Source organism: Gottfriedia sp. NPDC058432 (assembly GCF_042721555.1).
Classification (GTDB): domain Bacteria; phylum Bacillota; class Bacilli; order Bacillales; family Bacillaceae_G; genus Gottfriedia.
The window spans coordinates 57,672-104,439 of sequence record NZ_JBHXLC010000014.1 but is presented as its reverse complement, the minus strand read 5'-3'; the positions used below and the strand labels follow the sequence as shown (position 1 = coordinate 104,439).

Here is a 46,768-nt window from a genome sequence, read left to right as displayed (position 1 = left end):
TATTAATATTTTATTATTATGTAAAAATGAATAAATTATTTTTAACATATAAAAAGCCCCTTTTGTCAAGGAGCTAAGAAACTTAGTTACAATTAACCTTTATTTTAACAATTTACGAATAAACCGTAAAGCGTTTTTTGTTGTATGATATCTAATTTTCAAGTCAATTTTAGTTGTTTGTAAAAGGACACTTTTCTCATGTGTAAATGCAGCAAAACTGTACTCCCCATGATAATTTCCTGAACCACTTTCTCCTACCCCACCAAAAGGTAAATTCGGATTCGCCATATGATAAAGAGTATCGTTTACACATCCACCACCAAATGGGACTCTCTCAATTACTTTATTAGCTATCTGTTTACTTTCTGTAAAGACATATAGTGCTAATGGCTTAGGGTGTTGATTAATTTCATATATTACTTCATCTATATTTTCATAGGTAAGGATTGGTAAAATGGGACCGAATATTTCTTCAGACATAATTGGTGAATCCCAAGATAGATCAGAAATTAAAGTCGGTTCGATTTTATGAGATAATTGATCAAATTCCCCTCCATGTAGGATTTCACCATTATTCAAAAAGCCAACCAAACGATTAAAATGGCGATCACTGATGATCTTTGTATAATCATTATTTAACAAAGGTTTATTACTATAAAACTGAACAATTTCATTCTTTAAAGCCTCAATAAAGTCCATTTTTACTGATTTGTGGACATAAATATAATCTGGTGCAATACAAGTCTGTCCTGCATTCGTAAATTTCCCCCAAACGATTCTTTTCGCAGCTAGTTGGATATTCGAATCGTTATGTACAATTGTTGGGCTTTTCCCACCTAATTCAAGTATTAATGGCGTTAAATGTTTACTTGCTGCTTCCATCACAATTTTTCCAACTTGAACACTGCCAGTAAAAAAGATGAAATCAAATTTTTGTTGTAATAAGATCGTGCTTTCTTCAATTCCACCATCAACTACTGCGATATATTCTTTATCAAAATTCTCATTAATTATTTTATTAATAATGATTGATGTATTTGGAGTTAATTCCGATGGTTTAATAATAGCAGTATTTCCCCCAATGATTGCACCAATTAATGGAGCCATCGTTAATTGTAATGGATAATTCCAAGGGGAGATAATTAATGTTACTCCATACGGTTCTCTGTAAATATATCCTTTTGTACCAATATGCGTAATCGGAGTTTTAACTTTTTTAGGCTTCATCCATTTTTTAATCTGTTTAATTGCTTCCGATATTTCTTTTAAAGTAAATCCTATTTCAGTCATATAGGATTCAAAATCTGACTTATTTAAATCCTTTTTTAAGGCTATTTTTATTTCATCTTCGTTCTCTACGATTGATTTATATAATTTTTTTAATTGTTCAATTCGGAAATTTGAAGTTTTAGTTGAACCAGTCTGAAAAAATGCTTTTTGCTTAGTTACTAATTGTGTAATTTCAGATGCTTTATATGTACTTTCCAAAATCATCACATCCTTTTTTAGTCCAATAGTTTAAACGTATAATCTAATGCTAAATTAAAATCTCACATAAAGTCAATAATTCTGTGAATACTATTATTAATATTAACTTAGTGTAGAAATCGAAATATTAACTTTGTTAAGGGAATGTAAAGATATTGTAAATTTGTAAATTAATTAAACGTTTTTAATTGATTAATTTCAAAAACCAATTATTATTATTAACGTGGCCTTTACTTTTTTCGACATTTTTACATAGTTTCTGACATTTTAAAATTAACTGATAAATGTGAAGGTGATAATAAATTATATGTTTTAGTTGGAGGAATCATAATGTTTTTTGGACAAAAAAAGGATGTATTCTTTGAAAAGCTTTTAAGTATAGCTGAAAACTTGCACGTTTCATCAAAGTATTACGTTGATTTTAAAATAAAAAATGCAAGCGACTTAAAAAAGTTTCAAGAAGAAATGAAAGAATATGAAACAAAAGGTGATAAGTTTATTCACTCTTTAATCGTTGAATTAAACAAAACCTTTATTACTCCAATTGAGCGAGAAGATATTTTACAACTTGCAATGAAAATGGATGATGTATTAGATGGATTTGAACATTGTTCAGCTCGATTTGAAATGTATTCAATCACATCTGCTGATGAATATATGGTTAAATTCGTTGATATTCTTCAAAAAGCTGTTGAAGAAATTTTACTTGCAGTTAAATTACTTTCAAATAAAAAATTATTAGAAATCCGCGTTCATGCAATAAAAATTAAAGATTACGAATCTCAATGTGATGAATTATTACGTACTTCAATTAAGCAACTATTTATGAATGAAAAAGATCCTATCAAAATTATTCAGTATAAAGAAATCTACGAAGGTTTAGAATCTGTAGCTGATAGTGCACAGGATGTAGCAAACACTCTTGAGCAAATTATCATGCGAAATGCGTAAGGAGTCATAAAATGGAGCATTTATTTTTACTTACGATATTAATCGTGATTTTTGCATTTTTGTTTGATTTTATTAATGGATTTCATGATACTGCTAATGCAATTGCAACGTCCGTTTCAACAAAGGCATTGAAACCACGTACAGCTATTTTAATAGCAGCTCTAATGAATTTCATTGGTGCAATCACATTTACAGGAGTTGCCAAAACGATTACGACTGGTATCGTTGATCCGATTACAATTGAAGGCTCAAACGGACTAGTTGTCGTAATCGCTGCTTTATTAGGCGGTATCTTTTGGAACTTATTAACTTGGTATTTCGGTATTCCAAGTAGTTCTTCTCATGCAATCATTGGTGCAATTGCTGGTGCTGCTGTCTCAGCAAAAGGATTTGGCGTTTTAGAGGCGGACGGTTTTATTAAAATTATCGAAGCTTTATTAATTTCACCTGTCATTGCAATTACGCTTGGTTTTATTGTTATGACGATTTTAGCAACTATTTTTAGACGTTCTAACCTATCTAAAACGAATAAAGGCTTTAGATTAGTTCAAATTTTCACAGCTTCTTTACAGTCATTTACACACGGTACAAATGATGCACAAAAAGCAATGGGAATTATCATGATCGCTTTAATTGCCGCTAAAATTGAACCAGCAGGTGCGGACGTTCCATTATGGGTACGTATCGGTTGTGCTATGGCAATGGCAATTGGTACCTCAGTTGGTGGTTGGAAAATTATTAAAACTGTTGGTGGTAAAATCATGAAAATTCGCCCGATTAACGGTGCAGCAGCTGACTTATCTTCAGCAGCTATTATTTTCACCTTTACTGCTTTACATTTACCAGTAAGTACAACACACGTAATTTCTTCTTCTATTATGGGGGTAGGTTCTGCACAACGTGTTAAAGATGTAAATTGGGGTACTGCAAAACGAATGGTAATCACTTGGATTATTACAATCCCAATTTCAGCAACAGTAGCAGCAATTTTCTATCAAATTCTAAAATTAATCTTACTTTAATAATAAAAAGGCGAAACGTAAAAAATACGATTCGCCTTTTTTATTTACATATATTCTCTTTTCCTTTTTGGTTTTGTAATAAAAAATATTAACACCAAAAGTAAAATTACCGATCCTGCAATAATAAATGTATTCATAGAAAGGATTGTCGGACGGTCATACGATTTAGCAGCTAATAACTCAGAACTAAAAAGTTTTTCATTATTGGCCCATACTTCAACTGTCCCAAGTTTTTGATTATTAGAAATCCCATTTTCCTTGTATGATTTATCTAATGAATTTATGGGTTTTAATTTAATATTGTAATTTGTATTCGCGCCTAATGCCGTCAAAAAAGATAAATCGTTCGGTATTTTTGTTTGAATTAAATCATCTCTTATTTTTAATTCCTTCTGCCAATCACTTTGTTTTATAAGAGTCTTTTTATGGATTCTTGAAAATGCATAGGAATCTAATAACTTAATATCTTGTAGATATTGCGGTTTTGATGAACGTAATAAAATATTAATAATCATTTGGCCGTCTTTTTTATCTATTTCAATTAATGTATTCCTAGCAGAATCAGTGTATCCAGTTTTCCCTGCAAAGAAGTAAGGATTTTTAAACATTTTTCCACGATTAAAAATATATACATTCTTTTGCTTAGATGTATTAATACGAGCATCTTTTGTACCCATTGCTTTAATGATTAATGGGTATTTTAAAGCTTCCTTTGTTATTAAAGCTAAATCATGGGCAGTTGTATAATGATTTACATTGTGAAGACCATTTGGATTCATGAAATTTGTGTGATTTGCGCCAATCTTTTTAGCCTTTTCATTCATCATTTTTACAAAGTTGTCCATATTTCCGCCAACTCTTTCGCCAATAGCATATGCTAAATCATTGGCACTTAAAATCATCATTGTTTTTAATGCTGTATTTCGATCTAAAACTTCTCCTTCAGAAAAAAGGATTTGAGAATTACTTTTTTCTTCTTGGACACTTCTTTTAGTCATTTGAATTTTATCATTCTCTTTTAAATGATCCATCATAACCATTGCGGTCATTATTTTAGTTGTGCTAGCTGGGAAATCAACTTTATCTGCGTTCTTACTATAAATTACTTCCCCACTATCAGCCAATATTGAAATTGCTTTATCACTAAATAGCTTTATTTCTTCTGCGTGTACAGTTTTTTGAATAAAGAAGCTACTAATTAAGCTAATACATAGACATAATTTTATAATATTATTAAAAGTAGATTTCATGAACACTAAATCTCCTTTGAACTTTTTTCATTTAGTTATTTCGTACAGTTTACATAACTCAAATTTAAATTAGCTACTCTATAAAAGAGGAGTGGTTTAAAAAAACAATAATGCACCTATTATAACCTTTTCATACTAATGTCTCAACTAACTTTAATTTAGCAATAGTTTTCACTTAAAATAAAATATATCGGTTATTTCCCGGAAAATCGACACATTTATTACTTTAATTTATCAATATATTTTAATCCCTCTCTTTTGCTTAAAGGTGATACATTAGTTTGTTTGATAAATAATTTAACCTCTTTAGGCTTGATATAGGAATATTCTCTCAACGCCCAACCTATTGCTTTTTGAATGAAAAATTCTTTGCTTTCTTTGAGTAGTCGGCAATAATGAAATAGACGCTCTTGATCAGTTTTCTCTTTAAACTTCATTTGAAATAATAAAGCTACTCTATTCAGCCACATATTATCCGAAGTTATCCACTTACTAGCGTACTCATCAATCAATTCTGGATAAATTAAAAAATGATAACTAATTAATCGTCCAGCAATTGTATCAACTGTATCCCACCAAGACTTTTCGACTACTAGTTGTTCATATAATTTTACCCGTTCAAGCTCTGCTTTTTTATACTGGCGGTCCAAACACGTCAATGCAATGTATTGAAATTCTCTTTCCTCTAAGCTCCAAATATCTATTATTGATTCTAAATTTGGTGGTTCGCCATTACTCATTCGAAACTGTCTCAACAGTGCATTCCGTTCTGGTGCTTTAATTCCTAAAAATGCAAATCTATTTTTCATATATGCTTCCATTGCGGGCCGATTTATATCATTTTTATGCTCTTTAAAAAATCTCATTAGTTCTGTTGAATAGTTGTCCATCCTACACTCCCTATCGATTACAATCGTGATCATCTTTATTAAAAAATTCGCTTAGCATAGCTACTTATTATTTCTTCTATTATAAATGAGCATCAAGATTAATGAAAAGTGTATGGAGCAAAATTGTGTAAATTTTCCGAAGATTAGTTTATGATAGATACGTCAATAAGAAAGGAGGATATTATGCAACCAGCAGTTAATACAAAGGTTATTAATCAGTCAACAATGTATCAAATTTTATTTGCAATCAGTTTAGGGCATTTATTAAATGATTCTATGCAAGCAGTTGTACCAGCCATATTTCCAATTCTAGAAAAGACCATGAATTTAACTTATACAGAAATTGGATTCATAGCCTTTGCGCTAAATATGACTTCCTCTGTAATGCAACCCGTATTCGGGATCTTTTCCGATCGGAAGCCATCACCATTTCTCCTACCTATTGGAATGGCATCCAGTTTATTAGGAATGCTTTGCTTAGCATTTGCTCCTAATTTATTTATTGTATTATTATCTGTTCTATTAATTGGGATAGGTTCTGCCATCTTCCATCCAGAGGGCTCAAAAGTTGCCTTTTTAGCGTCTGGTACAAAAAGAGGACTCTCGCAAGCTATCTACCAAGTAGGCGGAAATACTGGGAACTCACTAGCTCCCATCTTTACTGCACTAATTTTCGTACCACTAGGACAAAAAGGTGCTGCATGGTTTACAATCCTAGCTGCCATTGGAATTTGTGTATTAATTTACGTATCCACATGGTATCGAAATAAACTGAAAGAAAACCCGTTTAAATTAAAAGAAAAAGGTCAGTCTTCTGGTGAAAGTATCAAAATTACATCAGCAGTAAAATTTGCTATTATACTGCTTGTATTTATTACATTTGCACGTTCTTGGTACTCAGCGGGCATAGGAAATTATTATCAGTTTTATTTAATTAAAAGTTATGGTTTATCGATTAAAAGCACACAATTATATTTATTTATCTTTATGATTGCAGGCGTAATAGGTACTTTCATAGGTGGAACGCTAGCTGATCGCTTCGGAAAACGGAATATGATTTTGTTTTCATTAGTAGGTACATTTCCATTAGCCTTATTATTACCTCATATCTCTTTACTGGCAGTTATTCCAATCTTATTTTTAATAGGAATTATTAGTTCAAGTTCTTTTAGTGTAATTGTTGTTTACGCTCAAGAACTAGTTCCTGGAAAAGTTGGTTTAGTAAGTGGATTAATAGTTGGTTTAGCATTTGGAATGGGTGCTTTAGGAGCAGTATTATTAGGTGTAATTGCCGATGCTACTAGCTTAAAATTCGTAATGAATTTATGTAGCTTCTTACCACTACTAGGTTTAGTAGCTTTTATGCTACCAAATGATCGAAAAAAATCAGCTTAAGTGAGAAAGTATTTTCCTATAAGCTCTTTTAAATCTTAATTTACAACCTAAAAAGGCTGTCTATATGACAGCCTTTTGTATGAAGATAATATACATTGCTTTTTTTAGAATGATTGCCAGCAACAATTTCATCCTTTACCAAGAAAAATCCTCCCTGATTGTTCAGGAAGGATTTTTCTTTGAATTATATTATTAAGTTTAGTTTTTTCATAATCTATGTTATCTCACGCAAGGTCGAAGCGATCTGCATTCATGACTTTAACCCATGCAGCGATAAAGTCACGCACAAACTTCTCTTTGTTATCGTCTTGAGCATACACTTCTACTATCGCGCGTAGCACTGAATTTGAACCGAACACTAAATCCACACTAGTTGCAGTACGTACTTTCTCACCTGACTTGCGATCACGTCCTTCAAATACGTCTCCGTCAACAGGTGTCCACGCAATTCCCATGTCTAGCAGGTTTATAAAGAAGTCATTAGTAAGTGTGCCAACTCGATCAGTAAACACTCCGTGTTGTGTGCCATTATAGTTTGTACCTAATACGCGCAAGCCGCCAATAAGTGCAGTCATTTCTGGTGCGGTAAGGCCTAATAGTTGTGCCTTATCTACTAATAGCTCTGCTGAATTTACACTATATTGTTTCTTTTGATAGTTTCTGAAACCATCAGCGATCGGCTCTAGCACTGCAAAACTTTCTAAATCTGTTTGCTTTTGTATTGCATCTCCACGTCCTGAAGTAAAAGGAACTTTTACATCAAAACCTGCATCTTGTGCAGCTTTCTCTATTGCGACACTACCACCAAGTACAATCAAGTCGGCCATGCTGACTTTCTTATGTAGATGGTTTTGAATACTCTCTAGTGCATTCAGTACTTTTGCAAGTTGGTCTGGCTGGTTTACTTCCCAGTCCTTCTGTGGAGCTAGACGGATTCGAGCTCCATTAGCACCACCACGCATATCTGAGCCACGGAAAGTACTTGCTGAAGCCCAAGCAGTATTTACCAACTCACTAATTGTAAGTCCTGTGTCAAGGATCATTAATTTGATCTTTTCAACCTCTGCATCAGTTATTTCATTTTCACAAGCAGGTATAGGATCTTGCCATATTAAAACTTCTTCTGGAACTTCCGGACCTAGATATCTTGAACGTGGCCCCATATCTCTGTGCGTTAGTTTAAACCATGCACGAGCAAATGCATCGGCAAAATCTTCTGGATTATCATGGAAACGACGAGCTATCTTTTCATATTCTGGATCAAAACGCAATGCCATATCAGCAGTAGTCATCATTGTAGGAACACGAACGGTTGGATCTTCTGCATCTGGAGCAAGATCCTGCTCCTCAGGGTTTACAGCAAGCCACTGAAACGCACCTGCTGGACTCTTAGTAAGCCACCATTGATATTTAAACAATAAGTCAAAGTAACCATTATCCCATTTTGTAGGGTTTGCAGACCAGGCACCTTCAATACCACTAGTAATAGTGTCACGACCTTTACCAGAGCCATGAGTACTTAGCCAGCCTAAACCTTGCGAATGTATCGGAGCTGCTTCTGGTTCTGGACCAACATGAGCAGCATCTCCTGCGCCGTGGGCTTTACCAAAAGTATGTCCTCCAGCGATTAGTGCAACTGTTTCTTCATCATTCATTCCCATACGAGCAAAGGTTTCGCGTATATCACGTCCACTTGCAATAGGATCTGGATTACCGTTTGGCCCTTCTGGGTTAACATAGATAAGACCCATTTGAACTGCAGCCAGTGGATTCTCAAGATCACGATCACCTGTGTATCGCTTATCCCCTAGCCATTCCGTTTCATTACCCCAGTAGACGTCTTCTTCTGGATGCCAAACGTCTTCGCGACCGCCTCCAAAACCAAATGTTTTACCGCCCATTGATTCTATAGCAACATTACCTGTTAGTATAAATAAATCAGCCCAAGAAATCTTATTACCATACTTTTGCTTAATCGGCCAAAGCAGGCGACGGGCTTTATCGAGATTTCCATTATCAGGCCAACTATTTAGTGGAGCAAAACGCTGTGTACCCGTTCCTCCTCCACCACGGCCATCACCTGTACGATATGTACCTGCTGAGTGCCAAGCCATACGAATAAAGAATGGACCATAATGTCCATAATCAGCTGGCCACCAATCTTGACTGTTTGTCATAAGAGTGTGAAGATCCTGCTTAAGTGCTTGATAGTCTAACTTGTTAAATGCTTCTGCATAATTAAATTCTTCATCCATAGGGTTAGATTTTCTGTCATTCTGGTGTAGAATGTTCAAATTTAACTGGTTTGGCCACCAGTCTTTATTTACTGTACCACCTGATTTAGGAGTAGTAGTGCTACCATGATTAAACGGGCACTTTGCAACGTTAGAATTGTCATTCGTTTCCATACTTGTATTCCTCCTTATTAGTAAATAAATACCCAAATAATTATGTATCTTGTATTACCTTTCAAACAAGATATGATTAATTATTATGCAATCATTATATTAAACTATTACATATAATAATAGAAATAACTATCAAAAATAAGATATAATTCATAACATTGTGAACAATTGATGACATGAACTTTTTTAGCGGACTACTTTGTCCAACTTTAGTATCCTTTAGCTGAATTGGAACGATCGTTCACAAATATAGCCTCGAATATTTTTTAATACTTATTTCTACATTCAATACCACACGACCTGCTATTTTATTATTTTTCTTAATAAAACGTCTTGTATTAAGTTGTGTAGGTTAATCAAAAATCTACTTTAAAAATGCAAAAAAAAAGCTCTTCGAATATCGAAGAGCTTTTAACTATTACATACCCCAAACTAATGTCCAAAGAGTACCGAAGACAATTGCTACAGCAATAAATACTGCGTAGCCTAAATTTATATATAATACACGTTTGTTTTCATTTTCATTCATATGCATGAAAACAATTAACTGAAGACCGCCTTGTAATAATGCAGTTACAATTAAAATAATAAATGATACATTAAATGGTAAATTTAAATAGTAAACACTTAAAGCTATGATTGTTAGAACAAGTGATTGGATGAAGCCAACCACTTGATGCTTAGGGAATAATGCGCTCATCCAATCAGTCCTTTCACGTAAACAAAACTGAAGATAAAGATCCATACTACGTCTAAGAAGTGCCAGTATAATGAATAAATAAATGTTTTGTTTGCTGTAGTTTCTGTAATTCCCTCACGAGAAACTTGAATTAAGATTGCAATACCCCATAACATACCGAATGATACGTGGGCACCGTGAGTACCTAATAATACGAATAATGCTGATAGTGCTCCACTACTTTGGATTGTTGCACCTTCATGAACATAAGTAAAGAACTCTGTAATCTCTACTCCAAGGAAGACTGCACCTAAAGCTAGTGTTAAAACAAGGAAGCTTATAAAAGCTTTTTTGTGATTTAATTTTATTGCGTTCACGACTAAACCAATCGTAAAACTACTTGTTAATAGGGCAAATGTTTCTATCATTACACCTTTCATCTCAAATAATTCTTTTTGAGTAGGTGCTGAACCAGTGTTATTCGCTAAAGTGAAGTAAACTGCGAACAATGTTCCGAATAAAGCAATCTCCGCTCCTAAAAATATCCAGAAGCCTAGAATCTTATTAGAACTTTCTTCACCTAGACTATACAGAGGCCTGCTGCTCATAATGATCACCTCGTAATTTTTTCTCTGTTTCAATAATTTCTTCTTTATGAATATGGTAGCCATGATCGCGTTGGAAAGAACGTGCAATTAAGCATAGTGCGACAGGAACTGCAAATACAATCATTGGTACCCACCATTCAAATATTAAGAAGAAACCAAATGCCATAAATGCTGCACCTAAAATGAAAGGTATACCACTATTACTTGGCATATGAATATCTGTAATCTCGCCTTCAAGTAAAGATTTACCTTCTTTTTTAGCTTTCCAGAATGGATCTAAAGAATCAACTTTTGGAATAACTGCGAAATTATAAGGAGCAATTGGACTACTTGTTGCCCACTCTAATGTTCTTGCATTCCATGGATCACCAGTTGTTTCTCTTGGTGCGTAACGTACACTGTAATAAATATTGTAAACAAGTAAACAGAATCCGACTGCTAACCCGACAGCTCCAATTGTAGCAATCAAGTTTAAAGGTCCGAAACCTGACTCTGCACTATAAGTATAAGTACGGCGAGTCATACCTTTTAATCCTAATAAGAATAATGGGAAGAATGTTACGTTAAAGCTAACGATAATTGTCCAGAACGTAATCTTACCAATTTTTTCATCTAATTTGAAACCAAATACTTTAGGGAACCAATAGTAGAATCCTGCGATTACCGCAAAAACAGTACCTGGAATTAATACATAATGGAAGTGAGCAACTAAGAACATCGTATTATGATATTGGTAGTCAGCACTTGCCATAGCTAGCATTACTCCTGTAACCCCACCGATTGTAAAGATCGGAATAAATGCTAGTGAGTACAACATTGGAACGGTAAATTCGATCTTACCTTTTCTTAATGTAAACAACCAGTTAAATATTTTAACACCGGTTGGTATACTTATTGCCATTGTTGTAATACTAAAGAAGCCATTTACAACAGAGCCTTGACCCATTGTATAGAAATGGTGAACCCATACAAGGAAACTTAAAGCAGAAATGGCGATCATACTAACAACCATGCTCTTATATCCGTATAAATTCTTTCTTGAGAAGGTTGCAATAATTTCACTATAAATACCGAAAGCTGGAAGAATAACGATGTAAACTTCAGGATGTCCCCAAATCCAGAATAAGTTCGCCCAAAGCATATCATTACCATGTGCCATCGTAAAGAATTGAGTACCAAACTCACGATCAAACATCATTAATGCTAAAGCTACAGTTAATACTGGGAATGCGAATACGATAATAACGTTTGTAATTAATATACTCCATGTAAACATTGGCAATTTCATTAATTTTAAGCCTGGAGCACGCATTTTTAAAATTGTAACGATAAAGTTAATACCAGTCATCAATGTACCTAGACCAGCAATTTGAAGCGAAATTGCGTAATAGTTATTCCCAACTCCAGGGCTGAATTGCTTACTAGCTAGAGGGAAGTAAGCTGTCCAACCAGCATCTGGTGATCCACCGATAACAAAGCTTAAATTTAAAAGCATTGCACCTGCAAAGAATAACCAGAAACTTACTGCATTTAAGTAAGGGAATGCTACGTCACGAGCTCCGATTTGTAAAGGAATAACGATGTTCATTAATCCAATAATGAAAGGCATCGCCATGAACAGAATCATAATTAAGCCGTGAGTTGTAAAAATTTCATTATAATGCTGTGCATCTAATATTTTTAAATCTGGTCCTGCTAACTGTGCACGCATTAATAAAGCATCTACTCCACCACGGAATAGCATTAATAATGCACACAGAATATACATTACACCGATACGTTTATGGTCAACAGTTGTTAACCATTCTTTCCATAAATAACCCCATTTTTTAAATTTGGTTAAACCAATTACAATAGCAAGAGTTACAACAACGATACTCACCATTGCGCCATAGATCATTGGTTCACCTGTTACAAAAAAGTGATCCCATTTAAAACCCATTATTTCATCCCCTCCATATTATCCATGTCATGGTGATCAGATGAATCCTTCATAGAACCATGTTGATGTCCTGCATTTACACCTTCTGGAGCTGGTCTAAATCCTAAATGAGTTGAACTATATGTCTTTCTACCTAAATGTTCAATTTTTAGTAATTTATTAAACTCTGTTTCTGTTAAAGCAGGAGCTGTTCCTTTAACGTCTTTCACCCAGCCGTTAAAATCCTTATTATTCATTGCTAGTACTTCAAATTCCATTCCAGCAAAGCCTTTACCATTGAAGTTACTGTTCTTACCAATGTAAGAACCTTCATTTGAAGCAACAAAATTTAATTTAGTTACCATGTCACTCATCGCGTATTTTTGTCCACCTAATTGTGGAATCCAAAAACTTGTAATCGGACCGAATGAATAAAGTCTGAATTCTACATTTCTATTCGTTGGAATATTTACATAGTTAACAGTTTCAATTCCTTGTTCAGGATAAGAGAAATGCCATTTCCAGTTTGAAGAACTTGCGTAAATAACAAGCGGTTTATCATTTTCATGACCTTTTGGTACAGTTTCAACTGCATTAGTTGTTTTAACAGTTACTACAGATAAAACTGCAACAATAATTATTGGGATGACAGTCCAAATAATTTCTAGCGTTTTACTTCCCTCTTCGTGAGGAGGTTCGTAATCTTTTGGAAGTTTACTAGCACGATATTTATATAGAATAACAATATAAAGAATGTAAACTACTAGTAAAACTCCTAACATCATCAACATTGAGAAGATAATCGTATCCGCTTGCGTTTTAGCAACTGGACCCTTTGGATTAAGAACTGCAATCTTATCACAAGCACCCATTACTAATGCAACCAGCATGATCATCATGCCCATTAGAAATTTTTTCATTTCGCTCTTCCTTCCTATAACGTAAGTAAAAGTTCAAAATAGTTTTTTTGAATTATTTCTTAGATAAGTATTTTTATAAATTGTCACTAAAATGACAAACAATGTCCACAGTTATAGTAAGATACTTTAATTAAAAAAACAAACAATTAATTTCCTTTTTGGAAGGAAAAAAACAGTGTTCACATTTTAGACATATTTGAAAATATGATTTTTTCTTAATAACCTATATATACCAACGGCTCTACTCGATTGCTCACTTATTCACAACGTTCACATTTTAGACAAATATTAGATTTTGATTAACTTTTCGTTCACATTTTTGAAACATACATATTAGTAAATTAGTATAATATTTTTTATAGAATTTCACGAAATAATCTGTATTTTCGCACAAAAAAAATAACGCAGAATGATCTGCGTCAAAATACAGGGTTATTAATTTGGTGAAGAGAAAAACTACTGTCCTAGCACGTTCTTCTCTTCTTTAGGTTTTTTTTGGGGGGTCTAGGGTCGCATTCCACATTTTACTTTTTAATGTGCATACAAACGAAGAACTAAGAAAAACAATGGTTTATTTCTTAAACTTCTTTTATTAATTTTAGATTATCATAGTTGAAAATGATTATCAATACCAATTATTGGTTTTTTTATTAGAAACAGAAATATTCTATATACCAAATGATTAATATAATATGTTCATAAAGCACTTTGCAATCAAAGTTGGATTTTTCAATACTAAGTTTTTTCCTGCTTGCAAATTTTGAATTGTCACTTCTTTCCTTTGAACCCTCTACTGATTTCTTTTTTTGTACAATCTATATAGGAAGTTTTAATATTGTTTAACTCCTTATTTTTAAAGATAAGCGAATTCTATGTAAACATAGAAAACCTACTTAGAAAAATTAAACTCATTTAATTTTCAACGTAATTTAAGTTATAATTGGAGAAAAAAAGGTGGGACATTTATGCCTCAATTATTAATTAAAGGGATTTCAACTGATGATATTTGCAAAATTAGCAAGCCATTGATCGATGAACTCGCAGTGGTTTGTGAATGTGGAACTGATAATTTTACGGTTGATTGTATTCATTCAACTTCAATTTTTAATGGCGAAATTGTAGAAAGTTTTCCATTTATTGAAGTGAAGTGGTTTGAACGTGGAGTTGAAACTAGAGATCGTTTCGCAGCTACAATTGAGAAACATATTAACACATTAAATATTCCTGAATTTGAAATTGCTTTTATTACATATCAAGAGGATTGTTATTATATAAATGGGAAGAGATTTTCATAATGATATTTCGAAATAATTTAGGTCAGCAAATCGGCTGACCTTTTTTTTCGGTAAAAATCGATATTTCCGGGGCATGTGTACCTATAGGACGATGTCATTTCGGGACATTTCAACTATGTGGACAAATATACAAACTTAAAAAAATGGTCAACTAACTAAGTACATGATTAGTAAAATTGAATATTAGTATATTAATCGGACAAGTAGGACACAAAAAAATACTACCGATTAGGGAAAGGTGAATAAAAATGAATTTTGAAATTGCAATGACAGCATTTGTTTTCATTATGACAATGGCTGTCATATTCTGGAGACCAAAAGGAATTCATGAAGCTTGGCCTGCTTCAATTGGAGCAATAATCATTCTAGTAACTGGAATTGTTAGTCGCCACGATTTATATGACATAATAACGAAAATCGGTGGAGCTTCAATTACAATTATTGCAACAATTGTTATGGCAGTTATTTTAGAAAGCTTCGGGTTCTTTCATTGGTCAGCAGCTCGACTAGTTACTTTGGCAAAAGGATCTGGGTATCGGTTATATTGGTATATCCAACTATTATGCTTTTTGATGACCTTACTCTTTAACAATGATGGCAGTATTCTAATTACAACTCCAATCTTAATACTTCTATTAAAAAATCTTCGTCTAAAACCACACCAACAAATTCCATATTTATTATCTGGAGCGCTTATTGCGACAGCATCTAGTGCGCCAATCGGAGTAAGTAATATTGTAAACTTAATCGCGTTAAAGATTGTGCATATGACACTTTATATGCATACAGCAATGATGTTCGTCCCTGCAACATTAGGTTTATTGTTTATGTCGGTGCTCATGTATGTTGTTTTAAAAAATAAATTACCTAAGACTTTACCAATTTCAACAGACGATATTGAAGAATCGTTCTTTATAAAAAACTTCCATCCACTAAAAACAAAAATTTCAGTTGAAACGAAAAAGAAACGTACAAATTTTATGTTAAAAGTTCTAGCTTTCGTATTCTTAATGAGATGTTTGTTATTCGTTGCATCTTACTTTTCAATCCCAATTGAATTAGTAGCGGTACTTGGCTCCTTAGTCTTATTAATTTGGAGATGGTACCACTTAAGAACAACTCCTACAGATATCTTAAAAAAGACACCTTGGCAAATATTAATTTTTGCATTTTCAATGTACGTAATCATCTATGGGCTTCATAATGCTGGTTTAACGGAGTTTTTAGTAAAAGAATGTGAACCAATCGTTAATCAAGGATTATTCCAAGCGAGCTTTATTATGGGCGGTTTAGTAACTGTTTTATCAAATCTATTCAATAATCACCCTGCGCTTATGATTGGAACAATTACACTAACTGAAATGGGTCTTGACCCAATCACTTTAAAAACGATTTATCTTGCAAATATCATCGGAAGTGACATGGGTTCATTATTATTACCAATTGGTACTCTTGCTTCATTAATTTGGATGCACATATTAAAACAAAATAAAATTAAAGTAAAATGGAAAGATTATTTAGGCGTTACAATAATTGTTATCCCATTAACAACGGTTGTTACATTGTTTCTATTATACTACTGGGTACAATTAGTATTCGCACACTAATCAATACTTTTACCTCTAGGAGGAGATCTACGTGAGTGATGTATCTACATTACTTGGAGAACAAGTCTCGGTAAGATTATCTGGAGACGTCATATTCGAAGGAATTCTTACTGATTTAGGACAAGATATTTTAGTCCTTTTTAACGGCATAAAATATTATTATATCCCTTGGATGCATATCCATATGGTATATCAAAATAATGATTTAAAAGAAAAAATAAATAACCCTAATGAACCATCCATTACGCAGGAAATGGAGACAATTTCTTATCGTAAAATTTTACTAAATGCTAAAGGAATATTTTCAGAAATCTATGTAACTGGTAATATAACTTTTCATGGCTATATTATGAACGTATTAAATGATTATCTTGTATTTTACTCACCTGTATTTCATACAATGTATATTTCTTTATCACATTTAAAATGGATCACACCATATAACCATAGAGTGGTGCCATATAATTTAACAAATGAGACACTATCAGTTCATCCACCTACTACACCAATACACAGATCTTTAGAAATTCAGCTTAGAAAAGAAATTGGAAAGCTTGTTATTTTTGATGGTGGAACAGATCCAATGAAGATTGGGCTTTTAAATAAAGTAGATAATAATCAAATAGAACTTTCAGTAGCGAGTGGACAAAATGTTTACCTAAAACTGGGACATATTAAATCGGTCCACTTACCTTAGCTGGATATTACCTTTGATACAAAATGTATTTAAAGGTTTTTTTTTGATTAAAAAGCAGCGATTCACTCACTTTCAAAATCTTAATGCATCTTAAGTAAAAAAAGCCCCATGCAATGCTTGGGGCTCTTAATCTTCTAATCTTTATTTACGTAAATTGATCCATTCCTCGTTTTTAAATTAAGTTGATGTTCGCCATTTCCAACCATCGCCTTATTTGTATGATTTTCATCTTTATTTTTCATTTCCCATCCAATATTACCACTAAAGCTACCATCATATGTTTCAGCATTGATCGTTAGATTATTATCTTTTAGTAGGTCGATTTGAATTTCACCATCATCAGAAGAAATTTTACTATTACCATTTAATAATGCATCCTCAACATTAATTGCACCATTATTTGTTTTTGCATTAATTTTCCCTTTATAATCACTTAAGTTAATTTCTCCATCATAAGTCGTTATTTCGCTTGTTCCTTCTATATTTGCATGTTCAATCGAAATGCTACCATCTCTAGTAGTGGAATGTAAATAACCAGAAATATTTTTGATTGTGATTTCACCATCATTCGTTGCAATTTCACTATCACTTTTTAAATTTACATTCGTTAAGCTGACCGAACCATTTCTAGTTTTTGCAACTAAGTTTCCAGTTACATTTTCAATATTGATTTGACCATCATTTGAATTTATTACTGTTTTATTGTCTCTATTTGATAAATTTACAGAGCCATTTTTTACATTTATATTCGTTAAAATGCTTTTAGGTAATTCAATATTTAGCTGTGAACTGTCATTATCAAAGTGAAAAATCTGATTGTTTTCATTACGAATCTCAATAATCATTTTATTACCAAATGTTTTTACTGAGTAATAATCTGATATTTTTTCATCGTCTTTTTTATCCCGATCCGGAACTCTTATATTACCATTTACGGTTAATGTACTAGAATCCGTTCCATTTACACTAATATCACTATTATTAGCTTTAATAATAACTTCATTAATTGATGAAGTGATCGTTTTCGAATCATTTATTTCAATATTTTTAGACTTGAATGTATAACCAATTTCTTTGACAAACAATTGACCAATACTAAATAGGATTGAAACAGCCATCATTAGTATAAGTAAAAAAATACTAAATCCATGAAAACGAAGTGAATCTTCTTTTCTTACTATATGGAATAGTAATATTTCAATCCCTAATAAAATACAAGCAACTGGCCATGCACTAATTAGAATCTTTGAATAAGGAATTGAAATAAAATTTTGTAGAAACCAAAGTAAACCAATTGCGATTAATATAATTCCCGCTGTTATCGTGCCTACTTTCCAATTCCTCATGCTTCTTTTTTCGACTTTCCAGTTAATAATTTAATACCAAGTCCGACAAAAACAATACTGATTAATAAATTTTGTACTAAATTATAATCAATAAAGATATTATAATGTCTAGAAATATAATCAGAAGCGTTCTCTAATAAAGATAAGCAACCAAAACCGATTAATACCCAACCAATTAAAAACTTATTAAATTTAAATTGATGTTTTACGATTGGCTCATCTACCAATTCAATGTCCTCACGATATTTACTATGATATTGAAGTGCATCAAAGTAGCTATAAAATACGATGACCGGTATAAAAAATCCAAAGCTTGAAATTAAATGTGTTAAAAATACTGTACCGAAAAATAACAGCATAAACTGCAATCCTCGACTCATTAATCCTAAATAAAAATGGCCAAGACCAGGTAAGATCGATAATAAATAAACTAATTTTTTACGTTTTTTCAAAGTTTGTACCTCCATTATTTTTTATTTCCTTTCAAAATTTTTGGAATTGGAATTGATAGTTTAATTTTTTCACTTTTTTCAATTAACGAAGACGTCTGATCAATCGTTTGTACAACGTGACGATTTGAATTAGTAATCCGTTCAGTTAATTGAAATTGGAAAAATAAAAATGTTGCTGCAGCAGCCAATACTAAATGGATTAAGCGAACTTTTTTTGAATTTGTTTTAGATTTCTTTTCATTCACTTTTTCCGTAATCTGTATGGATTCAGTTTGTTTCATTATTTCGTTCACTAGCTCATCTGAAAACTGGAAATCAGATGGATTCATCCATTCCTGGTCTAATTCATTAAGAAGTTCAAGTTCCGCCTGGCATGAGATACATTCATTTAAATGCTGTTCAAGCAAAAGAGATTCTTTATTTGAAAGCTTCTTTTGTTGATACGATAATAGTTGGTCAGAAGTTAAATGTTTCAAATGATCCCTCCTTTATGCTTGTCTTTAATTAAACGTTTGGCTCGATATAAACGTGATTCTACAGTTTTAACGGCTACATTTAATTTCAAAGCAATTTCCCCATAGGTAAGTTCTTCAAAATAATATAATTTCAATACATCGCTATATGCCTGTGGCAATTCAATTAAATATGAATGAATAAGTTCTTTATCCATCGTTTTAATTAAAGCTTCTTCAGGTGATAATAAATTCTCTTCTGGTAAAGTAGAAAGTAATTCACTAGTTTCATTTTCCTGTTGTTTTACTTGTTTTCTTTTAAAATCAATTGCTTTATTCATTGTAATTCGATAAATCCATGTGGCAAAACTTGATTCTCCGTTAAAGTTTTCGAGAGAACGATACAATTGGAGAAAGACATCTTGCGAAATATCTTCAGCATCCTTTTGGTTATTTGAAACTTTCAGTGCTACTGCAAATACCTTTGATTGGTATCTAACTATTAATTCCTTAAATAGTTGATGATTCCCCTTTACTATATTCCTTACTAATTGTTCATCCGACTCCATTGCATCACCTCTTTTCCTGTTCCATTACTTTAGACGAAGACAAATTTAAAAACCCTGCAAAAAAAATAAAATTTTTTTAAACAATTTTTTTACTCAAATAAAAGAAGAATAGTTGATTTCCATTACAGTTAGAAAATAGTTTGTGAGTAATACTCTTATTTAATTAATAAACAATAAAAAAAGCTTGTAAAAACAAGCTTTCACGTGTTGAAAAACTACCTTGTCAATTAAATTACCAAGTTTTCGTAAAAGGAGTAGAGTGATGTTGATTTCCACTACAGGATGCTCGCTTTCCATGGGGCGAGATTCTTTAGCCTTCCCGCATATCCCATAGGATTCAGCACACCTTTCGTTCCAATCAACTTGTTCATCAAAAAAAGTCTGCAATAAAACCTAATCAAATAGCCTTTACTAAGAGTATCCAAATAGTTATTTATTTATCAGTTTGTTGGTCAATTAAGATCGAACATATTATTATAATAATCATTTGAACTTGTTTTTCTATAAATTAACTCTTAATATGTTTAACATCTTAAGTATAAACAATTACTATAGTTTCTTGTTATTATAAGATCAATATATATCCAACATTAAATTCTATTGAACCTCAGGAATACTTTTTAAATCCTTAATATTTGTTCGCATATGGTTCATTATTTCGTTGTATCTCATTTTGCCATTTTTTAGATTGACATCGTTAATATTTTCCAAAGACATAATTTTAAAATTACGATTATCACGATAGTAATTATAAGTTGGAAAAAAGCTTGGATTTGCTAATTCAATTTTTACATTTTGATCAGTTTGAGTTTTAACCACATCAATTGTACCCATTCCACCAATTAACTCATATATTTCATCTTGAGCTGATAAGAAATTTCCTAATGAGTAAAAGACAATTGTTTTATTCCCCATTTTTCCAGTGATCCATGCCGGCGGTTGCAGGACGTGAGGATGATTTCCAATAATAATTTGAACTCCCATATCAGCCAATTGTTTGGCAAGATTCTTTTGGGTATTGTTCGGCATTCTTTCATATTCAACACCCCAATGCATAGCAACTACTACAACATCTGATATTTTCTTTGCCCGCTCAACATCACTACGTATTTTGCCAAGGTCAATCAAATTTACTAAATAATCTTTTCCTTTAGGGACGGGAATCCCATTTGTACCAAATGTGTATGCAAGAAATGAAAATCGAATATTATTTTTATTTATCACTCTAATTTGGTCATGATCTGCTTGTGATATAAAAGCACCTGTATATGGCATATGAATAGCGTCCCAATGGGAAATCGCACTTCGTATAATTTTTTCACCTCGATCAAGCGAATGATTATTGGCCAGTGTTACAAAATCCACCCCAGCCCCTTTGAGTGCATCTCCTACTTCATATGGACTATTAAACGCTGGATATGTAGATAATCCGAATTGCTTTCCACCAATCATCGTTTCTTGATTCGCTACTAAAATATCTGGCTTTTCCATCGTTTTTCTAACTTCATCAAACATTTTATTAAAGTTATATACACCATTCGGAAGCATAGCATCTTCATAAACTTCATTATGAATTAATAGGTCCCCCACGGCACCAACGGTTACCTTTGAAACATCCTGACTTATTTTTTTTATCGGTTCTTTCTGCTCTTTAACCTGTTCTGTATTTCGTTTATTATCTTTTACATTGTGATCCTCTTGATTATTTCTTGTACACCCACAAAGTAAAGCAAAAAAACAAGTTACTAATATTACAATTAATTTTTTCATCTTTTTCTCTCCTGTTAAAGGGAGGTTCATTGGAATGCATAGTATAGAGAATGACAAAACAATCCGAACCTTTATCTATTAATATTTTAATCCTTATCATCATTTAATACTCTTTAAGATCCTTAAAACTTTCGTCGATCACTGACGTTTCCGACTGTACTCCTTTTAAATTATTTCCATTTTTTAACAAACAAGCAATATATTTTACAGTGTTTATTTAGAAATATCAATCAATATCAATCGTTTAATTTAATAGATTTTAAAAATTGAGAATTATTGGACTTTACTAATGTTAAACTATTAAAATAATAGCATGATCAACATTTTTTGATTTTTAAATAGAACACAAATTCATATTTAATAATTCTTAAAACGTTTTGAAAGATAAGGAGAGAACAATGAATAGATCAGAAAAGTTATTACAATTAAAGAAAGAGATAAGTAACGTGATCATTGGTAAAGAGGATGTCGTTGAAATGATTTTCATCGCTCTCATTAATAATGGGCATATTCTATTAGAAAGTGTCCCTGGTACTGGAAAGACACAATTAGCTAAAAGCTTTGCCAAAACGATTAATGGATCGTTTAAAAGAATTCAATTTACTCCGGATTTATTACCTAGTGATGTAACAGGTATTCAATTCTTTCATCCAAAAGAACAAGACTTTCAACTTCGAATTGGTCCTGTTATGACGAATATTTTATTAGCAGATGAGATTAATCGTGCTACACCTAGAACCCAAGCTAGTTTATTAGAAGTAATGGAAGAACGCCAGGTAACAATCGATGGAGAAACTATTCCTCTTCCAAATCCGTTTATTGTTATCGCAACTCAAAATCCAATTGAATCACAACAAGGTACGTTCCCGTTACCTGAAGCACAAATGGATCGATTTTTTATGCAAATTAGTTTGGAATACCCTACATTTGAAGAAGAAAAAAGCATTATGAAGTCATATCGTTCTAATACCCCATTTTCGAATTTAAAAAATGTACTAACTTTAGAAGAAATTGATGAAATGAAAGAACAGGTGAAGACTGTTACAATTTCGGATGAAGTAGAGGATTATATTTTAAATATAATTCATTCAACGAGAAATCATGAAGATATTCAACTTGGTATTAGTCCACGAGGTACATTGGCACTAATGAGAGCTTCACAAGGTAAAGCATATATAAACAATAGGTCATTTGTCACCCCACAAGATGTGAAGGATGTTGCGATTTATCTCCTCTCACACAGATTAGTCTTGACCCTTGAAGCATCCTTAAAGAAAAACTCTATACAAATTATTGAATCAGTTTTAAATGATGTTGAAGTTCCTGTAGAAGCTGGGGCTGGTCAATAAATGACTTGGCATAAAGAAATACATGGTAAAAATTCACTTGATATACTAATTATTTTTGGGGTCATATTTTTAATCATTAATTTCTTTCAATCTACCTATTTAGTAATGTTTTTAGGGGGATTTTTAATAATCATTAGTTTGATGAGTCGATACTATTTAAAACATATTTCTGATCACCTGTTCATCGAAAACGACAAGGAACCCATTCGAGTTACAGTCGGGGAACATTTTAATTTACCTATAAAGATAACGCAGAATCATTGGTTACCAATTATTAACGCAACAGTTCGAATAAAATTAGAACCAATAGTAGATAGTATAAATTTTAAGACTGTTAGTAACGATTCAAATTTAGAAATAATGATCCCTATTCAACTAAAAGGTAACGAAACGATCCAGATTAATTTACCGCTTTCAGCTACTAAACGTGGTGTTACTAGAATTAAACAAGTAGAATTAAAAATTTCAAATTTTTTCAGTTTAGGCTATATCTATATAACCTATAAACCATTTTTATATAAAGAAATTATTATTTATCCTACTTTAATTCCTGTACCTCAAATTGACCAAATCATTTCAACTAGCTCATATGGCAGCTTTGTAACAAATAATAGTATGTTTGAAGATTTTCTAGCTCCGATTGGAACGAGAGACTATGTGTATTCAGACTCATTTCATCGAATCCATTGGAAGGCTAGTGCTAAAACTCAAGTACTTCAAACGAAAATTTATGAACGAACTGCCGATTATTCAATTACATTTATTATAAATTTACGAAAACCTCATCATGATAATTTTAGATTAAGTATAATTGATAACATCGAATCAATTGCTAGTAATATTGCCTATATAGTTCAATATGCTGCAATAAAAAATATAAATTATGAAATATTTCTAAATTTGAACATGGAAAGTGGAGTTCCTGTTTATCATTTACCTATTGATGGTGGTAAATCTCAATTAAGTAAAACTTATGAAATTCTTGCTCGAATTAATGGCGCAAGAATGACACAGCCGATTGATAGATTACTGCATTACGTAGAAAAGCAACAACGAAAATCTCCTGTTGTTATTTTATGTGGCCCGTTCGGTAAGCATGGAGATCGATATTTCGCTCAAATGCGAAAACGTGGCCAAAGCATCTATTATCTACAAGATGATTTAGAAAGTCCAACACTTGTTCCATTTGGACAACATTAAGTCGAAAGGATCATGCAATGATTTTACGCTTACTTGCTACATACTTTTTTTCATTAGAATATCTATTACTCTATTTAATCGTTTTATTCTTATATGAATCAAAAAATCAACTGCCACCTACTTTGGCGTTCATTTGTATTTTTATGATTGGAAATCTATTTTTACTTTACTCAATACGAAAGTCTCAAGTATCACGAGTTATTCCATTTCTAGCAGCCATTATTTCTGGAGGAATCAGTTACACTCTTGGCTTAAATTCTGTTGCATCTATTTTATGTGCTAGCTTTATCTATTTTCGACTTGAGGCTTTTCTTAAAGACACTTCGTTATGGATCGAAGAACGACATAGATTACAAATTATTTTTTATTTAACAAGTTTGGTAGTCGTCTTTTTTGGCTGGACTTCACATTATTCTTATATGAACTTGATATTATGGATCATCATCATTTTTACAATTCTATTTAGTTTAGGTAGATACTTTCAACAAGCAGTCACTACACAAACCATTAAAAACTATCGAGGAATTATAGGATCTATTAGTATAGCAGCCCTACTTACTGGAATCATATCGTTAATCTTACCGATCTTAAAGTGGGGGATTTTTAAATTACTAGACGGTTTATTTAGAGCAGTTGGTATTTTAGGAACTCCTTTGTTTAACTATGTAGATCACATCACAATTAAAGAGAAAAAAAATAAGCTAAGTCAAAATTCAAGTGCAGAAGATAAACTTCCACAAAACATCCGGAATCACCATTATATTTTAGAGTCGACTCCTACTTGGGTATGGTTAATATTACTGATGATCGTTTTAATCGTAATTTGGCTAATCATAAGAAAGCTTTCTTATATACGCAATAACAAACATACTGTCCAAGATGAAATCAGTATTGAATCTTATGCAATACCAGAACACAAGAGGAAAAAAAGACGATTTTTCAAACACTCTGCCCCAACAGAGCAAATCAGAAAACTAATCTTCCAACTTCAAAAATATGCATCTAAATACAAAATGGGTCGACACCAAAATGAAACATTAAAAGAGTGGTTGGAGCGAATTCAAATACCGTATGATGATGACCTAATCAATGCATATAATTCAGTACGTTATGGTAAAGCTGAAATAAAGGATTTTGAGAATTACGAAGAACAAGTGAAAAGGATTAAGGATCGGATTAAAAGCAAAAATAAGGAAGAAGATAAAGAATAAATATGATACCCAAACCCTGTACTTAGGTTTGGGTTTTCACGTTGTTCAAAAGGTTGAGACTTCAAATAAATCTGTTTAATTGCAATTAAATTTGCCATTACTGCAATTAAATCGGTTCAAGTGCAATTAAAAATATCATTACTGCAATTAAAATAACCAGATCTGCAATTAAAACAATGAAAACTGCAAATAAAGCTTGGCATCATGATGAAATAGTTTATCAGATTCAAAAAATAGTAGAAATAACTATAAATTGAGTGAGAATCGTTCAAAACTAAACATGATCCAAGAAAAAAACACAATCCATTCACTTGACTAGGTTTGTGTTTTCTCCTCATTGTATTTAATTCTTATTGTAAACTTTCGTACTGATTGTATATTTTTCAATATTTTGCATATGTGGGTCGTACCCGATGCCTGGTTTGGTTGGTACGGTGATCATTCCGTTTTCTACGGTTACTTCTGGTTCGATAATATCTTCAGCCCAGTATAATGCAGATGCTGCTGTGTCTCCGGGTAGAATGAAGTTAGGTAATGATGTGATTGCAATATTATGGGCTCTTCCGATTCCTGATTCTAGCATTCCACCGCACCATAATGGAATTCCATTTTCTTGGCATAGATCATGTATTTTTCTTGATTGAGTTAGTCCTCCAACTCGACCAATTTTAATATTAATAATTTTACAGCTTCCTAGTTTTAGTGCTTTTCTAGCATCCTCTAGTGAGTGAATACTTTCGTCTAAACAGATTGGAGTTTTCATTCTTTCTTGTAAATCTGCGTGATCGATTATATCGTTGTATGCAAGTGGTTGTTCGATCATCATTAAATTATAGTCATCTAATGCAATTAATTGGTCCATATCAGATAATGTGTATGCTGAATTCGCATCCGCCATTAAGGGAATAGTTGGATAAACTTTTCGCACTTTATCGATCAGTTCAAGATCCCAGCCTGGTTTAATTTTTAATTTAAATCTTTTATAGCCTTCTTCAAGTCGGTTTTCGATGATTTTAATTGTTGAATCGATTGAATCTTGAATCCCAATGCTTACTCCTACTTCGATTTCCTTTTTCGTTCCACCTAACGCAGTTGAAAGTGAAATATTTTCTTGTTTAGCATAAAGATCCCAAATTGCGCCTTCGATGGCAGCTTTGGCCATATAGTTCCCACGAATATGTGAGAAATACTTTTCGGAAAGTTCGTCTGGATGGTTAATATCATTATTTAAAACGATTGGAATTAGATAATCTTCTAGAATATGCCAGTTTGTTTTTACAGTTTCTTCATTATATAGTGGATCAAGCATTGCAACAGATTCAGCCCAACCTGATATACCGTCTTCGCTGATCGCTTCTAATAGAATGAACTCACGGTCATATTCAGTTCCAAAACTCGTTGTAAATGGATGCAATAAATCTAGCTTCATATGGCGTAATATTACTTTATTAATTTTCATTTCCGAACTCTCCTTTATTACTTTTCTATTTGTTCAGTACATAAAAATGAACTGGCATTTCCGTTTCTGAATTCTTATAAAATCCAATAACTTTCCATCCGCTTTGAAATAATTTTTTAAAGGACTCTCTAGTAAGCATTCGCCACTGGCTTGCAACTTTTATATTCGTTTCTCTCATTGTTCGGAAATCTTTTGGTACTGCAACAAAGGCTAAATCGTTAAACACAGCGGAATCGTTTTGAATCGGCACTGGTATTCCGTCATTATTTTCTTGCCATTTAATAAGAGAATTTTTAACTGCTTCATCTAATTCAAATGGTCTTAAATTCTCTTTTTCCTTTTCCCCTTTTGCAATATACCATTCAACTAGAAAACGGTCTGATGGAATTCCACTATTTAGTAAGTCTTCCATTTCTCCATAGCAGTTTTCAATATACGTATTACAAACTCCACCTAACTTAGAAATATTTAAATAGCCATTTGCGGTTTCTAATGGATCATAAGTCCAAGTAATCAATTTATAGCCGAGTTTAATAGCTTCTTCTCGCTGGGCAATTTTAAGCAATTTTCCAATCCCTTTATTACGAAACTCTTGGTCAATTCCAAGCATATGTGAACAAAGATATACATTTTGTCCATCATATCCAGGAAAACTATATTGAAATCCAACCATTTTCCCTTCAAAAAATGCACCTAAAACTAAGCCACCATTTTTTGCAGCTGTAATTGTTTGATGCGTAGGAATCGAATCCTCAAAACCCCAAATTTTAGATTCTAATTTTCGCACCTGCTCCATTTCTTCTATTGAATGAAGGGAACGGATTTTAATCCCAGAATTAACTTCAGATTGATTCAGTTTGTTCATCATGTCATTCACCTCTTCATTGGTCTTGTTCTGATGCTAATAAAACTGTTTGAGTTAAAATTTTCGCTCCATAATGAAGTGCTTCTAAATTAAAACTCATATGAGGATGATGCAACCCTGGCGTTAATCCACAACCTAAACCGACCATTGTAGCAGCGATTTCAGGATATTTATTTGTATAGAAATGGAAGTCCTCACCACCATTTGATATACACTCAGGCACTACGTTTTCATGTCCGATTATTTCAGTAATGGCTCTTTCGGTAATTTTTATTGCCTGCTCGTTTTGTATGGCCGCTGGAACAAATTCTTCCATAGACCACGAAATCTTAGCTTTTGATTCAATCATCGTTTCCTCAAAAACCTCAACTGTACGTGCGTTTAATTGATTCATAATGTCATTCGTTTGCGCTCTAACATCAAGTGAAAATTTTACTGTTTCCGGTATCGTATTTGATGCTTCATTTTCAGTTTGAATTTGAGTCATTTTAATTGAATGAGGGATATCTGTATTTAAATTGATTTGCTTTAATTTATTTACTATTTCCGCAGCTACTTCAATTGCATTAATACCATCTTGTGGCCTTGATGCATGTGCTTGAATTCCTCGAATTGTACCTTTAATCGTTTCAGCCGAACCATGTATGATCACAGGAGATGCCTTTTGAAAAGGTACTTCTCTTTCTGGTCTTAAGTGTACGCCAAACAATGAAATAACATTGTCTAATGCACCATCTTCCATCATTTGAAGGGCTCCTTCACCCTTTTCTTCGGCTGGCTGGAAGATAAATCGAATTGTATGTTTTGGCTTTATCCCACTTGCAGAAATGGCCAACGCTGCATATAAAACCATCGTACTATGAGCATCATGACCGCATGAGTGATTTGCCATTACAACACCGTCAACTTCTTGAACTAGTGCATCCATATCAGCTCTTAGCGCTACAACTGTATCTTTTTGTCCCTTAAGTTCAGCAATAAAGCCAAAATGTTTTTTAAACGTTTTAATCTCAACATCTGCACCATTCAGTCGTTCTCTTAAATACTTTGCTGTTTTTTCTTCTTGCCAACTAGGCTCAGCTAGCTTATGTAAATCCCTGTAAGTGTTTAAAATATTTTCTTTGTTTTGATCTAGATAAGATTGTGGATTCATAAGATATGCTCCTAACTGTTTTTTCTATTCAATAAATACTTCATAGGAAGAATAAATTTTTTCCAATTTTTGTTGATACATCTGAATTCTTTTTTTGTCTTTTTCATATAATCCAGCAATCACTAAATTTAATAGACTAATAACTGATGCGATTGAGTTAGAACCACTTTCCACGTTCTCTTCTGTAGTTAGAACAATATCTGCAATTCGACCAATTGGTGATAATAATCGATCAGTAACCGAAATTAAACTTACTCCATTTTCTTTCGTACATTCTGCAATTGTTAGTGTTTCCTTTGCATACCTTGGAAAAGAAAATGCAACAACAACCGATTTTTCTGTTAAATTACAAAACTTTTCATAAAAGTCTCCTGCTGGAGAACAATACATTACGTTTCCTCTAATTGAGCTCAACGTATTCGAAAACCAATACGCAGCTATATGAGATACACGATGACCAACAATTAACACTTGATCCGCACAGGTAATTGCTTCTACAGCTTTTGAAATTTCCTTAATATTCGAAGGTTGTAATAAGTTTCTTAAAATATTGACTTCATTTTCGATAATTTTTGTAAAAGTATTTTGACCTTCTACATTTTTTATCTCTTCTTTTTCTTTTATATAATCGGCTTTATTTAAATGAAGAAACTCATTTTGAACACATAATTGCATATTACTGAAGCCTTCAAATTCGAGTGCATATGAAAGACGAATGACCGTTGTTTCACTTACATCAGCTTTTTTTCCAATTTGATAAGCAGTTTTAAAGGCACACTCTTCAAGATTTTCAATCATATAAGTCGCTACTTTTTTTTGGCCTGGTGATAATTGAGAAAATTTTTCCTTAACTAACAATTTAAAATTAGGTCGCTCCATTATTTTTAATCCTTCCAACGATGAAGTTTATCCTTCACTTATTTTAAAAGTTGCAGTTAATACTTCTTTTTCTTATACATTATCATATCCCTAAATCAGGAGCAAGGAAAAATAGAAGTAAAGAAACACGAAAAGACCATAAAAAATATAATGTAATTTCCTAACTATTTTTCTGCTTTTAACCATATAAATATTTGTAGTTTGTAGTTAATTGCCCTTACAATTTACCTCAATTTGAATTAACTAAAATAGGACTACTATTCAAAATTTGAATCCGGTCAAAAGCCGTAATCGTGTATACAATTAGTTTTCAAATAAGTAAAAAGGTTATTTGTATACCCTAAAACCAAGGAGGGGAAAATTTGAAAGTCTTAATCATCTGGCGTCTCTTAACAGTTGGTGGAGTAAATGCTGGCTGGAGGAATCGTTCAATTTATTTTAAAAAGTTTGGAATTGATACTGAGTTTCTATACACAACAGATCATGGTGGATTACACATAATGGAAGATATTGCACCTGTCTATTTAACGAAGGACGAAAACGAAATTATTGATATCATTAAAAACAATGCATATGACGCAATTATTGTAGTAGATACGGGATCAGCGTATAAGTGGTTACAAAAAGCTCAATATAAAGGTCCAGTTATTGTAGAAGCACGTACGCCCGAGCTTATTAAACTACAACCTCATTTAAAGAAATTTAGATCCATTGAACCTGTTTCTATTATTGTTCCATCAAATTTTCAAAAAAGATTAGTTTCCATCTTAACAGATAATATCCCCATTAAAGTAATCTACAATGGTGTTGACACATCATTTTTCCATCCATTAGCTCAAGATGAAATCGTATACGAAAATAATCCAATCCTTCCAAACAATAAAAAAATTGTGTGCTGTATCGGTCGAGTGGATAAACGAAAAAACTGGCCAATGTTAATCGAAGTTGCAAAATTGATAAAAAGTGAACGGTCGGATATTGAAATTTGGTTAATTGGAGGAGCTCAAAGTGTTCAGCGAGAGGACTTTGCATTAACTTGGAAGGAAGAAGGTCTAACCGATATGATTAAATGGTTTCCGGTTATTCCTTATCAACAAATGCCCCATGTATATGCTAAAGTACTTCAATCAGGTGGTTGTACAATCGCAACTACAAAAGTAGAATCATTTGGGAATACTTTTATTGAGTCTATGGCATGTGGCGTTCCAGTTGTTGCTTCTAATATAGTGCCTATTTCAGAAATCGTTCTTCAAGGTGAAACAGGTATGCTTTTTAGAGGACATGATGTTCAAGATGCTGTTAAAAAAATATATTCAATCGTAGATAATAAGAAATTTCATGAAAAGCTATCACAGAATGCTATCAAACATGTTGAAGAAAATTTTGCGATCCATAAAGTGGCAGATATTTATCGCGAATATCTTCTTAAATTTGGTCAAGGCAAAAATAGTGATGTGATTCAAAATGATTGAACCAGTTTCCTATATTAAAAAACTAGAAGGAAAATCAAATGCTCATTTAATTACATTTAGTGATGGTAGAGATTATGTTGTGAAATATTTTAGATCCGGATTTGAGAAAACATTACCGAACGAATGGGTTGCCTATTGCATTGCTAGATTTTTAGATTTACCGGTTCCTTTTGCTCAAATCGTTTCTATTCCTGAAGAATTTTCAAAAACAATACCGGATATAGAACCAGAAGATGTTCAGAATTCAAAGTTTCAGTTTATTTCTTTATATGTACCTGAAACGTTAAATGGTCATCAAGTCGGATCGGTTCCTAATATTTTGAATAACAATCAGCTTGCTGGCATCATTTTATTCGATTATTGGCTGTGTAATGGAGATCGGACTCGAAAAAACATTTTACTTCGCGAAGAAAGTTTAGACCAATTTAAACTTTGGATCATTGACCATGCTGAAGCATTTGGTTCTTACAGCTGGTTAATTTCAGAGTTAGAAACATTGCCTCAAAATATTATGAAAAGCTCCACTCATCAATTCATGTCCAAATTTATAAATAGTGAAGAAGAATTTAATGAACAACTGCAGATCATCCAAAGATTCCCGGTTCTGCTTTTAGAAGAAATTGTAGAAGTCATTCCTGATGATTGGTTAATATCAAAGGAAGACAAAAAGGCAATTGTCGGCAGATTAGTAAATCGTAGAAAAAAAATTCTCCCTTATCTTAAACATAAATTCGTCAAAACGATCTACCGTCCATTACATGAAGAAAATGAGTAGAATAATAAAAACGACTTCAAATTAGTTTGAAAGTCGTTTTTTTATTTTTATTATGCTATCGAATGATGGACGGTTTACCAACTGGGTAATATTCTATTTTCTCACAATCTCTTATTCTGTCTTCCAATAGACAGTTTCTTCCGTCAAAAATAATTGGATTCTTCATTTTAGTTAAAATGCTAGGCAAGTCAAGTTCTCTAAATTCTCTCCACTCAGTAACAATAAAAATTGCATCTGTATCCGTTACACATTCATTTATTGAACTAGCGAACGTTAAATTGCTACCTAGTATTTTTTTTGCGTTTTCAATTGCAACAGGGTCATATGCAATGACCTCTGCCCCTAATTCTGTTAGAGAATTTATGATATTAATAGAAGGTGCTTCTCTCATATCGTCTGTATCTGGTTTAAAAGATAATCCTAGACATGCAATCTTTTTCCCTTTTAATATACCAAATCGTTCAATAGCTTTTTTTACGAGCAATTCACGTTGAAAATTATTAATCGAAATAGTTTCCTTTAAAAAACCAAATTCAATCCCATTTAACTCAGCTGTATGCAATAATGCTTTAACATCCTTTGGGAAACAAGAGCCACCATAACCTATTCCAGCATATAAAAACGCTTCACCGATTCGTTTATCTTTGCCCATTCCTTTTGCTACATCTTCTACATTTGCACCGAGTGCTTCGCAAAGATTTGCAATTTCGTTTATATAACTGATTTTGCTAGCTAAAAATGCATTGGATGCGTATTTAATCATTTCTGCACTTCGAATACTAGTAATCAAGATTGGTACATTTAATGGTTTATACAGTTCTTCAACAATTCTAGCAGACTCTTGATGATTGCTACCGATAATGATTCGATCTGCTTCCATCGTATCTTTAATTGCGGAGCCTTGTCTTAGAAACTCTGGATTGGAAACAACGTCAATTACAATATCTTTACTGCAATTTTGTTGAATAATTTCCTTTACTACTTCATTCGTTCCAACTGGAACAGTACTTTTTATCGCAATAATTACGTCTTGTTTAATATTTTTCGCGATATCAATCGCTGCTCCCTCAAGATAGGATAAATTTGCCGCCCCATCTTCTCTTTGAGGGGTACCTACTGCAATGATAATAACCTTAGCATCTTCTAACCCTTTATCATATGAGGTTGTGAAAGATAATTTTCCTAACTTAATATTATTAGTGATTAACTCTTCAATTCCTGGTTCATAAATAGGAGAAATACCTGCACACAAATTTTTTATTTTAAGTTCATTTATATCAATACAAGTTACTGAGTGACCAATCTCTGCTAAACAGACTCCTGTTGTTAAACCTACATAGCCCGTACCTAATATCGAAATTTTCAAGTCAATCCACTTCCTGATTCTTCATATTTAGAGCATGATCAGATATGACCTCATTTAAAAATTCAATTACCTCATCTTTTATATCTTCTCTATTAATCGCAAAATCAATTGTAGCCATTATAAATCCGATTTTATTTCCGATATCATATCGTTTACCTTCGAAATTATATGCTAAGACAAATTGATTTTTATTTAATTCATTAATCGCATCTGTTAATTGTAATTCACAGCCTTGTCCCACAGAAATTGTTTCTAAAACATCAAAAATCTCTGGAGTAAGAATGTATCTTCCCATAATTGCATAATTTGATGGGGCATCTTTCAATTTTGGTTTTTCCACTAGACACTCAACTTGGAATAGATTTGTATTTGTATCGTAAGTACTGTCCTTTTGTTTAATAACGCCATATTTACTTACTTCTTCATCAGGAACATTCTGAACAGCAATAACCGGGGCATTATATTTCTCGTAAACATTAATAATTTGCTGTAAGCAAGGTGTTGTAGACATTACTATGTCATCTCCTAACAAAACAGCAAATGGTTCATCTCCTATAAAACTCTTAGCACATAATATTGCATCGCCTAATCCTTTCGGTTCCTTTTGACGCACATAGAAGATTTTCACCATATTGGATATTTTCTGCATTTCTTCCAAAACAGTTAGCTTGTTTTTTCGAGATAATGATTCTTCTAATTCATATGATTTATCAAAATGATCCTCAATTGCTCGTTTGCCTCTACCACTAATAATAATAATTTCTTCAATTCCTGAAGCTACGGCTTCTTCAACGATATATTGAATAGTTGGTTTATCAACTATAGGTAACATTTCTTTTGGCAACGCTTTTGTTGCCGGCAAAAACCGAGTCCCGAGACCAGCAGCGGGAATTATAGCCTTGCGGATTTTCATTTAACTTGCCTCCAAACATTTGTTCATTATACTTTATATGTAAATAACGGAGGACTTGTCACCATATATACCTATTATGTTTAGAAAGTTTCTGACTTAAAAACTAGCTTTTTTAGCCTACATATTTATTTATTTTAGAACACTAATAAACCATTCTATTAAAAAGAAATATTTGTAGGTATTCATGCACCAAAATAATCTATATAAAAGACTTTCCGTGTTATTTGAACTAGTTTTGTATGATTGAATCCATGATGTATATTTAGCTGTAATTTGGCCAATTTTGTCGTTTATGGAATTGACACACTGAGACATTCATTACGTCGTTTTGGCGTTAATTTAGCCAATTTAACCTTCATTAAGCTGTGTTATTACAAAGTGTTAGTTGTATAAACCGCTCTCGTCTGAAACCCCTCATCAATAAATAATTTCCAAACTAAAAAAGGCTATCTCAAAAGTATTTAAACTGATGAGACGGCCTCTTTTTATTTAGACATATTCCTCAAAAATATGATTTTTTATCGATATCTGTTTCTATGCACTTCAGTTACGCTAGGAATTTTCTTTAATCTAAATGGTTCTGATTTAACATTATTAGATAGATTGTTAGCCCTATTTTCTACTCTACTTACTTCATTTGCATATGGTCTTTCGTTTAGGTTTGAATATGAGCTTGCATTATTTACGACCTGATCAGTTACTCTTCTAATTCGTCTTAATACTCTTGGATTCGTATTAACTGAAAATTCTTCCGTTACTTTTGTGACTACATTTTCTTTAGGAACTGATTTTGCTTTCTCTACTAAGATTTCTAGCATTTCTCCAATAGAATTGATTTCGGACTGAGTTACTGGTTTTGGTACTTCTACTATTGATTCAGTAGTTGGTTTTATTTCTACAGTTGGTTCGATTACTTCAATGATTTCTGTCGTCGGTTGTTCGTTTACTTCAATAATTTCTGTCGTCGATTGTTCGTTTACTTCAGATACACTATTATTAGCTACATTCAACTGTGAATTTTGTACTGCAGTTTTAAATAATTTTTGAGGCTCATATTGTTCTAATAGTTCTGGTGAAATAGATGAAGCATATTCAGTTTGGCTCCATGTAGATAGAATTTCATTTGCTACACGACTCCATAAATACTTAGTAACTGCAAGTTCTCTACCTTTTATTCCCATATTCTTCATAAGCGTTTTGTTTGATAATATTTCTGTGATTTTGGTAGCGAATTCATCTGGATCCACTGGATTTTCTACGATTAATCCATTCTCACCTGGTATAATGACTTCAGGATTACCACCTCGAGCAGTTGTTACAATTGGAAGTCCAGCTGCCATCGCTTCATAGTGAACCCTTGCAAGAGGCTCTTGCCATAATGAAGTACATACAAATAAATCTGCTACTGCAAACCAGTTGTGAATTTCAAAAGGTGATACAAACCCTGTTGTAATAATCGGCACATCTTGCTTTTTGGCGATTGCACGAATATATGCTACATAGTCTGTAACATTATTTTGACTAAACCAATTGCTTCCTACGATGACTAAAGCTAAATCCTTGAAGGTTTTTGAAAGTGTTGGCAATGCTCTTATTAGACGGTCTACACCTTTGTTTTCTGAAAGTCTTCCTGCAAATAAAATAACCGTTTTATTTTCTAAACCAAATTCTTTTCTAAGTGTGTCTCTTGTACTAATCATTTTAGGATCATTACCAGGTAAGAAACGGTCAGAATCAACACCTGAGTAGATCGTTCTGATTTTATTTGCACTTTGAGGATAAAGTTCACGAATTACATTTCCTACATAATCACTTACTGTAACGATACTTGAAACTTCTTCTAATACTAAATTCGCTTCATCAACAGCGATTTTCCCAATATTAAACATATCATTATGCATACTTAAAGTGATTTTTGAATTTGGTGCTACTTTTCTAATCGGAAGGACAAGACGTGGTCTGTTAAAAATGTGGATTAAATCAAATTGATTTCCTTTAATGTATTGAACTACGCCTTCTCGGTATAGTTCTAATACTTTACCTGGCACACGTACATAATTTACACCGTCAATTGTTTCTTCATCTGGTAATGATGGATCATTAACACCTAATACTGTTATATCGTGTACTTTACTTAAATAAGGTAAACTTCCTGCAATATAAGTCTGAATCGCACCACCTAAAACTGGAGGTACTGGTAGGTTTTCTGTACATACCATTAATATTTTCATTCTTTTCCACTCCAGTCGTTGCGAACCTCATTCAATGTTGCCCACTTTGACTGCTCTAAGTCAACGATTGATTGAATTAATTGTTTAGTCGGTTCACCTAAAAATAATTCTGGTTCATAAAGTACTTCTTTAATGTTTTTATAAAATTCATTTGGCATTGTAAAATCAATCATTAATACTTCATATAATTCTTTAGAAATTGGATTTGCTTCGTGATATGCGTTAATCATTTCCCTTACCCATGTAGCATCCCAAGCGAATAAATCGGACATTGTACCAGATATCAGTTTTCTAAGATCACGAATTGGCAAATCATATGCAACTCCATCTAGATCAATGATCCACATTCCATTTGGACCCATTTGACCATTTGACCATCCGTAATCTTGGTGAACTAAGCCCCAACTTGCATTTCCTTCATTCACCATAGTAAAGTAACCCGAATTGTTTAGGTCTTCCATACTCTTTCTTGCTTGTTCTTGAAATACATCTACTACATTTAATAAATCCTGACTAGCAGGCATTTCATCATAAGCCAAGGCAATTGTTCTAAACCAATTCATTTTGTTATATACTTTTTCATAACTTTTAGGCCATTTGTGCAGTCTTGATGCAATTTCTGCTTGAATCGGTGGTACATAACCTTTACTTAAACGATGAAACTCACCAAGAGCATAACATAACTGCTTAGCACCTTCTAAGTCTTTAGAAACTGGAGCCAACTCTTCAATCCATTCTGCAACGAACCATAGCTTTCCACCAGCTTCTACATATTCTTCGCCATCTCTAGTTCGAACAATGCTTGGAACTCTAGCCTGTTGAACCTCAACTAAATACTTCTGAGCCCCTAAACTAAACATACTTCTAGTTGGTCTTCTGTGTAAAAGCTTAAAACTTTTTGGACCATCGTTTGTTTCAATTTTCCAAATCGCTCCGCCTTTGTCAGCTTTCGTCGTAATTACTTGCATGCTATTTACTTGAAGGTCATAGAATTTAAGTACTTCAAGACCAATTTTTTCAATATATTCGGGCACATAGAATTCATCATGAATAAGCTCATCGACAATCCATGGCTCAATTATTATATTATTCAATTTCTCCCTCCTACTTTTTAGAGCCCATAAAAAAATTCACATTTCTTTTTCATGAAATGTAATAAATCATTGCTTATCTACTCTTATTGCTCTAAGTGTATTAAGACCTAATGTAATAATATGATTTTGTCCAAGTATTGTGAGGGTATATGTGTATTCTATTAAAAAAGTATTTTCCCTAAACTAGTTATATACATATTTATAAATGTATTCGAACTTTGTCGTTTTCTCTAACATATGATATTCCAACTCTTGTTAGATAAGGAGGTTTTTAACATTAAAAAAGCTAATACTATGCGCATCTTTATTACCGGATGTGCCGGATTTATTGGATTTCATCTAAGCAAGCGCCTATTAGATCAAGGTTTTCAGATCATTGGAATTGATAATATTAATGATTACTATGACAGACGTCTAAAATATGATAGATTGGAACTTTTAAAGAAATACGAGCATTTTAGTTTCATAAATGGCTCAATTCATGAAATGGAACTATTAGAAGAGCTATTCGCACAATATAATTTCGATCTAGTCATTAATCTAGCAGCACAGGCTGGGGTGAGATATAGTTTAGAAAATCCAGGGTCATATATCCAATCAAACCTTGTAGGTTTTGCCAATATATTAGAGTGTTGTAAAAATCATCAAATTAAACACCTCATATATGCCTCTTCTAGTTCTGTTTATGGAAATAATAAAAAAACTCCCTCTTCAATTAATGATCGAGTTGACCAACCAATTAGTTTATATGCAGCCACAAAAAAATCAAATGAATTAATGGCATATTCATATAGTCATACGTTTAATCTACCTACTACTGGATTGCGTTTTTTTACGGTCTATGGACCATGGGGTAGACCAGATATGGCATTATATAAATTTGCTAATTCAATTACTAACGGACAACCAATAGATGTTTATAATTATGGAAATATGAAACGAGATTTTACTTATATTGATGATGTAGTTGAATCAATTGTAAGAATCATTAAAAATGGACCACCAAATGAATCTTCCTCGTTTTATAAACTTTATAATATTGGTAACAATAGCCCAGTGAAATTAAACTATTTTATTGAAGTTATAGAAAAGGAACTTGGCATAAAGGCAAATATCCGATTATTGCCGATGGTTACAGGAGAAGTACTTGAAACATATGCCGATATTGATCAACTCGTAAATGACATTCAGTATAGTCCAACTACTTCGATCGAGGACGGTATTGCTAAATTCGTTAAATGGTTTAAGGAGTATAAAAAGATCGACTAATAACTTATGTAAATAAAGTTACAAATGAAAATAACCACAAGGATTAATATTCCTTGTGGTTTATTTGTCTAATCTAAAAATAATTTTCAGCTATTGCTGTTTAATGACAAAAAAGAAGCCCAGTTTAAGGGCTCACTGCATATAAATTATTCGACTGGTTCCGATCCTCACTTAACATTTGAATATAATCTTCATTTAATTGATCTGTTAAATGTTCTCTATAGTGCCAAATTGATAATAAGCATTGTTTAAATTTTTCAATTACACCTACATTTTTAACTTTTCTAGCTACCTTTATTAAATCATTTAGTCCTTCAATATATTGCTTATTTTCACATTTCAAAAGTGATTGTGCGTAACAGAAATCCAAATACAATTGTTGTTTATACAAGTTTGTACTATATGCCATTTCATTAATTACTTTTTCATTCTGATTGATTAAAACTAAAGCATCTTCTAATCTACCTAATTTTACATAGGATTCTATAATTCTCGGAATACCTACATATAAATCATCTCGATCTTTTATCCAATCATAGTATTCATCAACATAATGTAACTCACCAAAATCAAGGAATGTAACATAACGATTACCGATCGCAGCCTCTTCAAAAAAATCATTAATCTTTTTATATTTCTTTATTATTTCAAGCACTTCATCTATTGAATTACTTAACCTATTTAAAGCGAAGCCTTGGTATACTAATGCATATCCAAAATGTTTTTGATTCTTTGCCATTTTTTCTAATCGTTTTGAATAATGGAGGACCTTGTCCCATTGTTTTAACATATAGTAAGTAGCCGTAATCCACAAAATTGTTAATTCCTGAAAATCATCTGGCATATAACTTACATACTCAAGTACATGGACAAGAGTAGCTGGTCCTTCCTCTGTTAGTCTATTTAAATAGTACTTTCTAAAATAACTAATAGCGACTTCTTCTGCTGTTTGATCTGGCATGTGATGAATAATGATTTCATATAAAGGTAAAGCCTCTTTCTCTTTCCCTTCAGCAAATAACTTTTCAGCAATCTCAAATAAATTTTGTAAATTTTTTGTCCGTATTGTCTTAGATTTTTCCTCTAACATTTCAGAAATGATAAAGTTTAACTCTTTTTTAAATCCCTTTATTGCACATTTATAAATAAATGCTACACTTCTTCGTTTATCTAAATATCGATTCTGATTAAAGCATAATTGTGTATAGATCGAGTAAAAATGTCCTTCTGCCAAACCGAACGCTTCTGTAATTGCATCTAAATAATGCAAAGATAATGGCTTTTTATTATTAAATACTCTACTAATATCACTAATATGGATCCCAGAGTATTTAGCCAAATCAGCTTTATTCCAATTTTTGTCATTCATTAATGTAAGAAAATCATATAGAAGTATCTGATTCATCGGCTTTCCTCTCATACTTGGTAATAATTTATTTCAATTTTTCGTTTCCAACCTTTTGTCTAGATAAAAAAATGGACAACTAGGTATTATCACACATATTCTAATAGGTTTATTATACTATTTTGCAGTTTTTTTAAAATAGGAAATATTCAATTATTTAATTAAAATTAATTAATTATTTAAAAGCTGTTTTATCCCCTTCTGCATGCTTTTCCTATAATGGGAAATAATACCTTTATCATTTATTAAAATTTTACCTGAGGATGATTAAATGTTGAAAAAGATTATTTCATTAATACCTGAATATCCCATTTTCATTCAAGCTTTTGTTACCTTTATCGTTCCTGTAGGTTTATCAAAATTTTTCAAATGGGTTCATTATATGGAGAAAGAGTGATTTAAATGAAACGGTGGAGATCCAAAATTAATCAAGAAAATGTGGCATCTCTAAATAATGAATCACAAAATAGTAATGAGAATTTGTCCAGTGAACTCCAAGAAAACCTGTCTAGGATATTTAATGAAATTGGACAAAATGCTGATGTTAAATTTAGAGAATTTCTATTAGGTGAAACAGATACTAAGCTAGCAATCATTTTTATTGATGGCTTATCTAATGCAGACTTAATTCAAGTGCATATTCTGGGCGAATTAATGACGGGACTCACTGAGATCGCCATCAATCTAAGAAATAATGGACAATCTCTAAATCTAAAAGACATGAAAAGATTTATTAAAGAGCAATCACTCACTGTTTGTACAATTGAAGAGGTCAGTACTTATAAAAAATTAAAATCAGATGTTCTATTTGGTTCAATTGCTTTGTTAATAGATGGTATTTCTGAATGTTTTTTGATAGGAGAAGCATTAACAAAAACTAGAGAAGTAAAAGAACCTGATTCTGAGGCACTTGTTCGTGGTCCAAGACTTGGCTTTGTTGAAAATTTAGCTGATAATACAGCCATGTTAAGACGCTCCGGAAAAAATCCAGATTTAACAATGTTAGGCTATGAAGTCGGAGAAGTTTCAAAAAAACAATTAGTTATAGCTTACATCTCTACTATTGCGGATTCAAAGATTATAGAAGAAGTAAAAAAACGAATAAAAAGAATTGAAATTGATAGCGTTCCCGATTCTGGTTATATCGAACAATTAATAGAAGATGATTATTTAAGTCCTTTTCCTCAGATTCAAAGTACCGAACGACCTGATCGAGTTATGAGTGCATTAATGGAAGGGCGGGTTGCCATTATTTTAGATGGTTCACCATTTGTGCTAATTGCTCCTGTAACTTTTCAGATGTTAATACAATCTCCTGAGGATTATTATGAAAGATGGTTTGCAGCTACTTTAGTTCGATTATTACGATATCTTGCATGTTTTATTGCTTTATTTGCTCCATCTTTATACATTGCATTTATTTCGTTTCATCAAGGCTTAATTCCGACAAAATTAGTATTTCATATAGCAGCCACTAGAGGTGGAGTGCCATTTCCTCCGTTAATTGAAGCACTAATAATGGAAATCTCGATCGAAGTATTAAGGGAAGCCGGACTTCGTTTACCAAAACCGATTGGGCAATCTTTAGGAATTGTTGGAGGATTGATTATTGGTCAAGCCGCAGTTGAAGCAGGTATTGTCAGTACAATTATGGTTATTGTCGTTGCTGTAACGGCAATCTCCTCATTTACGTTACCACAATATAATGTAGGAATTGCCCTTCGTTTGCTTCGTTTTTTATCCATGCTTTTTGCGAGTGTTTTTGGTTTATATGGAGTCATTTTATTTTTTCTATTAATATGTAGTCATTTAGTTCAACTCAAAAGCTTTGGTGTTCCTTACCTAAGTCCTGCTGCTCCAGTTCGATTTAGTGATTGGAAGGATTTCGTCATAAGAGCTCCTTTATTTATGATGAAAAAACGACCTAAAAGTATTCAAGCTAAACGAACTAGAAGGATGAAATAGTATGAGAAAGGAGGAGTACTAGTTTATGGTTTCAAAGCCTATTGATCAAATATCGACAAATCAAACTGTGATGCTTATCGTAAATTTTATTTTTGGTGCAGGTATTTTAATATTACCAAGAACGATTACTGACAAAGTAAGAACGCCAGATGGTTGGATTTCAGTTATTATATCTGGCTTACTTATTACCCTTTTAGTCTTTTTATTAGTTATGCTGTGTAAACAATATCCAAACGAAACATATTTTCAATTCTCTCAAAAGATAATTGGTAAATGGCTAGGAATTTCATTAAGTATTATTATCATTATTTATTATATTTTCCTTTCAGCTTTAGAGGTTCGGGTAATGGCAGAAACGACTAGATTGTTTTTACTTCAAGGTACTCCTAATTGGGCTATTCTAATTCCCTTTTTGTGGGTTGGCTTATATCTAGTTCTAGGTGGGATTAACTCAGTCGCCAGAATTTTGGAAATTATTTTTCCTATCACTGTATTTTTCTTTCTATTAGTTATTTTTTTAGGAATAGGAATTATTGAAATTGATAACTTACGTCCTGTACTAGGTAATGGTATTAAGCCTGTTCTTAATGGACTCAAAACAACTTCACTTTCTTTTTCAGGATTTGAAGTAATTTTATTTATTTTTATGTTTATGAAGGATAAAACGAAAATATCTAAAACAATTATGTTCGGAATAGGTATTCCATTTGTTTTTTATACGATTACGGTTGTTGCTGTAGTCGGTGCTTTTTCAGTAGACGGTGTTTTATTGCAAACTTGGCCCGTACTTACTTATATTCGCAGTTACGATATACAAGGTCTAATTGTAGAAAGATTTGACTCATTACTTCTAGTTATTTGGATTATGCAAATTTTTGCTACATTTATCATTGCATATTATATTTGTAGCCTGGGAATGGCTCAAATTTTAAATAAAAAAAGTATAAAACCGTTTCTCTTTGGTACATTACCATTTATTTACATCATTGCAATGATTCCTAAAGATATAAATCAAACTTTTGCACTGGGTGATACAATCGGAAATACTGCTTTTTATTTATTCGGGATCGTCCCTCTTCTCCTACTCGTAATTTCTTTTGTGAGGAAAAAATTAAATGAGAAAATGTAGATATAAGAGGATTTTAATAAGTTCAGCTTTTAATATAAGTCTCATACTTTTATTATCGGGATGCTGGAGTAGTAAACCCATCGAGGACTTAAATATTATATTAGGCTCTAGTTTAGATAAGGATGCTGACGGAAAAATAAAATCCACGCTACAATATGCAGTCCCTGAGGCAATGACTACAAAATCAGGTGGGGTTAATCCAGAAAAACCCTATATAAATGTAATCGGAGAAGGTATTTCGTTAGAACCTTCTGGATGGGAAACAACTTTAAGTAGGGAAGGATATATATTTGGAGCGCATCAAAAATGTGTTGTCATTAGTGAAGAACTTGCTAGAGAAATAAACCTACGTGAGCTTACTGATTTATATTTTCGCGATATTGATATTCGTGGGAGTACGTTAATTTTTATAGCAAAAGGCAAAGCCAACCAAGCGTTAGAAACAAAAGAAAAAAATATCATCCCTGCATTAAGAATTGTTGAAATTGCAAACCAAGCATCTACTTCAGAAATTGTTAGTAAAACACCGTTAATTAGAATAGGTGGATTAATGAACTCTGGCTCTAGCTTTCTCCTACAATTATTAGAACCTTCAGATAAAGGCGTTAAGTTTTCAGGTGGTGCAATTTTTAATGGTAAGAAAAATAAAATGATTGGTACCTTAAATACACAAGAAGTAGAAGGAATTAATTGGATCACTGCAGGGGGGAAAGGCGGTGCAGTTAAGGCTTACAAAAAAAAATCCGATGGTCCGACTTGGTTTCAAATTGAATCGATGAAAAAAAAGGTTACACCTCATATAAAAGGTGACAAAATCTCTTTTGACGTAAGAATTGAGTCTGAAGGTAGAATTGCAGAATATTGGAATCCTAAATTAAAACCTGTATTTGAAGAGAAAAATGTTAATAGAATCGAAAAAGCAACTGAAGAAGAAGTTACAAAAATAGTAGAAAATGTAACAAATAAACTTCAAAATGAATATAAAACAGATGTTGCTGGATTTGGAAACGAAGTAAGAATTCAATACCCAAAAAAATGGAAAAAAATGAGTAAGAATTGGGATGAACGATTTAGTAAAGCTAAAATAAACTACGATGTTCATATTACGATCCGAGACTATGGAATGATTGGAAAGAAAAAAAAGAAATAAAGAAAACTCGCCGATTGGTAAGCCTTCAGGCGAAGACAGAGGCGTAGTTGCACTTATACTTAGTTCCTAAAATTGGCAACTACGTCGAGTTTACTTCTCCACTGCCAATTTATAATTTCTTAATGTGCAAAAAAAGAAAGCTCGAATCCATAATTCAACTGGATTTGAGCTTATTTAATAAGTTGGTTTTATTGATCATTTAATGTTTCTTTTGTTTGTAAGAAGAATGTAGAAACTATTCTTTCTTTACTTAATTCTAATGTAATTATTTTTTTCATTTTTGAAACTAGATTAGCATCAACCCATAGTTCCGTATTTTCGTATTGTTCCGAAAATACATCATAAAATAAATGAGGGAATATTAAATCAGCTTTTAGCAACTGGTAATGATTACAAGTTAACGGATTGATTTCCTGATATGCGAGGATCATTTTCTTCATTAACTTTGGATTCCAATTTTTTTCTTTTTTCATTACCTTATTTAAAATTCTTCTCATATCATGAATCTGTAACTCGATTTTTAATGAACCCATATCTAAGAAATATAAATTTCCGTCTTCTCCAATTGTAAGATTTTTTACATCAAAGTTCTGATAACATAATGTTTTATTTATTGCTCCCTTTTCGCAAGTCATACTATATTTATCTATAATAGCTAATGCTTTCTCACATTGTATTAAAATGGTATTTATATTTTTTAAATACAGCTTATCGATCTCATTTGGATGCTTAACCTTAGCTCGTTCTTCTTTCCATTTAGTTAATTTTATAAATTTAGTTTGTAAATCATTTTTCCACTTTGTTTGAAATGATGTGTATTGTTCATTCGTTAATTCAATACCGATTGAAGCCTTATGAAAAGAAGCTATACCGTTCATTATCACTATGAGATCTTCTTCACTCTCAAAATTTGGTCTCCTTCCATTAACAACTTCAAATAACATAAAATATTCATCTTTCATCCTTACAAAACCGTCACCTAATTTAGTTGTTAATACCTCTGGTGTAAATACGCCATTATCTCTAAGATGGTCAATTGCGTAGATCATAAATTCAATATATCTTTCATCAATTAAAACTTTTTTCAATAATACTTCTCCGATAGTTGTATCAATGGGCCACTCAGCTTTTTTTTCATCAATGTATTCTAAAGATTCATGTTTTACTTCTAAAGGGTAATTTGCAATTACTTTTTTTACTAAATCACTAAAAAAAGCTTCCAAAACGATACCTCCCAAATAATACTTATCCATTGTTAATCTATGAATATGTACATGTTTAGAGACGGCTAATCTACTAAATAAATTAGGAAGTAAATTATTTTCTACTAATAAAGTCTTACATTCTTTACTCAATCTTTAATTAGTTACTTTCTATTACAGTTTACTTTTAAATTCCTAATAAATTACAACAAAAATTCAATATTTTCTTAAGTGTTTAAATGCTTTTTGAAATAATAATTGATGATTATAATTGATGCTTTTTAAGCACTTATTAAACGTGTACAAATAAAAAGTAATATTGTCATGTATACCCAATTATCGTAAAGGGGGATGTACGGGGTTGATTTCCACTTCAGTGCGCTCTCGCTTTCCATGGGGCGAGACCTGAGCCTCCTCGGCGCGCCCCATGGAAAGCGGCATCCTGTAGTGGAAAACAACAAGAGATTACTTTCTTAATTGACAACTTTATTATTCATAATGACACTTAAATTATAAGAGTAAAACCACCTCGAATTTCTCATAATACTCATAAAAAGGAGTGTTATGGTTGAAAGAAATTTTGATTTTTGTTTTGTTATCTTTTTTTTGTTTTTTATTATTTTATGGACTTACAATATTGCAAGGATTTGACCTTCATTATTTAATTTTAGCAATTTCTTATAATAAAGTTGGTTTTATGACTCTTGATAAAATTTTATTTGTTTATTTCATTCTTTATTTTGGTTTAACAATGTTTGTGAAACTAAGAAAGAGATAACTTTTTTTGAATCTTTAAAGTCACGAATAAAATGAATGGCAAAATAATTTGAAATGGCACATGAAGATATTTAGGGACTAAATCAAGGCCTATGTGAACATGCTGTGCATATGAGACAGTTGTGAAAATACTAAAACAGATAATAATAATCCCGATTAAAAAAGTTATTAACCAGTTTTCTTT

40 protein-coding genes (1 of these 40 running past the window's edge) are annotated in these 46,768 nt (G+C 32.3%); 16 read left to right on the top strand and 24 right to left on the bottom strand.

All coding sequences use genetic code 11. From position 1 onward, the window contains the following. Positions 1-99 precede the first annotated feature (99 nt). Positions 100-1,494 (bottom strand): aldehyde dehydrogenase, encoded by a 1,395-nt coding sequence (locus tag ACFWM3_RS15555; protein ID WP_390311987.1) that lies wholly within the window; start codon positions 1,492-1,494, stop codon positions 100-102. 324 nt (positions 1,495-1,818) lie between these two features. Between ACFWM3_RS15555 and ACFWM3_RS15550 the strand changes: the two genes are divergently transcribed. Both ACFWM3_RS15550 and ACFWM3_RS15545 read left to right on the top strand, forming a co-directional pair. Then, positions 1,819-2,439: a DUF47 domain-containing protein gene (locus tag ACFWM3_RS15550; protein ID WP_056474035.1), complete on the top strand. Its 621-nt coding sequence runs from the start codon at positions 1,819-1,821 to the stop codon at positions 2,437-2,439. 11 nt (positions 2,440-2,450) lie between these two features. Further along, positions 2,451-3,461, top strand: a complete 1,011-nt coding sequence (locus tag ACFWM3_RS15545; RefSeq protein WP_056474032.1) for an inorganic phosphate transporter — start codon at positions 2,451-2,453, stop codon at positions 3,459-3,461. 44 nt (positions 3,462-3,505) lie between these two features. Here the strand turns inward: ACFWM3_RS15545 and ACFWM3_RS15540 are convergent, their stop codons facing one another. Together ACFWM3_RS15540 and ACFWM3_RS15535 are read right to left on the bottom strand one after the other, a co-directional pair. Continuing rightward, positions 3,506-4,711: a D-alanyl-D-alanine carboxypeptidase family protein gene (locus ACFWM3_RS15540; RefSeq protein WP_390311986.1), complete on the bottom strand. Its 1,206-nt coding sequence runs from the start codon at positions 4,709-4,711 to the stop codon at positions 3,506-3,508. A 221-nt stretch (positions 4,712-4,932) separates the two neighbouring features. Then, entirely contained in the window at positions 4,933-5,601 is a 669-nt protein-coding gene (locus tag ACFWM3_RS15535) for a DNA alkylation repair protein (RefSeq protein WP_390311985.1), read from the bottom strand. Between the two features lie 183 nt (positions 5,602-5,784). Here ACFWM3_RS15535 and ACFWM3_RS15530 point away from each other — a divergent pair, with 183 nt between their 5' ends. After that, on the top strand, positions 5,785-6,996 hold the full coding sequence (locus tag ACFWM3_RS15530) for an MFS transporter (RefSeq protein ID WP_390311984.1): 1,212 nt from the start codon (positions 5,785-5,787) through the stop codon (positions 6,994-6,996). 224 nt (positions 6,997-7,220) lie between these two features. Here the strand turns inward: ACFWM3_RS15530 and katG are convergent, their stop codons facing one another. The 5 genes from katG to qoxA form a co-directional block, all read right to left on the bottom strand. Next, positions 7,221-9,404, bottom strand: coding sequence for a catalase/peroxidase HPI (katG, locus tag ACFWM3_RS15525; RefSeq protein ID WP_390311983.1), 2,184 nt, complete (start codon positions 9,402-9,404; stop codon positions 7,221-7,223). Between the two features lie 418 nt (positions 9,405-9,822). Beyond that, positions 9,823-10,104 (bottom strand): cytochrome aa3 quinol oxidase subunit IV, encoded by a 282-nt coding sequence (qoxD, locus tag ACFWM3_RS15520; protein ID WP_056474017.1) that lies wholly within the window; start codon positions 10,102-10,104, stop codon positions 9,823-9,825. Further along, positions 10,101-10,700, bottom strand: a complete 600-nt coding sequence (locus ACFWM3_RS15515; protein WP_056474257.1) for a cytochrome c oxidase subunit 3 — start codon at positions 10,698-10,700, stop codon at positions 10,101-10,103. Before ACFWM3_RS15515 ends, qoxD begins: the two co-directional genes overlap by 4 nt. Beyond that, positions 10,669-12,633, bottom strand: a complete 1,965-nt coding sequence (gene qoxB, locus ACFWM3_RS15510) for a cytochrome aa3 quinol oxidase subunit I (protein WP_056474015.1) — start codon at positions 12,631-12,633, stop codon at positions 10,669-10,671. Before qoxB ends, ACFWM3_RS15515 begins: the two co-directional genes overlap by 32 nt. Continuing rightward, entirely contained in the window at positions 12,633-13,532 is a 900-nt protein-coding gene (gene qoxA / locus ACFWM3_RS15505) for a cytochrome aa3 quinol oxidase subunit II (RefSeq protein ID WP_390311982.1), read from the bottom strand. Before qoxA ends, qoxB begins: the two co-directional genes overlap by 1 nt. Positions 13,533-14,497: 965 nt before the next feature. Between qoxA and ACFWM3_RS15500 the strand changes: the two genes are divergently transcribed. From ACFWM3_RS15500 to ACFWM3_RS15490, 3 genes are all read left to right on the top strand, one after another. Continuing rightward, the gene (locus ACFWM3_RS15500; protein ID WP_056474010.1) at positions 14,498-14,827 is read left to right on the top strand and encodes a DUF1904 family protein; all 330 of its coding nucleotides are present in this window, start codon (positions 14,498-14,500) and stop codon (positions 14,825-14,827) included. A gap of 248 nt (positions 14,828-15,075) precedes the next feature. Further along, positions 15,076-16,434, top strand: coding sequence for an arsenic transporter (locus ACFWM3_RS15495; protein ID WP_056474007.1), 1,359 nt, complete (start codon positions 15,076-15,078; stop codon positions 16,432-16,434). 31 nt (positions 16,435-16,465) lie between these two features. After that, complete coding sequence (locus ACFWM3_RS15490) at positions 16,466-17,131, top strand: hypothetical protein (protein ID WP_056474004.1); 666 nt, start codon at positions 16,466-16,468, stop codon at positions 17,129-17,131. 134 nt (positions 17,132-17,265) lie between these two features. Here ACFWM3_RS15490 and ACFWM3_RS15485 read toward each other — a convergent pair whose 3' ends face one another. The 5 genes from ACFWM3_RS15485 to ACFWM3_RS15465 all read right to left on the bottom strand — a co-directional run bounded on the left by ACFWM3_RS15485 (position 17,266) and on the right by ACFWM3_RS15465 (position 21,720). Beyond that, a complete protein-coding gene (locus ACFWM3_RS15485; protein ID WP_390311980.1) occupies positions 17,266-18,477 on the bottom strand; it encodes a DUF4097 family beta strand repeat-containing protein in 1,212 nt (403 codons plus the stop codon). Then, positions 18,474-18,929: a hypothetical protein gene (locus ACFWM3_RS15480; protein ID WP_390311979.1), complete on the bottom strand. Its 456-nt coding sequence runs from the start codon at positions 18,927-18,929 to the stop codon at positions 18,474-18,476. The genes ACFWM3_RS15485 and ACFWM3_RS15480 overlap by 4 nt, the downstream gene beginning before the upstream one ends. Positions 18,930-18,943: 14 nt before the next feature. Beyond that, the gene (locus tag ACFWM3_RS15475; protein WP_056473996.1) at positions 18,944-19,405 is read right to left on the bottom strand and encodes a hypothetical protein; all 462 of its coding nucleotides are present in this window, start codon (positions 19,403-19,405) and stop codon (positions 18,944-18,946) included. After that, positions 19,402-19,950, bottom strand: a complete 549-nt coding sequence (locus tag ACFWM3_RS15470) for an RNA polymerase sigma factor (protein ID WP_390311978.1) — start codon at positions 19,948-19,950, stop codon at positions 19,402-19,404. Before ACFWM3_RS15470 ends, ACFWM3_RS15475 begins: the two co-directional genes overlap by 4 nt. Positions 19,951-20,547: 597 nt before the next feature. After that, a complete protein-coding gene (locus tag ACFWM3_RS15465; RefSeq protein WP_390311977.1) occupies positions 20,548-21,720 on the bottom strand; it encodes a CapA family protein in 1,173 nt (390 codons plus the stop codon). 398 nt (positions 21,721-22,118) lie between these two features. On the opposite strand from ACFWM3_RS15465, the gene ACFWM3_RS15460 reads away from it, so the two are divergent. Genes ACFWM3_RS15460 through ACFWM3_RS15450 form a run of 3 tightly spaced genes read left to right on the top strand, consistent with a single transcriptional unit; the run spans position 22,119 to position 25,480 of the window. Continuing rightward, complete coding sequence (locus ACFWM3_RS15460; protein WP_390311976.1) at positions 22,119-23,069, top strand: AAA family ATPase; 951 nt, start codon at positions 22,119-22,121, stop codon at positions 23,067-23,069. Beyond that, positions 23,070-24,269, top strand: a complete 1,200-nt coding sequence (locus tag ACFWM3_RS15455; RefSeq protein WP_390311974.1) for a DUF58 domain-containing protein — start codon at positions 23,070-23,072, stop codon at positions 24,267-24,269. Between the two features lie 17 nt (positions 24,270-24,286). Then, the gene (locus ACFWM3_RS15450; RefSeq protein WP_390311973.1) at positions 24,287-25,480 is read left to right on the top strand and encodes a hypothetical protein; all 1,194 of its coding nucleotides are present in this window, start codon (positions 24,287-24,289) and stop codon (positions 25,478-25,480) included. 343 nt (positions 25,481-25,823) lie between these two features. Here ACFWM3_RS15450 and menC read toward each other — a convergent pair whose 3' ends face one another. Genes menC through ACFWM3_RS15430 form a run of 4 tightly spaced genes read right to left on the bottom strand, consistent with a single transcriptional unit; the run spans position 25,824 to position 29,836 of the window. Then, on the bottom strand, positions 25,824-26,939 hold the full coding sequence (gene menC / locus ACFWM3_RS15445) for an o-succinylbenzoate synthase (protein ID WP_390311972.1): 1,116 nt from the start codon (positions 26,937-26,939) through the stop codon (positions 25,824-25,826). 25 nt (positions 26,940-26,964) lie between these two features. Then, entirely contained in the window at positions 26,965-27,807 is an 843-nt protein-coding gene (locus tag ACFWM3_RS15440) for a GNAT family N-acetyltransferase (RefSeq protein ID WP_390311971.1), read from the bottom strand. A gap of 13 nt (positions 27,808-27,820) precedes the next feature. After that, positions 27,821-28,957: an amidohydrolase gene (locus ACFWM3_RS15435; protein ID WP_390311970.1), complete on the bottom strand. Its 1,137-nt coding sequence runs from the start codon at positions 28,955-28,957 to the stop codon at positions 27,821-27,823. A gap of 24 nt (positions 28,958-28,981) precedes the next feature. After that, positions 28,982-29,836 carry a MurR/RpiR family transcriptional regulator gene (locus tag ACFWM3_RS15430; RefSeq protein ID WP_390311969.1) on the bottom strand — a complete coding sequence of 285 codons (855 nt, stop codon included), beginning with the start codon at positions 29,834-29,836 and terminating at the stop codon, positions 28,982-28,984. Positions 29,837-30,198: 362 nt separating this feature from the next. Between ACFWM3_RS15430 and ACFWM3_RS15425 the strand changes: the two genes are divergently transcribed. Both ACFWM3_RS15425 and ACFWM3_RS15420 read left to right on the top strand, forming a co-directional pair. Further along, on the top strand, positions 30,199-31,308 hold the full coding sequence (locus tag ACFWM3_RS15425; protein WP_390311968.1) for a glycosyltransferase family 4 protein: 1,110 nt from the start codon (positions 30,199-30,201) through the stop codon (positions 31,306-31,308). After that, positions 31,301-32,083, top strand: a complete 783-nt coding sequence (locus tag ACFWM3_RS15420) for a HipA family kinase (protein WP_390311967.1) — start codon at positions 31,301-31,303, stop codon at positions 32,081-32,083. The genes ACFWM3_RS15425 and ACFWM3_RS15420 overlap by 8 nt, the downstream gene beginning before the upstream one ends. Before the next feature lie 55 nt (positions 32,084-32,138). Here the strand turns inward: ACFWM3_RS15420 and ACFWM3_RS15415 are convergent, their stop codons facing one another. From ACFWM3_RS15415 to ACFWM3_RS15400, 4 genes are all read right to left on the bottom strand, one after another. Beyond that, positions 32,139-33,449 (bottom strand): UDP-glucose dehydrogenase family protein, encoded by a 1,311-nt coding sequence (locus ACFWM3_RS15415; protein WP_390311966.1) that lies wholly within the window; start codon positions 33,447-33,449, stop codon positions 32,139-32,141. A gap of 1 nt (position 33,450) precedes the next feature. Continuing rightward, on the bottom strand, positions 33,451-34,362 hold the full coding sequence (gene galU / locus ACFWM3_RS15410; protein WP_390311965.1) for a UTP--glucose-1-phosphate uridylyltransferase GalU: 912 nt from the start codon (positions 34,360-34,362) through the stop codon (positions 33,451-33,453). Between the two features lie 518 nt (positions 34,363-34,880). Next, the gene (locus ACFWM3_RS15405; RefSeq protein ID WP_390311963.1) at positions 34,881-36,593 is read right to left on the bottom strand and encodes a glycosyltransferase family 4 protein; all 1,713 of its coding nucleotides are present in this window, start codon (positions 36,591-36,593) and stop codon (positions 34,881-34,883) included. Continuing rightward, positions 36,590-37,687: a CotS family spore coat protein gene (locus ACFWM3_RS15400; RefSeq protein WP_390311962.1), complete on the bottom strand. Its 1,098-nt coding sequence runs from the start codon at positions 37,685-37,687 to the stop codon at positions 36,590-36,592. Before ACFWM3_RS15400 ends, ACFWM3_RS15405 begins: the two co-directional genes overlap by 4 nt. 294 nt (positions 37,688-37,981) lie before the next feature. On the opposite strand from ACFWM3_RS15400, the gene ACFWM3_RS15395 reads away from it, so the two are divergent. Next, the gene (locus ACFWM3_RS15395; RefSeq protein ID WP_056473960.1) at positions 37,982-38,956 is read left to right on the top strand and encodes an NAD-dependent epimerase; all 975 of its coding nucleotides are present in this window, start codon (positions 37,982-37,984) and stop codon (positions 38,954-38,956) included. A 124-nt stretch (positions 38,957-39,080) separates the two neighbouring features. Here ACFWM3_RS15395 and ACFWM3_RS15390 read toward each other — a convergent pair whose 3' ends face one another. Then, positions 39,081-40,361 (bottom strand): helix-turn-helix domain-containing protein, encoded by a 1,281-nt coding sequence (locus ACFWM3_RS15390; RefSeq protein ID WP_390311961.1) that lies wholly within the window; start codon positions 40,359-40,361, stop codon positions 39,081-39,083. Between the two features lie 402 nt (positions 40,362-40,763). Between ACFWM3_RS15390 and ACFWM3_RS15385 the strand changes: the two genes are divergently transcribed. From ACFWM3_RS15385 to ACFWM3_RS15375, 3 genes are read left to right on the top strand one after another with little or no spacing between them, the layout of a single operon-like run. After that, positions 40,764-42,326, top strand: coding sequence for a spore germination protein (locus tag ACFWM3_RS15385; RefSeq protein WP_390311960.1), 1,563 nt, complete (start codon positions 40,764-40,766; stop codon positions 42,324-42,326). 25 nt (positions 42,327-42,351) lie between these two features. Continuing rightward, positions 42,352-43,455 carry a GerAB/ArcD/ProY family transporter gene (locus ACFWM3_RS15380; RefSeq protein WP_390311959.1) on the top strand — a complete coding sequence of 368 codons (1,104 nt, stop codon included), beginning with the start codon at positions 42,352-42,354 and terminating at the stop codon, positions 43,453-43,455. Then, positions 43,442-44,605 (top strand): Ger(x)C family spore germination protein, encoded by a 1,164-nt coding sequence (locus tag ACFWM3_RS15375; protein WP_390311958.1) that lies wholly within the window; start codon positions 43,442-43,444, stop codon positions 44,603-44,605. The genes ACFWM3_RS15380 and ACFWM3_RS15375 overlap by 14 nt, the downstream gene beginning before the upstream one ends. 188 nt (positions 44,606-44,793) lie before the next feature. Here the strand turns inward: ACFWM3_RS15375 and ACFWM3_RS15370 are convergent, their stop codons facing one another. Continuing rightward, on the bottom strand, positions 44,794-45,828 hold the full coding sequence (locus ACFWM3_RS15370; protein ID WP_390311957.1) for a CotS family spore coat protein: 1,035 nt from the start codon (positions 45,826-45,828) through the stop codon (positions 44,794-44,796). A gap of 547 nt (positions 45,829-46,375) precedes the next feature. On the opposite strand from ACFWM3_RS15370, the gene ACFWM3_RS15365 reads away from it, so the two are divergent. Next, positions 46,376-46,585 carry a hypothetical protein gene (locus ACFWM3_RS15365; protein WP_390311956.1) on the top strand — a complete coding sequence of 70 codons (210 nt, stop codon included), beginning with the start codon at positions 46,376-46,378 and terminating at the stop codon, positions 46,583-46,585. Here the strand turns inward: ACFWM3_RS15365 and ACFWM3_RS15360 are convergent. Next, positions 46,571-46,768: the end of a GerAB/ArcD/ProY family transporter gene (locus tag ACFWM3_RS15360; RefSeq protein ID WP_390311955.1), read on the bottom strand. 900 nt of this gene lie beyond the right edge of the window; the window shows 198 of its 1,098 coding nt (coding positions 901-1,098); the start codon falls outside the window, past its right edge — the gene reads right to left on this strand; it ends in the stop codon at positions 46,571-46,573. The two genes, ACFWM3_RS15365 and ACFWM3_RS15360, sit on opposite strands and share 15 nt — an antisense overlap.

Coding starts and splice junctions, on each gene's coding strand:
- ACFWM3_RS15555 (WP_390311987.1), bottom strand. CDS start 1,494: ATGATTTTGGAAAGTACATATAAAGCATCTGAAATTACACAATTAGTA.
- ACFWM3_RS15550 (WP_056474035.1), top strand. CDS start 1,819: ATGTTTTTTGGACAAAAAAAGGATGTATTCTTTGAAAAGCTTTTAAGT.
- ACFWM3_RS15545 (WP_056474032.1), top strand. CDS start 2,451: ATGGAGCATTTATTTTTACTTACGATATTAATCGTGATTTTTGCATTT.
- ACFWM3_RS15540 (WP_390311986.1), bottom strand. CDS start 4,711: ATGAAATCTACTTTTAATAATATTATAAAATTATGTCTATGTATTAGC.
- ACFWM3_RS15535 (WP_390311985.1), bottom strand. CDS start 5,601: ATGGACAACTATTCAACAGAACTAATGAGATTTTTTAAAGAGCATAAA.
- ACFWM3_RS15530 (WP_390311984.1), top strand. CDS start 5,785: ATGCAACCAGCAGTTAATACAAAGGTTATTAATCAGTCAACAATGTAT.
- katG (WP_390311983.1), bottom strand. CDS start 9,404: ATGGAAACGAATGACAATTCTAACGTTGCAAAGTGCCCGTTTAATCAT.
- qoxD (WP_056474017.1), bottom strand. CDS start 10,104: ATGAGCGCATTATTCCCTAAGCATCAAGTGGTTGGCTTCATCCAATCA.
- qoxB (WP_056474015.1), bottom strand. CDS start 12,633: ATGGGTTTTAAATGGGATCACTTTTTTGTAACAGGTGAACCAATGATC.
- qoxA (WP_390311982.1), bottom strand. CDS start 13,532: ATGAAAAAATTTCTAATGGGCATGATGATCATGCTGGTTGCATTAGTA.
- ACFWM3_RS15500 (WP_056474010.1), top strand. CDS start 14,498: ATGCCTCAATTATTAATTAAAGGGATTTCAACTGATGATATTTGCAAA.
- ACFWM3_RS15495 (WP_056474007.1), top strand. CDS start 15,076: ATGAATTTTGAAATTGCAATGACAGCATTTGTTTTCATTATGACAATG.
- ACFWM3_RS15485 (WP_390311980.1), bottom strand. CDS start 18,477: ATGAGGAATTGGAAAGTAGGCACGATAACAGCGGGAATTATATTAATC.
- ACFWM3_RS15470 (WP_390311978.1), bottom strand. CDS start 19,950: ATGGAGTCGGATGAACAATTAGTAAGGAATATAGTAAAGGGGAATCAT.
- ACFWM3_RS15465 (WP_390311977.1), bottom strand. CDS start 21,720: ATGAAAAAATTAATTGTAATATTAGTAACTTGTTTTTTTGCTTTACTT.
- ACFWM3_RS15460 (WP_390311976.1), top strand. CDS start 22,119: ATGAATAGATCAGAAAAGTTATTACAATTAAAGAAAGAGATAAGTAAC.
- ACFWM3_RS15455 (WP_390311974.1), top strand. CDS start 23,070: ATGACTTGGCATAAAGAAATACATGGTAAAAATTCACTTGATATACTA.
- ACFWM3_RS15450 (WP_390311973.1), top strand. CDS start 24,287: ATGATTTTACGCTTACTTGCTACATACTTTTTTTCATTAGAATATCTA.
- menC (WP_390311972.1), bottom strand. CDS start 26,939: ATGAAAATTAATAAAGTAATATTACGCCATATGAAGCTAGATTTATTG.
- ACFWM3_RS15440 (WP_390311971.1), bottom strand. CDS start 27,807: ATGATGAACAAACTGAATCAATCTGAAGTTAATTCTGGGATTAAAATC.
- ACFWM3_RS15435 (WP_390311970.1), bottom strand. CDS start 28,957: ATGAATCCACAATCTTATCTAGATCAAAACAAAGAAAATATTTTAAAC.
- ACFWM3_RS15430 (WP_390311969.1), bottom strand. CDS start 29,836: ATGGAGCGACCTAATTTTAAATTGTTAGTTAAGGAAAAATTTTCTCAA.
- ACFWM3_RS15420 (WP_390311967.1), top strand. CDS start 31,301: ATGATTGAACCAGTTTCCTATATTAAAAAACTAGAAGGAAAATCAAAT.
- galU (WP_390311965.1), bottom strand. CDS start 34,362: ATGAAAATCCGCAAGGCTATAATTCCCGCTGCTGGTCTCGGGACTCGG.
- ACFWM3_RS15405 (WP_390311963.1), bottom strand. CDS start 36,593: ATGAAAATATTAATGGTATGTACAGAAAACCTACCAGTACCTCCAGTT.
- ACFWM3_RS15395 (WP_056473960.1), top strand. CDS start 37,982: ATGCGCATCTTTATTACCGGATGTGCCGGATTTATTGGATTTCATCTA.
- ACFWM3_RS15390 (WP_390311961.1), bottom strand. CDS start 40,361: ATGAATCAGATACTTCTATATGATTTTCTTACATTAATGAATGACAAA.
- ACFWM3_RS15385 (WP_390311960.1), top strand. CDS start 40,764: ATGAAACGGTGGAGATCCAAAATTAATCAAGAAAATGTGGCATCTCTA.
- ACFWM3_RS15380 (WP_390311959.1), top strand. CDS start 42,352: ATGGTTTCAAAGCCTATTGATCAAATATCGACAAATCAAACTGTGATG.
- ACFWM3_RS15375 (WP_390311958.1), top strand. CDS start 43,442: ATGAGAAAATGTAGATATAAGAGGATTTTAATAAGTTCAGCTTTTAAT.